The following is a 57671-nucleotide window of genomic DNA, read 5'->3' on the forward strand; positions in this document are numbered from 1 at the left end:
AGCGCCCCTTCAGGAGGCCGAGTGGAATCGGAGTTTCAGGGGTTGAGCGGCATGGATGCCGCGAGAGCCGCGATGGGCCAGGGATGGCCCTTCGCGGCGGGCCCCTGAAACTTCGATGGAGCGAGGGAAACGGAGCGCAGCGTAGTAACAGCCGAAGGCTGGCCCGCAGGGTGAGCGAAGCGAATCAGCCCGGCGAAGCCGGGGCCGGATGATGGGGCAGAGACTTTTGCCCACTTTGGGTCGTTTGCCAAAGTGGGTCGCCCGAGGGGGCGAAACAAAAAGCCCCAGCACACTCCGAAGCGGCGCAGGAACACCGATCAAGACGGCGGATAACCCCAGAGGCGTTATGCGCCCTACGACTCTACGACTCCTCGCTCTGCCCCAACCCATGCTGCCGCAACTTGTTGGCAATGGTCGTATGCGACACCCCCAACCGCTTGCCCAGTTGCCGGCTGCTCGGGTGCTCGCGATAGAGCCGCTCCAGCACCGCCCTCTCGAAACGCCCGACGATGACATCCAGCCCACCTTCGAGCGAAAAGTCCCCCAACGGATGCGGCGCGCCGTAATCCGGCAAGCGGATGTGTTCGGGCTTGATGGTACCGCCCTCGCACAGCGAAACCGCCTGGAACAGCACGTTCTCCAGTTGCCGCACGTTGCCCGGCCAGTGGTAGCGGCCGAGGCGGTCCAGCGCTTGCGGCGCCAGCTTGGGCAGGCCGCAGCCGATCTGCCGGCTGGCCTGGTCGAGGAAGTGCTCCACCAGCGGCTCCAGGCCGTCGAGGCATTCGCGCAGCGGCGGGATGTGCAGCGACAGCACGTTGAGACGGTGGTAGAGGTCCTGGCGGAATTCGCCCTTGGTGCAGAGCTCGGACAGGTCGACCTGGGTGGCGCAGATCACCCGCACATCCAGATACACCTCCTCGTCGCTGCCCACCCGACGGAAGCAGCCGTCCTGCAGGAAGCGCAGCAGCTTGGCCTGCAATCGCGGGCTCATCTCGCCCACGCCATCGAGGAACAGGGTGCCGCCAGCGGTCAGCTCCAGCAGGCCGAGCTTGCCTTCCGGGCGAGCGCCTTCGAAGGCGCCGGGGCCGTAGCCGAACAGCTCGGTCTCGGCCATGGACTCGGGCAGGCCGGCGCAGTTCAGCGCCATGAATGGCGACTGCCCGCGCGGGCTGGCCAGGTGGCAGGCACGGGCCAGCAATTCCTTGCCGGTGCCGGTCTCGCCTTCGATCAACAGCGGTGCGTCCAGCGGCGCCATGCGCCGTGCCTCACGGACCACGGCGGCCATCACCCGCGAACTCTGGAAGATGCTGTCGAACCCACGCAGCTCCAGGCGCCGTACATTGTAGATACGCTCGCCGACGCGGTCGGCGCGGTGCAGCGTCAGCACGGCCCCGGCCAGCGCCTCGCTTTCGTCGTGCTCGGATTGCAGCGGCGCGATGTCGGCGAGGAACACATCGCCCTTCACCTTCACCCGCAGGCCATTGATGCGCGCCTTGTTGGCCCGCACCAACTCGGGCAGGTCGAGGTCCTCCACGTAGCGCGACAGCGGGATGCCCGGCACCTCGTCGACGCGCACGCCCAGCAGCTGCGCGGCCGCCCGGTTGCCGGCAACGATCTGCCCGGCCATGTCGATCGACAGCACCGGGAAGTCCAGCGCCGCCAGCAGCGCGTTCAATTCCAGATGACGGCGCTCGCTGGGCATCAGGCCGACGCGCTTGACGCCGAACACGCCGGGCACCGCTTCGAGCTTGGGCTTGAGCGACTGGAACTGCAGGTTGATGAGGTTCGGACAGAGCAGGTAGATGGCGTTGCCCTGCTCGCCGCCGACTTCGCCGCGGTTGACGTTGATGCCGTAGTCGACCAGCAGGTTGAGGATGTCGCGCAGGATGCCGACGCGGTTCTGGCAGTGCACTTTGATGCGCATGGCGGGCCCGTGATTGTGGTTCTGATGGGCGTTCCGGCGTGGATATTCGCAAGGCCACCGGAAATTTCCGTCAAGAATATGTGACACATGGACGCACCTTCAAGCCGTGGCCCGATGCTTTCACGCCAAGTCGTAAGCATTTCTTTACGGATTTGATGACTATCCAGGCCGCCGAGGCTCTATCCGGGGGCTGTGCGCCGGCATCGCTCGCGCTATTTCTGGGGCATCACAACAACAAGGCCTCGCCGCCGGAGGACCCATGAAGACAACGCAGTACGTGGCCCGCCAACCTGACGAGAACGGTTTCATCCATTACCCGGAAACCGAACACCAGGTCTGGAACACCCTGATCACCCGCCAGTTGAAAGTGATCGAGGGCCGCGCGTGTCAGGAATACCTGGACGGCATCGAACAACTCGGCCTGCCCCATGAGCGCATCCCGCAACTGGGCGAAATCAACCAGGTGCTGCAAGCCACCACCGGCTGGCGCGTGGCACGGGTGCCGGCGCTGATTCCCTTCCAGACCTTCTTCGAACTGCTGGCCAGCCAGCAGTTCCCGGTGGCCACCTTCATCCGCACCCCGGAAGAACTGGACTACCTGCAGGAGCCGGACATCTTCCACGAGATCTTCGGCCACTGCCCGCTGCTGACCAACCCCTGGTTCGCCGAGTTCACCCACACCTACGGCAAGCTCGGCCTGGCCGCCAGCAAGGAAGAACGCGTGTTCCTCGCCCGCCTTTACTGGATGACCATCGAATTCGGCCTGCTCGACACCCCGCAGGGCACGCGCATCTACGGCGGCGGCATCCTCTCCTCGCCGAAGGAGACCGTCTACAGTCTCTCCAATGTCCCCGAGCATCAGGCCTTCGATCCGCTGGAATGCATGCGCACGCCCTACCGCATCGACATCCTGCAGCCGCTGTACTTCGTGCTGCCGGAACTCAAGCGTCTGTTCGAACTGGCTCACCAGGACATCATGGCGCTGGTGCGCGAGGCCATGCAGCTGGGCCTGCACGCGCCGAAGTTTCCGCCCAAGCAGGCGGCCTGATCCGCTGCATTTCCCCCTATCTGCGCCTAGGACCGGACCCGGTCGCGAACGTAAGATGATTCGCGAGTCCGCTCCTACGCCTCCCACAAGGCCCCTATTGAGGAGAATCCCATGACCGCACTCACCCAAGCCCATTGCGAAGCCTGCCGCGCCGACGCCCCGAAGGTGTCCGACGAAGAACTGGCGGTACTGATCAAGCAGATTCCGGACTGGAACATCGAAGTCCGCGACGGCCACATGGAGCTGGAGCGGGTCTTCCTGTTCAAGAACTTCCGCCATGCCCTGGCGTTCACCAACGCCATCGGCGCCATCGCCGAGAAAGAAGGCCACCACCCCGACCTGCTGACCCAGTGGGGCAAGGTCACCGTCACCTGGTGGAGCCACGAGCTCAAGGGCCTGCACCGCAACGACTTCATCATGGCCGCCCGCACCGACGAGGTGGCGCAAACCGCCGAGGGCCGCAAATGAGTCATTTCGCCAAGGTCACCCGGGTGCCGGGTGACCCGATTCTCGGCCTGCTCGACGCCTACCGGGCCGACCCGAACCCGGCGCGGCTCGACCTTGGCGTGGGCGTCTACAAGGACGCCCAGGGCCTGACGCCGATTCCCCGCGCGGTGAAGCTCGCCGAGCAGCGCCTGGTGGAAACCGAGACCACCAAGAGCTATGTCGGCGGCCACGGTGACGCGCTGTTCGCCGCCCGTCTGTGCGAACTGGTGCTGGGTGCCGACTCGCGCCTGCTGGCCACCCAGCGCGCCGACGCCACCCAGACCCCGGGCGGCACCGGTGCCCTGCGCCTGGCGGCGGACATCATCGCTCGCTGCCTGCCCGGCAGGAGCATCTGGCTGAGCGACCCGACCTGGCCGATCCACGAAAGCCTGTTCGCCGCCGCCGGTGTGCGCGTGTCGCACTACCCCTATGTCGATGCCGATAACCGCCTCGACGTCGAAGCCATGATCAGCGCGCTGGAGCGCGTGCCCCATGGCGACGTGGTGCTGCTGCACGCCTGCTGCCACAACCCTACCGGCTTCGACCTGGCCTACAACGACTGGCAGCGCGTGCTGGACGTGGTGCGCCGCCGCGAGCTGCTGCCGTTGATGGACTTCGCCTACCAGGGCCTGGGCGATGGGTTGGAAGAGGACGCCCGCGCCGTACGGCTGTTCGCCGACAACCTGCCGGAAATGCTGATCACCAGTTCCTGCTCGAAGAACTTCGGCCTCTACCGCGACCGCACCGGCGCGCTGATCGTCTGCGCCGGCAGTGCCGCCAAGCTCACCGACGTGCGCAGCCAACTGGCGCTGATGGCGCGCAACCTCTGGTCCACCCCGCCCGCCCACGGCGCCGAAGTGGTCGCCACCATCCTCGGCGACACGGACCTCAAGGCGCTCTGGCTGGACGAGCTGGACGGCATGCGCGCGCGCATCGCCGACCTGCGCCTGGGGCTGGTGGAAGCGCTGCGCCCGCACGGCCTGGCCGAGCGCTTCGCCCACATCGCCATCCAGCGCGGGATGTTCTCCTACACCGGCCTGACGCCGGAGCAGGTGCGCCGCCTGCGCGAGGAGCACAGCGTGTACATGGTCGGCAGTGGCCGCGCCAACGTCGCCGGGCTCGATGCCGAACGCCTGGGCGACCTGGCGCTGGCCATCGCCAGCGTCTGCCGCTGAAGCCGCTTTCTTCCCCCTCGACCGGCCCATTGGCCGGTCTTTTTTTGCCGGCAGAACGGTTCGATACAAGCGTCGGGACGGTAGGAGCGGACCTTGTCCGCGAAGGCCCAGCACTGCACTCACGCAGCCGGATGAGCACCTACGAAATGCAGCCGGCGCGCCCCCTCGCCCGTAGAGCGAATAACGCGCGGCGTTATCCGCCGTGATGGGTATCGCTCCGCTCCACGCCATCCTACGGGTCCGCCCAGAACGGTTGCGCCTGTGCCCGTATCAAGAAGGCTGGACCAGCGCGTCCCCCCGACGCTTCCAGCGCCCCGGCGTCTGCCCCGTCCAGCGCCGGAATGCGCGGGAAAAACTGGCCGCCTCGGCATAGCCCAGACACTGGGCGACCTCCTGCAGGTCCATGCGCGACTCCCGCAGCAGGCGCTCGGCGAGCCGCTGCTTGATGCCGTCGTTGAGCGCCTGCAGGCTCTGCCCTTCCTCCGCCAGGCGACGCTGCAAAGTGCGTTCGGACACCCCCAGCCGCCCAGCTACCTGGCCGCCGCCCAGCAGACTGGCGGACTCGCGCAACAACAATTGCTGCACCTGGCGCGCAGTAGGCGTGGCGGCGAGGGTCAGAGCCAGCTCGCCGCATAACTGCTCGCACAATTGCTCGCCACTGTCGCGAGCGCTGATGTGCGCCTGCGGCAGCGGAGCCAGCAGGTCCTCCTTGGCGAACAGCATCGCGTTGCGCCGCGCGGCGAAGCGCGGGACCAATCCGAACAGCGCGTGGAACGATGCCACGTCCGTCGGCTCGGCACTCTTCAGCTCGATAGCCAACGGGTGCAGCGGACGCTGCAGCAGCTCCCGCGACAATTGCAGGCACCCGGAGATGCCACGCTCCACCACGAAGGGCCGGGCGTCCTCGGGCAGCACCGTGTCGTCGTAGACCAGCCAGACGCCGCGCGCCTCGGGCTCGCTGCTGACCGGGCAGAGGGTCAGCGCCAGGCTCTGGAAGCGACCGAACGTCTCGAAGGCCTCCTGCAAGGTACGGCTGGCGAGCATGGTGAAACCGAGGTGACCGAGGGAAGTCAGGTGGTAGCGCTGGCCAGCGTCCAGCCCCAGGCCGGGACGGCCGATGTGCTGCAACACATTGCGGATCACCGCCAGCTCCTGCCAGGCCTGGATACGTACCGCGCGCGACTGCAGGTCCGCCAGCGTGATGGCGCTACCCACCAAACAGGCCTCTGGCGCCAGCCCTGCTTCACGTGCGGTATCGATCAGGTAACGCACCCCGGTGATCTCACGAACCTGACGCCAATCCATCGCGGCCTCCGTGTCGGTACCTGCTGGCGGAGAAAATCAATTTTTGGCGCTGATCATCATGGAAGAAAGCGCGCATGCTGACCATCCTTGAGTGGCCAATAACACCCACAAGAGGCTTCCCCATGTTCGAGTTCTTCTACACCCTGCCGAGCCAGAACCGAGCGGCCGAGTACCGCCACTTCGGCATCGTCCCCGCCACCGGCGCCATCGGCGCGGACGTCACCGGCGTCGATCTGCGGCAGCTGGGCGAGGATGGTTACGCCGAACTGCGCCAGGCCCTGCTGGCGCACAAGGTGCTGTTCATCCGTGGCCAGTCGCTGGACGTGGAAGACCTCGAAGCCGTGACCCTGCGCTTTGGCGAATTCGGCCGCGAACCCTATGTGGTCGGCATGGACGACCATCCCCACGTGGTGCGAGTGGTGAAGGAGGCCAACGAGAAGACGCCGGTGGTGTTCGGCGGCGCCTGGCACACCGACTGGTCCTTCCAGGAGCGTCCGCCGGCCTTCACCCTGCTCTATGGCCATGACATCCCGCCGTTCGGCGGCGACACCCTCTACGCCAACCTGGCGCTGGCCTACGAATGGCTGTCGCCCAAGCTGCGCGCCCAGCTGGAAACCCTCGACGCCATCCACAGCCCGGAGCGCGCCTACGGCGCCGAGGCCAAGCACAACGACCTGATGGAAAACATGGCGGTGCGCTACGGCAGCCACGACGGCGAAGTGCGCTCCCACCCGCTGGTCACCCGCCATCCGGAAACCGGCAAGAAGATCCTCTTCATCAACCCCGCCTACACCAGCGGCATCAAGGGCATGCGCCCCGCCGAGTCGCAACCGCTGCTGGACTACCTGTTCGGCATCGCCACCCAGCCCGCCTTCACCTGCCGCATGCGCTGGACCCAGGGTACCCTGGCGATCTGGGACAACCGCAGCACCTGGCACTACCCGGTGTCGGACTACCACGGCATGCGCCGCGAGATGTACCGCACCACCGTGGTCGGCGACATCCCCAGCCGCTGAGGAGACGCGCCATGAGCACCGACAACCACCAAGCCGCCGCCCGCGCCCTGGCCCAGGCGCGCGTCAGCCGAACGCCGATTGCCGCTCCGGCGGCCACCTATGCCCTGACCGGGCTCGACGACGCCTACCGCGTACAGGCGCTGGGCATTGACCTCGCGCTGGCCGCCGGACATCGCCTGGCCGGCGCCAAGGCCGGGCTGATCTCGCCGGTGATGCAGGCCGCGCTGAAGGTCGATGAGCCCGTGTATGGCCGACTGCTTGCCGAACTGCGCTGCCAGAGCGGCGCGCGTATCTCCCGCGAGCGCCTGCTGCAGCCACGTATCGAGGCGGAAATCGCCTTGCTGGTGGGCCGCAACCTGCCCGAGGGAGAGCCGGACCCCGCCACCCTGCGCACCTGCCTCGACGGCGCGGTTCCGGCCATCGAGATCAACGACACCGCCGTGGCCAACTGGCAGATCGGCCTGCTCGACTCGATTGCCGACAATCTCTGCGCGGGTCTCTATCTCACCGGCAGCCAGCCGGTCGCGCTGGAGAAACTGGAGGGCAAGGCGCTGGCGGTGCAGTTACAGCGCAACGGCGGCCCCGCGTTCCCGCCCACCCAGACCAGCATCGCGGCGGTGCTCGACATCGCCCTGTGGCTGGCCCGGCGCATGGCGCGCCTGGGGGCGCCGCTGAAAGCGGGCGACGTCCTGCTGTGCGGGGCGCTGGCGCCGATGTCGCAGGTCGCGCCGGGGGATGTGTTCGAGCTGGAGATCGAAGGGCTGGGGCGGGTTGGGTGCAGCTTCGAGGGGGGAGCACCGTACCTGTAGAAGCGCGCCATGCGAGCGATCGCGGGCATGGCCCGCTCCTACAGGGGCTCCGGCCCGCCATTTCTGCATGGCTGATGCTGAACATCCGTTGCCACGGTTACGCGAGCACTCAGGGCCCGGCGCTCAGTAATCCACCTTCCCCCGCCCCGCCTTGATCGCCCCGCGCTTGCTCTTGCCCTCCAGTCGACGCGTCTTGGAGCCCAGCGTCGGCTTGGTCGGACGGCGTTTCTTCTCCACCTTCCCGGCACTGCGGATCAGCTCCGCCAGGCGGTTCAGCGCGTCCTCGCGGTTCTGTTCCTGGGTGCGGTACTGCTGCGCCTTGATCACCACCACGCCCTCATCGGTGATCCGCTGGTCGCTCAGGGCGAGCAGGCGTTCCTTGTAGAACTCCGGCAGCGACGACGCACGGATGTCGAAGCGCAGGTGCACGGCGCTGGACACCTTGTTGACGTTCTGCCCGCCGGCGCCCTGGGCGCGAATGGCGTTCAGCTCGATCTCGGCGTCGGGGATCTGCACGGCGTTGGAAATCTGCAGCATGGCGGCGGTTCTGCTGGGAAATATCTGCAGCATATCGCGCCGGGGCACATCTGTCCCTAGGCTATCTAGGCCGCTGCGCAGAGCCATTTCCTGACTTTTGGATCAACTTTTGTATACGAAGTTGTGTACAAGTTTTTCTTGCAATGTCGTCAATTCGCCATTAGAACCCTTTCCTGTCACCGGCCGCAGCGCGAACTGCGGCACGCGGGCCCCATAACAAAAACAAGATTGAGGTGCAGCATGTTTCCAACCGTGTTGGCGCCAGCGGCCACTGAAGCCGCCCGCCTCCAACCGCGTTCCAGCCGCCGCCTGAGCAACGGTCGCTGGCTCGCCCTCGGCACCGCGCTGATCGTCGCCCCCTGGGGCGTGGCGCAGGCCGATGATGGTCGTATTTTCGAGTGGACCAGCAATACCCTCGGGTACCGCTACGGCAAGGACTTCACCAACCCGAACAACCCGAACTACATCAGCAAGAACATCTTCAGCTTCAGCCACGCGGACGGTTACCGCTACGGCAGCAACTTCTTCCACCTGGACGTGCTGGAATCCGACAACAACGATCCGCGCAAGGGCACCAATGAGGGCAGCAGCGAGGTCTACGGGGTGTTCCGCAGCCAGCTGTTCGCCTCACGGGTACTCGACACGCCGCTGGGCACGGGGCTGGTGAAGGACTACGCCTTCACCTTCGGCTTCGATGCCAGCCGCAACAACAACCGTGGCTCGGCGAAGAAGCGCGCCCTGGTGTTCGGCCCGACCCTCAAGTTCAACAGCCCCGGCGTACTGGACCTCTCGCTGTTCTACTACCGCGAGAAGAACCACTCGGGCATCCCCAACGTGAAGCACCCCGACCACACCTTCGACGCCACCTACATGGTCAACCTGACCTGGTTGCGGCCGTTCCAGCTGGGCGACCACGGGGCGAAGTTCCAGGGCTTCATGAACTACACCGGGGAGAAGGGCGAGGACTACAACGACAACGACACCGCGCCGGAAACCCTGGTCCGCACCTCGCTGATGTTCGCCACCCTGCCGGGCACCAAGCGCCAGCCGAACTTCTGGGTCGGCGTGGGCTACGAGTACTGGCACAACAAGTTCGGCGTGGACGGCGGTCGCGGTACCCGTACCTCGACGCCGACGGTGAACCTGGAGTTCACCTTCTAGCGTCGGGAGTGGCGGCGGTTCGCGAGCAAGCTCGCTCCTACAGGGAGCGGCCCGCGCAGGACAAGCTTTTCGTAGGAGCGAGCTTGCTCGCGAACCCGCCCGGCACAATCCCACCGAAGGCACGCCCATGAAAAAGCCCGGCATGAGCCGGGCTTTTTCATGGGCGGGAAAAGAGGTCAGCTCTCCTTGCAGGCCACGCCATCCGCCGGTTCACCGCCCTTCCAGTCCTTGTACAGGGTGGCGTCCTGGCCCTTGGTCCACCACACGTACTGGCCGGCGGCGTACTTGGCGCCGGAGGCGGAGATGACATTGGCGAACACCAGGGTCGAGGCATCGGTCACCGGCACCACGGCCAGGCTGTTGTCGCCCTTGTTCAGGTACTGGACGCCGAACTTGCGGCCGTCCTCGCACTTGTAGGAGACGCTGCGCGAATCCAGCTTGGCGTCGCCGGGCAGGACCAGCGCATCCACCTGCGGCGCCTTCTTCTCTTCGCCGCCACAGGCGACGAGCAGGACCGGCACGGCCGCCGCGAGCAGCCAACGTGCTTTTTTCATGGGTTTCCCTCTGACGAAAAATGGCCCGGTCACTCTAGGAAAGGTCGGTCCGCGTGGTCAATCACACGCGGCCCGACCTTTCGTAGGAGCAAGCCACCCTGTCAGTCGGCAAGGACCGCACCACGCTCGCCGTGCGCCGCCGGCTGACGCTTGAGGCGATAGCAGCCGTACATCACCAGCAGCCACACCGGGATGGCGTAGACCGACACCTGGATGCCCGGGGTGAGCAGCATGACGCCGAGGATGAACACCACGAAGCCCAGGCACAGCCAGTTGGCCGTCGGATAAGCCACGGCGCGGAAGACGGTGCGCTTGCCCTCGGCATCCATGCGTGCGCGGAACTTCAGGTGCGCCAGGCTGATCATCGCCCAATTGATCACCAGCGCGGCGACCACCAGGGACATCAGCAGCTCCAGCGCGCGCGCCGGCACCAGGTAGTTCACCAGCACGGCGAGGAAGGTCACCGCCGCCGAGACCAGCAGCGAGCGCACCGGCACGCCACGCTCGTCCACCTTGGCCAGGCCGCGCGGTGCGTCGCCCTGCTCCGCCAGGCCCACCAGCATGCGGCCGTTGCAGTAGGTGCCGCTGTTGTAGACCGACAGCGCGGCGGTCAGCACCACGAAGTTGAGGACATGGGCGGCGGTGCTGCTGCCGATCATCGAGAAGATCTGCACGAAGGGGCTGCCGCTGTACGCGTCGCCGGAGGCGTTGAGGGTCTGCAGCAGGCTGTCCCAGGGGGTCAGCGAGAGCAGCACGGTGAGCGCGCCGATGTAGAAGATCAGGATGCGGTAGATCACCTGGTTGATCGCCTTGGGGATCACCGTCTTCGGCTGGTCGGCCTCCGCGGCGGTGAAGCCGAGCATCTCCAGGCCACCGAAGGAGAACATGATGATCGCCATGGCCATCACCAGCCCGCTGATGCCATTGGGGAAGAACCCGCCGTGGCTCCACAGGTTGCTCACCGCCGCCTGCTCGCCGCCGGTGCCGCTGGCCAGCAGATAGCAGCCCAGGACGATCATGCCGACGATGGCGGCGACCTTGATGATGGCGAACCAGAACTCCGCCTCGCCGAAGGCCTTCACGTTGAACAGGTTGATGGCGTTGACCACCACGAAGAACAGCGCGGCGGTGGCCCAGGTCGGCACGTCCGGCCACCAGTAGTGGATGTACTTGCCCACCGCGGTGAGTTCCGACATGCCCACCAGGATGTACAGCACCCAGCAGTTCCAGCCCGAGAGGAAGCCGGCGAAGCCGCCCCAGTACTTGTGCGCGAAGTGGCTGAAGGAGCCGGCGACGGGCTCCTCGACGATCATCTCGCCGAGCTGGCGCATGATCAGGAAGGCGATGAAACCGGCAATGGCGTAGCCGAGGATCATCGAGGGCCCGGCGGACTTGAGCACGCCGGCGGAACCGAGGAACAGCCCGGTACCGATGGCGCCGCCGAGGGCGATCAACTGGATATGGCGATTCTTCAGGCCGCGCTGGAGCTGGCCTGCGTGTTGAGTTTCACGCGTCATGCGTCACCTGTTGTTTTTATCTGTGACGTGAATCGGCCGCCCGGCTTGTGGCTGGGCGGTTCGTATTGTGCAGAACGGGCAAGGCAAGGCTAAAGAGCGGTGGAACGGAAGGACTTACTGGGCGTCAGGCTGCACCTCCGGAGCGGCCTGCTGGAAGGCTTCGAGGGACTCGCAGCGCGCGGCAATGGCGAGCAGGCGCGGGCAGCCGGAGAGATCGCAGTCGAAGCGGCGGGCGTTGTACAGCTGGGGAATCAGGCAGGCCTCGAAATAACCAGGGCGCTCGCCGAGGGACAGCGGGCCGGTCCAGCCGGAGACGCCCTTTTCCACCGCGTGCAGGCCAGTCTCGACCCAGTGGCGAATCCAGGCGTTCTTCGCCTCGTCCGCCACGCCCAGCGGACCGCTGAGGTACTGCAGCACGCGCAGGTTGTTCAGCGGGTGGATGTCGCAGGCGATGTGCAGGGACAGCGCGCGGACCTGGGCGCGTTGCAGCGCATCGCGCGGCAGCAGGCTCGGTTGCGGATGGGTTTCTTCCAGATATTCGAGAATGGCCAGGGACTGGGCGATGCGCGCGTCACCGTCCACCAGCAGCGGCACCAACTCCTGCGGGTTGAGCGCCTGGTAGTCGGCGGCGTGCTGCTGGCCGCCGTCCTTGACCAGGTGCACCGGCACCTGGCGGTAGGCCAGGCCCTTGAGGCCGAGCGCGATGCGCACCCGGTACGCGGCGCTGGAGCGCCAGTAGGAATAGAGGGTCAGCATGGCGGCTCTCCGGCGCCGACCGCGAATGGGAGCGGTCGGCGCGAGTGACGGTTACTTGGTCTCGGAGATTACGCCACGGCGAATCTGGTCTTCCTCGATGGATTCGAACAGGGCCTTGAAGTTGCCCTCGCCGAAGCCCTGGTTGCCCTTGCGCTGGATGATTTCGAAGAAGATCGGGCCGATCACCGTGTTGGTGAAGATCTGCAACAGGATGCCGTCGTCGCCCGGTGCGCCGTCGATCAGGATGTTCAGCTCACGCAACTGGTCCAGCGGCTCGCCGTGGCCGGCGACGCGGGAGTCGACCTTCGCGTAGTAGGTGTCCGGGGTGACCATGAAGTCCACGCCGTTGGCGCGCAGCTTGCGTACGGTTTCGTAGATGTCGTTGGTGGCCAGGGCGATGTGCTGGATGCCTTCGCCGTGGTATTCGCGGATGAATTCCTCGATCTGCGACTTGTCGTCGGCCGACTCGTTGATCGGGATGCGGATCTTGCCGCACGGCGCGGTCATCGCGCGGGACAGCAGGCCGGTGAGCTTGCCTTCGATGTCGAAGTAGCGGATTTCGCGGAAGTTGGCGATGCGCTCGTAGAAGCCGGACCAGACATCCATCTGGCCGCGCTTGACGTTGTGCGTCAGGTGGTCGATGGACAGCAGGCCGACGGCGTTGTCGTTGGCGCTGCGGCCTTTAATGAACTCGAAATCGACGTCATAGATGCTCTTGTCGCCATAACGGTCGACGAGATACAGCAGCGAACCGCCGATGCCTTCGACGCAGGGGATGTTCAACTCGCCGAAGTTGGCGTGGCTGCCCACCAGCTTGGCACCCTTGGACTCGACGTAGGCGGCGGCCTGGGCGGCGTTCTTCACCCGGAAGGCCATGGCGCAGGCGCTCGGGCCGTGCTTCTTGGCGAACTCGTGGACGTGACCGGTGGGGCTGCCGTTGAGCACGATGTTGATGTCGTTCTGCTGGAACAGGAAGACTTCCTTGGAACGGTGCTTGGCGGTCTCGGTGAAGCCCATGCCGGTGAACAGCTGGCGCAGTTGCTCGATGCCCTGGGCGTCGGGGGCGGTGAATTCGACGAACTCGAAGCCGTCGGTACCGATGGGGTTGTGCTGCTCGATCTTGGACACGGCGTTCATCCGGCCTCCTCATTGTCGTTATCGGCTGGTACGGCGCGGGCCGTCCAGGCGTCTGGAATGCCTTCATCTCAACCGTCCGCGCCCCTTCGGACAAGCCACCCCCACGCCGCGCCACCCTGCCCGGCCCTGGCTGCGCGGCAAGAAAACCTTACGCCGGGCAAAGCCCCCTGCGGCGTGCCGCCGCACCGTAAAGAATTCGTTACAATGCGGTGTGCCAGCGTGCCACCGCGTGCAACCCAGCTCGCCAGCGAACGCGGCCTGCGGCTACCATGCGGCGCATCTCCACCGCCGAATCCCGCCATGGCCCGCGCCGCTCCCCCCGATTTCGACGCCACCACCGCGTCCCTCCGTGCCCTGGCCCGCAGCTACCCGCGTAGCCTGCACATCGAGCCGCACTCCCACGACTGGGGGCAGGTGCTCTATGCGATGTCCGGGGTGATGTGGGTGGAGACACCGCAGGAAGCCATGCTGGTGCCGCCCAACCGCGCCGTCTGGCTGCCACCGCAGGTGCCCCATGGCATCCGGGTGGTGAGCGAGTTGCAGATGCGCAATATCTACCTGCGGCCCGGCACCGCCGATTCGCTGGGCGAGCAGGTGCAGGCCTTCGAAGTCGGCGGCCTGCTGCGCGAGCTGATCGTGCACCTGGTCGAGCACGAGCGCGAACCGGACACCGACTATTACCAGGCGCTGTCGCAGCTGGCCGTGCTGGAGCTGCAACGGGCCCGCAGCCTGTTGCTGCGCGTGCCGCTGCCGGATGAGTCCGACCGCCGCCTGCTGAATCTCTGCCTGGCGGTGATGGCCGAGCCGTCCCAGGAAATCCCCTTCGAGCAGCACGCCGCCGACGCCGGCGCCAGCGTGCGCACCCTCGCCCGGCTGTTCCAGCGCAGCCTGGGCATGGGCTTCGCCCAATGGCGCCGGCAGGTGCAGCTGGCAACCGCGGTGGCGCAGTTGAGCGAGGGGCTGCCGGTGGGGCAGATCGCCCATGCACTGGGGTATCAGCCGGGGAGCTTCAGCGAGATGTTCAGGCGGGAGTTGGGGGTTTCGCCGTCGGAGTATTGCGGGAGGTAGTCAATCTGCAGGGGCGCCTGATGCGTTATTCGCCTTGGTGCTTGGGTGTTTCTGCGCCGCTTCGGTGTGTGCTGAAAGATTTTGTTTCGCCCCCTCGGGCGAGTCACTTTTCTCAAACGACGGATGGCCGCCCCCCAAAAAGTAACCAAAAGGGCTCGTCCCGACATCCGGCCCCGGCTTCGCCGGGGTCCCCTCGCTCCGGTATCGCTCCGAGGGTCGGCGTACAAGGGCCATCCATGGCCCTTTACGCCTCTCGCGGCATCCATGCCGCTCGCCCCTCTGCGCAATACCTCCACTCGGCCTCCTGACGGGACTCTGCACGCGCCTGATACTTTGGCTGCTTCATGCTGGATTGCTCTTCGTAGGATGGTGTGGAGCGAAGCGATACCCATCGCGGCGGATAACGCTGCGCGTTATTCGCCCTGCACAAACATCGCGGACAGAGTCCGCTCCTACGTAGGCGCGATGCGTTGGCATTCCCCTGTTTGAGAGGAGCCATCCGCGACAGATTTCGCGGATAAGATCCGCTCCTACGGGAGCGCAGCTCCGCTCTGGCTCTGGCTCTGGCTCTGGCTCTGGCTCTCTAAGACTTCCAGAGAAATATCCGCGCACTCCGAGCGCCCCTTCAGGAGGCCGAGTGGAATCGGAGTTTCAGGGGTTGAGCGACATGGATGTCGCGAGAGCCGCGATGGGCCAGGGATGGCCCTTCGCGGCGTGCCCCTGAAACTTCGATGGAGCGAGGGGAGTCTCGCGAAGCGAGACCCGGATGATGGGGCAAGACCTTTTGGTTCCTTTTGTGTCGTTTGACAAAAGGGACTCGCCCGAGGGGGCGAAACAAAATCTCTCAGCACACGCCGAAGCGGCGCAGAAACACCCAAACAAAAGCATCGCGGACAGAGTCCGCTCCTACGAAAGCCCCACCTGGCACACCTATCCAATCCGTCCGCCCCACATCTGTCCGATATTCCGAAGCCAATGACCGGCGCCAACCGGTCCCCCGCCCTAGACTTCATACATCCCTCTTCAGCCGCCAAGCACCGCGCGGAGACCAGCATGAGCTACCTGATTTCCCTGGCCATCGGCATCGCCGTCGGCCTGGCCTACCACTTTCTCGATTTCCGCTCGCCGGCGCCGCCGCTGGTGGCGCTGATCGGCCTGCTCGGCATGCAGATCGGCGAGAACGCCATGCCACTGCTCAGCCGCTGGCTGCATTGACCACTCACAATTACGGACCCGTGCCATGAAAGCCCTGCAATTCGACCGTACCGGCGACCTCGCCGCCCTGAGCTTCACCGAACTGCCCGACCCGGTGCCCGCCGCCGACGAGGTCCTGGTGGAAATCCACGCCGCCGGCCTCAACCCCAGCGACGTGAAGAACGTATTGGGTCGCTTCCCCTACACCACTGTCCCGCGCGTGCCGGGCCGCGACTTCGCCGGGACCGTGGTGAAAGGCCCGGCCGAGTTGCTGGGCAAGTCCGTCTGGGGCACCGGCAAGGGCCTGGGCTTCACCCGCGATGGCAGCCACGCGCAACTGATGAGCGTGCCGGCCGGCGGCGTGGCGCTGATGCCCGAGCGCATGAGCTTCGCCCAGGCCGCCAGCTGCGGCGTGCCCTACACCACCGCCTGGGACGCCCTGGAGCGCAGCCAGGTGCGCGCCGGCACGCGCCTGCTGGTGATAGGTTCGGGCGCGGTTGGCGCTGCAGCCATCGCCCTGGCCACGGCCCGTGGCGCCGAAGTGCTGGGCGCGGTGCGCCGCGCCGAGTCGCAAGCGGAGCTGCTGGCGCAGGGTATCCGGAGCATCCTGCTGGGCTCTGCCGAAGCGCTGCCTGCCCAGGTGGAAGAGCACTTTCCGGGCGGCGCCGAGGTGATCTTCGACACCACCGGCTTCTGGCTGCCGGCGGCGGTTGCCGCCCTGGGTACATTCGGTCGCATCGCCATCATCGCAGCGCCGGTGGATGGCCACGTGCACCTGCCGGCCCTGGCGCTGTACCGTCGTGGCGGCACGGTGGTCGGGGTCAATTCGCTGCTTTACGATCCGGTGGCCTGCGCCGGCATGCTGCGGGAGTTCGGCCAGTGGTTCGACGACGGCAAGCTACCGCTGCCCTCCGGCCTGCGCGAAGTGCCGCTGAGCGAGGGTGTGCAGCGTTACCGGGAGATCAATGAAGGGAGCAGCGAGAAGATCATTCTGGTGCCTTGATTGGCCGCACGAGGCAGGTCATGCGCCCGCGCCGACCTGCCCCGCGATCTACCCCGCGGCCTGCATCGGCCGCCGCCGCGAGCCGCTGTGCGCCTGCTCCAGCACCATGCAGTGATCGAGGAACATGCGCATGTAGCCGTAGCTCTTGCAGATCGCCTCGCGCAGGGCCAGGCAGCGCGGCACCGAGAGTTGCGGGCCGTTGAGGGTGCAGATGATCTCCAGTGCCTCCCACGGGTGATCGTCGTCGTAACGGGCATGCACCTTCAGCCAGCGCATGGCGCTCTTGCGGCTGCCCGCCGGCAGAGTGCGCTCGTAGGCGTCGCTGGAACAGACCAGCGCCGACCACTCGCCGGTGACACCTTCGATGGCATAGTTGGTGGCCGCCATGGCCAGCGCCAGCTCATCGCTGGAGCAGGTGTACCAGCACCAGTGGCTGAGGGCATGCAGCTCGCCGGGTACCAGCTGGGTCTTGAGTTCGGCCAGGGTCACACCGTAGCTCTCGGCCCAGTGCAGCCAGTAGTCGGCATGGTTGAGCTCGACACGGATGTTGCGCATCAGCCAGCGCCGCGCCATGTCTTCGCCGGGGCTGCGGCCGAAGCGGGTCTTGAGCAGGTTCTGCGACATGTACAGGGGGAACTGCTCCACCACCGGCCAGCCGCCGATGAGGAAGGCGCGCAGCGTCTGGCGGCTGAGCTGACCGTCGCGCAGGCGCGCGTAGAACGGGTGGTCGACCACCGCCAGGCGACTGCTCTCGCAGTCCTGCACCAGGCGCTGGGCCCAGAGGGGGTAACTGGAAAGCTCCTTGAGCGGCCCACTACGAACAAAGGTCTCGTTCATCCAAGGCTCCGTTGCCGATCAATCCATGCAAGCACCGGTCAAACTGGCCTCAGATTAGTCCTCCGCGCCGCTGGCGTCACCGTCCGGAGGTTGTGTTCGCTCCAGCGGTCGCCATTTCCGCCTCACGCAGGAAGCTGCGAGTGAAGGGTTGCGGTCGGGCGAGGCCATAGCCCTGAGCATAATCGACGCCGATCTCCCGCAAAACTTCGAGGATTTCCTGCGATTCGACGAACTCCGCCACTGTGCGCTTGCCCATGACATGGCCGATCTGGTTGATCACCTGGACCATGGCCCGGTCGATGGGGTCTTCGAGCATGTCCTTGATGAAACTGCCGTCGATCTTCAGGTAATCCACCGGCAAATGCTTGAGGTAGACGAAGGAGGACATGCCGGCGCAGAAGTCGTCGAGGGAGAAGCGGTAGCCCAGGGCCTTTAGCTCCTGGATGAAGCGGGTCGCGTTGACCAGGTTGGCGATCGCGCTGGTTTCGGTGACCTCGAAGCAGATGCTCGCCGGGGCGATGCCGTAGCGCGGCTGCAGGTCGCGGAGGAAGTCGAGGAAGGTGTCGTCGCCGATGGTCGCTCCGGACAGGTTGATCGCGCAGGTATGGATCGGCTCGTAGTCCCCCTCCAGCGCGCGGGCAGCCAGGATCTTGAAGGCGTTTTCGACCACCCAGCGGTCAATCTCCGTCATCAGGCCATAGCGCTCCGCGGCCGGGATGAAATTGATCGGCGCCACCAGCCGCCCGCTCTCGTCGTTCAGGCGCAGCAGCAATTCGACATGGGCGCCCTCCTGCGCATCCGGATCGACCGGGTAGATCGGCTGTCCGTACAGACAGAAGCGCTCCTCGTCCAGCGCCAGGCGGATACGCTGGACCCAGGCCATCTCGCCGACGCGGGTCGACAGTTCGGTATCGTCGGGGCGGAACACCTGGGCGCGGTTGCGGCCCTTCTCCTTGGCCATGTAGCAGGCCATGTCGGCGCAGCGCAGCGCCTCCTCCACCGACACCAGCATCGACGACACATGCACCACGCCGATGCTGACGGTGATGTTGAATGGCCGGGTCTCCCAGATGAAATGAAGGCCCTGGACGGTCAGGCGGATGCGCTCGCCGATCTGCTCGGCCATTTCCGGCGGGCAGTTCTCCAGCAGGATGCCGAACTCGTCGCCACCCAGCCGCGCCAGGGTGTCGCCGTCGCGCAGGCACTGCTGCAGCACCGAGCACACCTGGCGCAGCAGTTCGTCGCCGGCGGCGTGGCCGCAGGTGTCGTTGACCAGCTTGAACTGGTCCAGGTCCAGGTACATCAGCGCATGGCGGTCGTCCATGTGCACCGAGCGCTCCATCGCCTGCTTCAGGCGGAATTCGAACTCGCGACGGTTGGTCAGGCCGGTCAGCGCGTCGTGGGTCGCCTGCCAGGACAGGCTGGCCATGTACTGGCGTTCGCGGGTCATGTCATGCATGACCAGCACCACGCCAACCACCTTGCCATCGGCATGGATCGGCGTGCCCACCAGCGTCACCGCCACGCTGGTGCCGTCCAGGCGCTGGATCAGCTTGCTCGACTCGCTGCCGCCGTCCACTTCGCCGCGCAGGATCTGCCCTACCAGCGGCAGGCCCTCCTCCTGGTCGGCCTCGTCGATTATCCGCAGCAGCGACCGCAGCGGCAGGCCCACGGCCATGGAACTGTCCCAGCCGATCAGGCGCTCGGCGGCCGGGTTGAAATAGGCGATGCACTCCTGGGCATCGAGGGTCACCACGCCGTCGCCGATCGCCGCCAGGGTGGTCTGGGCGCGCTCCCGCTCGGTGTCCAGGGCACTTTCGAAGACCCGTTGCTGATGCACCAGCTTGAGGGTGCGCCAGATCGCCAGGAGGATCAGCGCCAGCCCCGCCAGGCAGTTGATCACCAGCAGCACCCACATCAACATCCGCGAGCCCTTGCCCAGGGCCGCGGAGAAGGCCATGGCAGCCGGCGTCACGCCGTCGTTGATGCCCTGGATGCGGTCGTTCCAGTAGCTCAGGTCGCCGGGATTCACGGTGCCGGCGCGGATGCTGCCGTGCATCTCGTCGGCCACCTGCAGGAGTTGGTCGAGGTAGGTATCGCCGATGATCCAGCGCTTCACCGCCTCGTCGAAAAAGCTGTATTCGTGGAAGTAGCGGTACAGCCAGATCAGGCTGTTGACGTCGTCCGGATGATTGCCGCCCTCCAGCGCGCCCTGCCGCGCCTGCTCGATGTCCGGCGGGTCCTGGTCGAGGGCCGTGCGGAAGGTGCGGTCGCCCAGCGGGATGGCAATGGCGGTCTGGTAGCGGCGGTAGTCTTCCGGGGCTCGGGTCTGGCCATAGCGTTGCAGGTAGTGGATGGCATCCTTCTGCCCCTTGGACCAGAGGCTTTCCCCGCCCACGTACGCCCGCACGCCGGAAAGAATGTACAGGCTGCCCGCGGCAATCAGCGCCTGCAGCAGTACCACTGCCATGAACGGCCATATCAGCCGCAGCAGCCGGGTTCTTCGACGAGTCGGCATAAGCCCCAAGGCATCCATAACGTGCTCAGACTTCCTTCTTCTTATCCCTGGAAAGCCGCACCGGGCGGATCAGGCTCGCGCCGCCTAGGGGAAATTCTCTATTACTACTCTTTACTCATAGCCGATCACGGAAAATCCTCAAACCGCATTGCAGGGCTCCCGCTCGGCTGTCGACGTGTTGTTCTGCTGAAACGCTGATGGCCCAATGCCTCTTCTTGTTCCTCACAGCCATTCGTCGGCAGCCCTGCGTCCGACCGGCGGCCCGCCACGATGCGCCTTCCCGGCACTTGCGCGAACAAATGCCATGAGTCATACCTCTGCCAATCGTGCAATCTGCAAGCCCGGAGTAACCCCATGCAGAGTCGGGATATGGAAGTGCTGTACGACCAGTTGGTGGGGCTTTCCTATGAATGCGTGCTGGACGAGAGCGCCTGGCTGCCCTTGCTCTCGGGACTGATCGACGCCACCGGCCGCCAGCAGGGTGCCTTGCTGTTCTGGGACCAGACCCAGGACGGTGCCCTGGCCAGCGAGATCAATCTGTGCGATCCCGGCGCCATCGAGCTCTACAACCGCGATTTCTGCAATATCGATCCGTCCAAGGGCTTCATGCTCCACCGCCCCGTGGGCAACTGGTACCACGACCTGATGGAGTACGGCCCGGAGCGAATCCGCCGCGACCCTTACTACCAGGAGTTCCAGTTGCCCAACGACATGCTCAACGTGTCGTGCCTGAAGCTCAACGAGCAGGCCACCGCCGGCATCTACCTGTCGGTGCTGACCAGCGTCGGCGCACGCTACCCCACAGCCGACGAACAGGCCCTGCTGAACCGCCTGAGCCAGCACCTGATCCGCGCCGCACGGATGTTCGAGCGGATCGGCGATATGCGCCAGGAACTGGCCAAGCGCGACCTGCTGCTCGACCAGCATCCCACGCCGCTGTGGCTGCTCGACGGCGACACCCGGGTGCTCTATGCCAACCAGGCCGCGCAACGGCAACTGGGGCAGCCCAAGGCGGCGTTCTACGAAGTGTTCGGACGCCTGCATTGCCGCCAGCACAATGCCCGCCTGCAGGCGCTGGTGCGCCACGCCGCACCGCGCCAGGGCAAGGGGAAGGCGGGATGGCTGCCGCTCAGCGATGGCAGCGCGCTGGAGCTGCTGGTCACCCCGGTGCCGGCCGAGGCCGGTTTCAACCAGAACTTCCAGCGCCCTCTGGCCCTGCTCGCCCTGCTCGACCCGCAGCGCCAGAGCCGCCTGCTCAGCGAACTGTTCGGCCTCACCCCGGCCGAGCAGCGCCTGGGCGACCTTCTGGTACGCGGACTTTCGCCGGAGCAATGCACCGAGTACCTGGGCACCTCCATCAATACCGTGCGCAGCCAGCTGCGCGCGCTGTTCCGCAAGACCCACACCAGCCGCCAGGCGGAGCTGGTCAGCTTGCTGATGCGCCTGGGGCAGCGCTGATCCGGCGAACTTCATCATTCATTCAGATGATGGCCTGCGGCCGCGTCCCCCCTAACGTGATGACTGAAGTACCGGCCCGGCAAGGGCCGGCCACGCAATCGGCATCCCAGGTGGACGGCAATGGACAATCGGACCCAGCAGAATCCGGAATCGATCACTCAAGCCATCGAAGAACTCGAACGGCAACTGCGCCGCATCAAGGACAGCAACTCCGAGTTGCTGGCGCTGGCCATCGGTCACTCAGCGCCCGTGGAACAATCCCGGGTCCTGCCCTTCCCCCGCCGGCGCGAGCGGCCGATGGGCGAAGGTGCCGGCAACGCCGTGCTGCTGGATTATCTCTACGGCATCGACAGCACCCTGCCCTCCGTGCTGCCCGACGGGCCCACCGATGAGCTGTTCCGCTACGCCAGTTCCGCGCCCGCCTCGCGCGCCCTGCGCTCGCGCCGCCAGTTGCTGGCACGGGAGATCGACCGCACCTGCGAGCAATTCGGCGGTCAGGCGCGCATCCTCTGCGTGGGCTGCGGCCACCTGCGCGAGGCGGACCTTTCGCGAGCCGTGCGCGACGGGCATTTCCGCGAGTTCGTCGCCCTCGAGGCCCAGCTCCAGTCGCTGCAAACCGTGGAATCCTGCTACGCCGCGCAAGGCATCCGGGCCGTGCATTGCGGCCTCGACGAGCTGTTCTACAGCCGCAACGACCTCCGTCATTTCGACCTGATCTACTGCGCCGGGCTCTATGAAGTCCTCAACGACCAGGACGCCCACGACCTCACCCGCAACCTGTTCGCCCGCCTGCTGCCGGGCGGGCGCCTGCTGCTGAGCAACTTCCTGCCGGGGATACCGGACATCGCCTATCTGGAGGGGCTGCTGGACTGGGAGCCGCACTACCGCAGCGACGCCGAGCTGATCGACCTGCTGCAGGGCATCACCCACAAGGACATCAGCCAAACGCGAATCTTCCACGACCTGGGTAACTGCGTGAGCTTCCTCGAGGTCACCCGCTTCGGCTGATCAGTTCTGCTGCAAGTGACCGTACAGGCGGGCATAGAGCCCGCCTTCGGCGATCAGCTGCTGATGATCGCCATCCTCGGCAATGCGCCCGCCATCGAACACCAGCACCCGGTCCGCCTGCTTAACCGCTGACAGGCGGTGGGCGATGATCAGGGTGGTGCGCCCTTCCAGGAAGCGCCCCAGCGCCTGGTGCAAGGCGTACTCGGTGGCCGCATCCAGCGCCGAGGTCGCCTCGTCGAGGATCACCACCCGGGGTTCGGCCAGCACCATGCGGGCGATGGCCAAGCGCTGCCGCTGGCCGCCGGAGAGCCGCACGCCGGAGCGGCCCACCACGCTGTCCAGGCCTTGCGGCAGGGTGAGGATGGTGTCCGCCAGTTGCGCCACTTCCAGCGCGCGCCAGCAGGCTTCGTCGCTGCGTTCGCGGCCCATGGTCAGGTTGGCGCGCACCGTGTCGTTGAACAGCGCCGGGTGCTGCAGCACCACGGCCACATGCTCGCGCACGCAAGCCAGGCCGATTTCTTCCAGCGCCACGCCGCCGTAGCGGATGCTGCCGGACTGCGGCTGGTAAAGACCCAGCAGCAACTGCACCAGGGTGCTCTTGCCGCCGCCGCTGGCGCCGACAATGGCGACTTTCTCGCCGGCGGCAATGTCCAGGTCCATGCCATCGAGCACCCGTTCGTCGCGGTAGGCGAAGCTCAGGTCGCGCACCTGGATGCCAACCGTGCCCTGACCGACGAAGGGATCGCGGCGCGGCGGATACTGCGGCTCGTCGGCGCGGGCCAGCAGCTCGTTGATGCGGGTCAGCGCGCCGCCGGCGGCGTAGAAGGCGTATTGCAGGCTGAGCAGTTGCTCCACCGGGCCGATCATGAACCAGAGGTAGCTGAACACCGCGAGCATCTGGCCGATCGACAGGTCGGAAAACAGCACGGTGAGCATCGCCGCCGCACGGAACAGGTCGATGCCGAACTGGAACAACAGGCCACTGGCGCGTCCGGCCGCGTCGCTCTTCCACTGCGAGGCCACCGCATAGTCGCGTACCTCGCGAGCGCGCACACCCAGGCGGCCGAGGAAGAAGCCCTGGCGGTTGCCGGCGCGCACTTCCTGGATGGCTTCCAGGGTTTCGGTCAGCGCCTGGGTGAAGCGCGCCGTGCTGTCGTTCTCCAGTTTCTTCAGGTGCTTGACGCGCTTGCCCAGCTGCACCGTGGCGAAGATCACCAGCGGGTTGAACAGCAGGATCAGCAGCGCCAGCTTCCAGTGCATCCAGATCAGGATGCCGGCGGTGCCACAGAGGGTCAGCAGCGCCACCAGGAAGCGGCTCAGAGTGTCGCCGACGAACTTGTCGAGGGTATCGAGATCGGTGACCAGGTGCGCGCTGACCGAACCGCCGCCGAGGGTTTCGTACTCGCTCAGGGCGATACGCTTCAGGCGCTCGATCAGACGCAGGCGGATGCGGTACACCACGTCCTTGGACAGCCGAGCGAACAGCCTGGCCTGGAGCACGTTGAACACCAGCGCGCAGCTGCGCAGCACCAGGGTCACCAGCAGCATCAGGCCGATGTAGCCGGCGGGCTTCTGCCAGCCGTCGGGCAGCCAGTGGTTCATCACCTGCAAGGCGGCGTCGCCCTTGCCCAGCAGCACTTCGTCCACCAGCAGCGGCAGCAGCAGCGGGATCGGCACGCTGCAGGCAGTGGCCAGCACGGCGACCAGGTTGGCGAGGAGCAGGGCCTTGCGGTGGCGGAAAGCGAGCCGGCGAATCTCCGCCCAGCTCAGGCGGTCAGCGGACAGCTCAGGCATGCCGCCCGCGCTCCAGCCAGCGATCCAGCAGCGGCGCCAGCTCGCTGAGCGGCTGGTAGCCGTTGGTCAGCAGGGCCAGTTGGCCATCGCGCTCGGCCAGCAGCGTGGGGAAGCCGGCGATACCCAGGTCGCGGGCCCAGGAGAAATCGGCCAGGGTCGCCAGGTGGTTTTCCTGGCTGTCGAAGGCTGCGGCGAACTCGATGCGCGGCAGACCGGCGCGTTCGGCCAGCTCGGTGAGCACGCTGGCCTGGGTGACGTCACGGCCTTCGGCGTAGAACGCCTGCTGGATCAGGCCGACCAGCGCCCAGGCGCAGTCTTCGTCGAGGCGTCGGGCGGTGACCACCGCCCGGCAGGCCGGCTCGGTGTCGTAGACGAAACCGTCGGGCAGCGCCCCCTCGAAGCGGAACGGCTGGCCGGTAGCGTCGTGCACCGCCTGCCAGTGCTCGAGAATGTAGCGCTTGGTGGCCGGCTCCAGTGCGGCGCCCTGCCCCGTGCGCAGCCCGCCCATCACCAGCGCCAACGGCACGCCGGCGGCGCGCGCCTGCTCGACCAGCTGCCCGGCCACCGGGGCGAAACCCCAGCACCAGGAGCACATCGGGTCCATCACATAGAGCAGGCGGCTTTTCACGTGTCAGTTCTCCGCGCGGGGGTCACGGCCAATGGGGTGCGGCTGGTTGCGCTGGCGCGCCAGCTCGATCTGTTTCTGCCGCTCGCGGGCACTGGCGCGGGTCTTCTCCGGCAGCGAATCCCAGCAGTGCGGGCAACTGATGCCAGGGGCGTAATGCTCGGAGGCACGGTCCTCGGCCGAGATCGGATTACGGCAGGCATGGCACTGATCGTAGTCGCCCTCGGTCAGGTCATGGCGCACGGTCACGCGGTTGTCGAACACGAAGCAATCGCCACGCCAGAGGGTTTCGGCCTCGGGCACCTCCTCCAGGTACTTGAGGATGCCGCCCTTGAGGTGGAACACCTCTTCGAAGCCTTCGCTGAGCATGTAGCTCGACGCCTTCTCGCAGCGGATGCCGCCGGTGCAGAACATCGCGACCTTCTTGTGCCTGGCCGGATCGTAATGCGCGCGGATGTAGTCGGGGAACTCGCGGAACGACTTGGTCTTCGGATCGATGGCGCCCTCGAAGGTACCGATGGCCACTTCGTAGTCGTTGCGGGTGTCGATCAGCAGCACTTCCGGGTCGGAAATCAGCGCGTTCCAGTCCCTGGGCTCGACGTAGGTGCCGACCTTGGCGTTCGGGTCCACGCCCGGCACGCCGAGGGTGACGATTTCCTTCTTCAGCTTCACCTTGGTGCGGTAGAAGGGTTGCTCGTCGCAGTAGGACTCCTTGTGGTCCACGTCGGCCAGGCGCGGGTCATTGCGCAGCCAGGCGAGCAGGCCATCGATACCGGCGCGGGTGCCGGAGACGGTGCCGTTGATGCCTTCCTCGGCAAGCAGCAGGGTGCCCTTCACGCCATTGTCCAGCAGGGTCTGCAGCAGGGGTTCGCGCAGGGCGACGTAGTCGGGCAGGGAGACGAACTTGTACAACGCCGCGACGACGATTCGTTCGGTGGTCATGCATCACTCCAGTGGTCGCCCGCGTAAAGGGCGGACCGGGTCTTGGGAATTACAACAGCTGAAAATGACAGCGCCGGCGAGAGCCGGCGCTGGGAGTCGCATTCTACCGGAGCGGGGCGTTGCCCGCATCCGCAGCTGATCAGTGCGGCCTGCCGTCAATGCAGATCATGCATGCTGCCGCCACGACAGGTCGGCGACTCCGGCGCCTGTCCCTGCTGCGCCCACTCCTCCGGGGTGTAGGTGTGCAGGGCGAGCGCGTGGAACTGCCCCATCAAGTCGCCCAGGCTGGCGTAGACCTTCTGGTGCCGCTTCACCGCGTTCAGCCCGGCGAATACCGGGCTGACGATCACGGCCTTGTAGTGCGTTTCCTGCCCGCGGCTGTGCATGTGGCTCTCGTCGAGCACATCGAGGTGCTGCGGTTCGAGGACACCCAGGGCGGATTGGATACGGTCACGCATGCTCATGTCGGTTCTCTGTCAGCAATTCAGGAAAAGCCAGGGAAATCAGGGCTTCTGGGCCGGAGTAGCCGGGGCCTTGACGCCCAGTTCCTTGTCCATGTCGGCCATCAGCTTGTTCACCGGCTCCACGGCGGTCTGCAGCTTGGCCTGGGTCAGCTGGGCGGATTCGGCGGTCAGGCGCGGCATCTTCTCGAGCATCTTGCGGCCCACCGGGGACGCGTAGAAATCGTTGATCTGCTTGAGCTCGGACTCACTGAAGTTGCTGGTGTAGAGCTTGACCAGTTCAGGCTGCAGCTTGTTCCAGCCTACCGCGCGATCGAGCTCGGCGTTGGCCTTGGCCTGGTAGCGCTCCAGCACCGGCTTCTTGCTTTCGGGCGCCTTGGACTGGGCGAAACGCTGGGCGAGCATCTGCTGGACCTGCGCATAGACCGGCACGGTGAGTTTGTCGGCGTGAACCTGCTTGAGGAATTTCTCCGCCTCGGTGTTGGCGTCGGCCAGGGCGATGGAGCTGAAACCCACCAGTAGAGCTGCGGTGCAGAGAGTACGAAGAGCGGTCATGGGGCAGTCCTTGAGTCTGAAAGTGTGTCCGGGTGGGACCCGCCATTCTGCGCCTAAGTTCGGAAAGTGCTCAAGAGACCGCCGAACAGCAGGGAAGTGACCACCTTCTCTTGTCGACCTATCGGCAAACCGGCATGCTGCACCGCGTTGCCACATGGATGTGTCCAATGAATACCTTTACCCATGTTCCGCCCTACGCGAACGCGCGCCCCCTGTGCGACGCGCGGGGCCGCCTGAACGACGCGGCCATCGGCTGGTCGAGCCGGCCACAGACGGTCTGCCGCCTGCCGGGCAATCCGGGCCGGCGCAAGCGCTGGAACCACTGGTGCATCAATGCACCGGGCTGGATGCTCTCGCTGACCATCGCCGACCTCGACTACCTGGGCTACGGCGCCATCTACTTCCTCGACCTGGAAAGCGGCCGCTCGGTGCATCGCACCCAGATCACCCCGCTGGGCCGCGGCTGCGAGCTGCCCGACGTGCCGAACCAGAGCCACAGCTTCCAGCACGGCGACCTGAGCCTGAGCTTCGTCGAACAGCCCGGCCAGTTGCGCATCACCGCCAGCGCCCCCGACCTCGGCGGCCAGCCGCTGGACCTGGCGCTGGAAGTCCAGCGCCCCGCGCACCTGGAATCGGTCAATCTGGTCGTGCCCATGGCCGGCCAGTGCTTCCACGCCTGCAGCCGGCAGATGGGCCTGCCGGTGCGCGGCAGCCTGCAACTGGGCCGCCGCGTCTACCCCTGCAGCGTCGGCGAGAGCTTCGCCGCCCTGGACTTCGGCCGCGGCGTGTGGCCCTTCCGCAGCCACTGGACGCGCGCCGCCTTCGCCGCACCCGGCGGCATCGCCGGCAACTTCGGCAGCGGCTGGACGGACCACACCCCGCTCAAGGAAAACGCCCTGTGGTTCGGCGGCGAGCTGCAGCGCCTGGAGCACGACGTCGAAATCCAGCAGACGCCCCACGATCCCCTGGCGCCGTGGCGCCTGCGCAGCCCCTGCGAGCGGGTCGACCTCACCTTCACCCCGCGCAAGCTGCACCGCGCCTGTCCGCGCCTGGGGCCGCTGTATGCCGAGACCAGTCAGTGGTTCGGCCATTTCGACGGATCGCTGCGCAGCCTCGACGGCGAGCACGTTCCGGTACGCGAAGCCCTCGGCTGGGTGGGCGCCACCCAGGCGCGCTGGTGAAACCGCTCTATCACGCCCATTGAGCCGACGCGGAACCCGGAGCCCCGACAACGGCCTAAACTGCCCGAGTCACTCCAGGAGAACGCATCATGAGCCGCACCGAAACCGACAGCCTCGGCCCCATCGAGGTCCCCGACGACGCCTATTGGGGCGCGCAGACCCAGCGTTCGCTGGAGAACTTCGCCATCGGCGGCCAGCGCATGCCGCTGGCCGTGGTGCATACCCTGGCGTTGGTGAAGAAGGCCGCGGCCCGTGTGAACGCGCAGTTGGGCGAGTTGCCGGAGAACATCACCAGCCTGATCGAAGAGGCCGCCGATGAAGTGCTTGCCGGCGAGCACGACGACCAGTTCCCGCTGGTGGTCTGGCAGACCGGCAGCGGCACGCAGAGCAACATGAACGTCAACGAGGTGATCGCCGGCCGCGCCAACGAGATCGCCGGCAACGGTCGCGGCGGCAAGAAGCCGGTGCACCCCAACGATCACGTCAACCGCGCGCAGAGCTCCAACGACAGCTTCCCCACTGCCATGCACCTCGCTGCCGCCCGCGCCGTGCATGGCGACCTGCTGCCAGCCATCGCCGAACTCCGCGGCGGCCTGGCCCACCAGGCCGCGCGCCACGCCAGCCTGGTGAAGACCGGCCGTACCCACCTGATGGATGCCACGCCCGTCACCTTCGGCCAGGAACTCTCCGCCTTCGTCGCCCAGTTGGACTACGCCGAGCGCGCCATCCGCGCGGCATTGCCGGCGGTCCTTGAGCTGGCGCAGGGCGGCACCGCCGTCGGTACCGGGCTGAACGCGCCGAAGGAATTCGCCGACGCCATCGCCGCCGAGCTGGCCGATCTCACCGGCCTGCCCTTCGTCTCCGCACCCAACAAGTTCGCCGCCCTCGCCGGCCACGAGCCGCTGGTGATCCTCTCCGGCGCCCTGAAAGCTCTGGCCACCGCGCTGATGAAAATCGCCAACGACCTGCGCCTGCTCGGCTCCGGCCCGCGCGCGGGCTTCGCCGAGGTGAAGCTGCCGGCCAACGAGCCGGGCTCCTCGATCATGCCCGGCAAGGTCAACCCGACCCAGTGCGAGGCGCTGTCGATGCTCGCCTGCCAGGTGTTCGGCAACGACGCGACCGTCACCTTCGCCGCCAGCCAGGGCCACCTGCAGCTGAACGTGTTCAAGCCGGTGATCATCCACAACCTGCTCGAATCGGTACGCCTGCTCGCCGACGGCTGCCGCAACTTCAACAGCCACTGCGTGGCCGGCATGGAGCCGGACGCGGCGAAGATGCGCGAGCACCTGGAGCGCGGCCTGATGCTGGTCACCGCGCTGAACCCGCACATCGGCTACGACAAGGCCGCCGAGATCGCCAAGAAGGCCTACGCCGAAGGCAAGACCCTGCGCGAAGCGGCTCTGGAGCTGGGCTACCTGACCGACGCCGAGTTCGACCAGTGGGTACGCCCGGAAACCATGCTGGAGGCAGGCCAGAATGGTTGATGCGGCCAAGCATGGCGCCACACCGATCGAGGGCGACGGCAAGCGCGTGCTGCTGGTGCTCGGTTCCCCCAAACCCGGCGGCTTCTGCCATGCGGTGGCCGAAGCCTACGCCCAGGGCGCCCGCGCCAAGGGCCATGTGCTGCACACGCTGAAGCTCGGCGAACTGAACTTCGACCCGGTATTGCGCGGCGGCTACGAGCAGAGCCAGAGCCTGGAGCCGGACGTGCTGGAAGCGCAACGGCAGATCCACTGGGCGCAGCACCTGGCATTCATCTACCCGGTCTGGTGGGGCGGCCTGCCGGCGCTGCTGCAGGGCTTCTTCGACCGCGTGCTGCAGCCGGGTTTCGCCTTCCGCTACCGCTCGGCCGAATCCCGCGAGTTCGAACCGCTGCTCGGCGGGCGCACCGCCGACCTGCTGGTCAGCCACGATCAGACCCACTGGCACTACCGCCTGCGCCAGGGCGCTCCGGCGCATCGCCAGATGACCCGCTGCATCCTCGCGCCCTGCGGTATCGAGCTCCACCATCTGGAGGAGTTCAGCCCGATCCGCGGCTCCAGCGAGGAGCAACGCCAGACCTGGCTGCGCCGGGCGGAGCAGCTGGGCACGCAGGTGTAAGCACCCGGAGGGTAGCCGGCCACTACCCTCCTTCCCTCCGATCAGCAGCCGTTTCCACAGCCGTCTTGGGAATTCTCCGACCTCCAATCCGCAAGCGCCTTCCTTAGGATGCCAGCGCCCATCCCCGGGCGTCTCTCTTGCCTCTGGAGGCAATATGCTTCGCAAACTTTCCGCCGAAATGATCGGCACCTTCTGGCTGGTGTTCGGTGGTTGCGGCAGCGCCATCTTCGCGGCCCACGCCATTGGTGTACTGGGTGTCGCCCTGGCCTTCGGCCTGACGGTCGTGACCATGGCCTATGCCATCGGCCCGATTTCCGGCTGCCACCTCAACCCCGCCGTCACCCTCGGCCTGTGGGCCGGCGGCCGCGTCCGCACCCTGGACGTCGTGCCGTACATCGTTGCCCAGGTCATCGGCGGTGTGCTCGCCGGTGCCGTGCTGTTCTACATCGCTTCCGGCAAGCCGGGCTTCGACGCGCTGGCGGGCTTTGCCGCCAACGGCTTCGGTGAAGGCTCGCCGACCGGCTACAGCATGCAGTCGGCGCTGGCCATCGAGGTGCTGCTGACCGCGTTCTTCCTGTTCGTGATCATGGGCGCCACCGACAGCAAGCTGGCCCCGGCCGGTTTCGCGCCGATCGCCATCGGCCTGACACTGACCCTGATCCACCTGATCAGCATCCCGATCGACAATACCTCGGTGAACCCGGCACGCAGCCTGGGCGTGGCGATCTTCGCCGACCCACTGTTCATGAAGCAGCTATGGCTGTTCTGGGTCGGCCCGCTGGTGGGCGGGGTGATCGGTGCGCTGGTCTATCGCGTGGTGCGTCCGGCGGCCTGAGCCACCGAGATCGCCTGAATACGAGACGGGCGCCTGAGGGCGCCCGTTTTCGTTTCAGAAGAAAGCTCATTGGCCCCAGTGCAATGCGTAACAGGCGCATTCATGGCCTACGAAAAGCAAGAACGTGCAGCCCCCAGGGACTCAGGTATCCGCCAGACGCTGGCGGCGCGCCCGGTAGCTGCGCAGCAGCGAGGGAGCCAGAGCGGTCAGTGCCGAGCCGCTCACCACCAGCAGTGCGCCGAGGTAAGCCAGGCCATTGAGGTTTTCCGGGTGGACGTAATCGGGCCACAGCGAGGCGGCCAGCGCCACCGAAGCGAAGGTCACCAGCGGCGTGATGGCGAGCGTGGCGCTGACGCGGGACGCCTCCCAGTGCGCCAGGGCCTCGGCGAAGGCTCCATAGGCGACCAGGGTGTTCAGGCAGCAGGCCAGCAGCAGCCAGCCCTGCAGCGGGCTCAGCTGCAATGCCTCCAGCGGGTGCGCCCAGGGCGTGAGCAACGCGGCGCAGCCCAGGTAGATCACCATCATCACCTGCACCGAGCTCCACTGCGTGAGCAGTTGCTTCTGCGCCAGGCCGTAGGCGGTCCAGATGAAGGCGGCGAAGACGACGATCAGCACGCCGGTGGTGTAGTTGCCCAGCGAGCCGAACAGTTCCGCCAGGCGCTGGTTGAAGAACAGCCCGAACCCCAGCAGCAATACGGCGAGCCCGAGGCCCTGGCCGACGCTGAAGCTTTCCTTGAATACCAGCAGGCTGCCCAGCAGCAAGAGGATCGGCGCGATCTGGATCACCAGTTGCGTGGTGCCCGGCGTGAGCATGCGCAGGCCGATCAGGTAGAACACGTAATTGCCGGTCAGGCCGAGAACGGCCGCCAGCACCAGTCCCGCACCGCGCCGACCGATGGGGCGGAAAGCCGGCAACTGGCGGGTCAGTGTCAGGTAGACGAGCAGCACGCCACCGGAGACCACCAGGCGAAACCAGGTCACGGTGACCGGGTCCATGGTCTTCAGGACTTCCTTGAGCTTGATCGGCAGGATGCCCCAGAGCACGGCGGTGATCAGGGCGAGGAACAGGCCGAATTGCCAGCGGCCGGAAGAAACGTGCATGGGAGCCTCGACGCGTGTGCGGTTCGCCATGCTAAGTCATGGCGGTATCACGCCATAGGAACAGTTGCGCGACGCAACTGTTCCGGTCGCCCGGCGACAACGCCGCGTCGCTCCCGGTCAAGACCCTAGATCAGAGTCGACAGGCGCAGCAGCCACCAGATCAGGATCAGCAACTGGACGAAGAACGCGGCGAAGCGAATCCACACCGCCAGCGCCGAGGTGCTGATCAGGTGCACCACCGACTGCAGGATGCGGGCGCCCAGCAGTATCGGCGCCAACGGATCGGTCACCTGGCTCTGGCCGGTGACCATCGCATAGAGCAGCACGGCGGCGAACAGGGGTACGTTCTCCACGCAGTTGGCGTGGGCGCGCACCAGGCGCTGGCCGAAGGTGCCGGGCGTATTGCTGCCATCGGCGGCGAAGACGTTGACCTGCATGCGGCCGGCCATCACCAGCAGGCCACGCTGGCTGACCAGCAGCAGGACCAGCAGCACGGTCCAGGCGACCAGGCCGAGCAACGCGAAGGCAGAGGGACTCAGGGACATGCAGGACTCCTTTCTCTTGTAGGTTGAGCGGGAGTCTAGGAGAAATAGAGCAATTGCTCTAGCCTGCACAATGGTGGGCTTGGGGTAGGAGCGGACTCCGTCCGCGATGGGCAACCGGCCAGATCGGAGCTGCCGGGAATCGATCGCGGACGAAGTCCGCTCCTACGCACGCCGGCTAGATCGTCGATCGGCGAAACGAAAACGGGCAGCCCGTCGCCGGACTGCCCGCCCTCCTCGCCTGCTTGCATCACAGCTTGGCGATGGACACCTCGGTGGATTTGACGAAGGCGATCACTTCGCTGCCGATGCCCAGTTCCAGCTCGCGCACGGAACGGGTGGTGATCACCGAGGTGACGATGCCGGCGGCGGTCTGCACGTCGATTTCCGACAGTACCGGGCCTTCGATGATTTCCTTGATGGTGCCTTTGAACTGGTTGCGGACGTTGATGGCTTTGATGGTCATGGCGTAGCTCCTTGGGAGAATGGGGGTGTCACGGATGAACGTTGGATCAAAGTGCCCAGCGCAATTGCGTGGGCAGTGGGGATACAGGTTCCGGCTCGGGTGGCTGGGCCGGCAGCGACAGCACGCGTTCGAGCACTTCGGCCTCCAGCGCGGCCAGCCTGGCCGAGCCACGGGCACGCGGCCGGTGCAGCTCGACGTTGAGGTCCAGGCCGATCGCCCCGTCCTCGATGAGGATCACCCGGTCAGCGACGGCCACGGCCTCGCTGACGTCGTGGGTGACCAGCAGGACGGTGAAGCCATGCTGCTGCCAGAGGCGTTCGATCAGTTGCTGCATCTCGATGCGGGTCAGGGCATCCAGCGCGCCCAGCGGCTCGTCGAGCAGCAGCAGGCGCGGCCGGTGGATCAGTGCGCGGGCCAGGGCCACGCGCTGCTTCTGGCCGCCGGACAAGCCCGCCGGCCACTCGTTGGCGCGGTCGGACAGGCCGACGGCTTCCAGCGCTTCAAGCGCCTTGGCGCGCCAGTCGCCCTTCAGGCCCAGGCCGACGTTGTCGATCACCCGCTTCCAGGGCAGCAGGCGCGAATCCTGGAACATCAGGCGGGTCTCTTCGCGGGCGCTTTCCAGCGGCGCGGAGCCGGCCAGCAGCTGGCCCTCGCTGGCGGTGTCGAGCCCGGCCAGCAGGCGCAGCAGGGTGCTCTTGCCGCAACCACTGCGACCGACGATGGCGACGAACTGGCCGGCGGGAATCCGCAGGTCGATGCCCTTGAGCACCTCACGCTCGCCGAAGCGCTTGACCACGCCGTCGACCACCAGGGGGATGCCCGGCTTGAGTTGTTGCGGCAGATGATTTGACGACAGGGGATTCAGGGCATTCATGCGGCACCTGCCTTGCTCTGGTAAGCCGGGTGCCAGCGCAGCCAGATGCGTTCCAGGCCGCGAGCGGCGAGGTCGGCCAGCTTGCCGAGTACGGCGTACAGGAGGATCGCCAGCACCACCACGTCGGTCTGTAGGAACTCCCGGGCGTTCATCGCCAGGTAGCCGATGCCGGAGTTGGCGGAAATGGTCTCGGCGACGATCAGGGTCAGCCACATGAAGCCCAGGGCGAAACGCACGCCGACCAGGATCGAGGGCAGCGCGCCGGGCAGGATCACCTGGCGGAACAGCGCGAAGCCGGACAGCCCGTAGCTGCGCGACATTTCCAGCAGGCCCGGATCGATGTTGCGGATGCCGTGGTAGGTGTTGAGGTAGATCGGGAACAGGGTGCCGAGGGCGACCAGGAAGATCTTCGCCGACTCGTCGATGCCGAACCACAGGATCACCAGCGGGATCAGCGCCAGGTGCGGCACGTTGCGGATCATCTGCACCGAGCTGTCGAGGAAGCGCTCGCCCCACTTCGACAGGCCGGTGATCAGGCCCAGCACCAGACCGATGCTGCCGCCGATGAGGAAGCCGACGGCGGCACGCCAGGTGCTGATCGCCAGGTGTTGCCAGAGCTCGCCGCTGACCACCAGGTGATAGCCGGCCTCGGCCACGGCGCTGGGCGCGGGCAGGATGCGGCTGGACAGCCAGCCGGTTTCCACGGCCAGTTGCCAGATCAGCAGCAGGCCGACCGGCAGGGCCCAGGGCGCGAGGCGCTGGGCGATTGAGTTCACGTGTCTGTTGCTCATCTTCTGCTCTCATGCATCGCGGGCATGGCCCGCTCCTACACCGGGCGGATGGCGCGTGGCGCAATCCGCCGCGTCGTGTCCTCAGCTCGCAGAGGCGGCTTTCGGCAGGATGTCGTTCGCCACCATCTCGCCAAACGGACTGACGTAGCCCCGCGCTTGCGGCGCTTGCGGACGAGCGATGTCCAGGTGCGGGAAGAGCAGTTCGGCAACCCGGTAGGACTCTTCCAGATGCGGGTAGCCGGAGAAGATGAAGGTGTCGATGCCGAGGTCCGCGTACTCCTTCACACGGGCCGCCACGGTCGGGCCATCGCCCACCAGCGCGGTGCCCGCGCCGCCACGCACCAGGCCGACACCGGCCCAGAGGTTGGGGCTGACTTCCAGGTTGTCCTTGCTGCCGCCGTGCAGGGCGGCCATGCGTTGCTGGCCGACGGAGTCGAAGCGCGCCAGGGATGCCTGGGCGCGGGCGATAGTGTCGTCGTCCAGGTGGGAAATCAGGCGGTCGGCGGCCTGCCAGGCTTCTTCGTTGGTCTCGCGGACGATCACATGCAGGCGGATGCCGAAGCGCACAGTGCGGCCCTGCTTGGCGGCCTTCTCGCGCACCTGGGCGATCTTCTCGGCGACGGCGGCCGGCGGCTCGCCCCAGGTCAGGTACAGCTCGACCTGTTCGGCTGCCAGGTCCTGGGCGGCATCGGAGGAGCCACCGAAATACAGCGGCGGACGCGGTTGCTGGATCGGCGGATAGAGCAGCTTGGCGCCCTTCACTTGCAGGTGCTTGCCGTCGTAGTCGACGGTCTCGCCTTCCAGCACGCGGCGCCAGATGCGGGTGAATTCCACCGAGGCTTCGTAGCGCTCGGCGTGGCTCAGGTGCAGGCCGTCACCGGCCAGCTCGTCCGGGTCGCCGCCGGTCACCAGGTTGAACAGCGCGCGCCCACCGGAGAGCCGGTCGAGGGTTGCGGCCTGGCGGGCGGCCACGGTCGGGGAAATGATGCCCGGGCGCAGCGCGACCAGGAACTTCAGGCGCTGGGTCACCGGGATCAGCGAAGCGGCCACCAGCCAGGAGTCCTCGCAGGAGCGGCCGGTGGGGATCAGCACGCCGCCGAAGCCGAGGCGGTCGGCTGCCTGGGCGACCTGTTGCAGATAACCGTGGTCCACGGCGCGGGCGCCTTCGGCGGTGCCCAGGTAGTGGCCGTCGCCGTGGGTCGGCAGGAACCAGAAGATGTTGAGACTCATCGCAGTAACTCCAGATAAGCGCGCCGGCGTGGCGTAGCCGCGCGATGATGGGATAGGTGTACGTCCAGCGGTTTTCGTAGGAGCGGACTCCGTCCGCGATGGGTCCGCATCGCGCCGGAGGACATCGCGGACAAAGTCCGCTCCTACGCACAGATCATTGGGCGGCGGCCACCTTGGCCGGTGCCGTCCACACCACGTCCTTGATGCTCAGCTTCTTGGGGATCAGCTTCAGGTCGGTGAAGGTGTCGGCGATCTTCTGTTGCGCGGCGGTGACCTCCGGGGTAATCGGCTGGGCGCCGTAGCCCTGGCGTTTCACCGCGGTGAGGGTGATGTCCGCCGGCAGGCCGAGCAGCGGCGCCACCTGCTCGGTGACCTGCTGCGGGTTCTGCTCCGACCACTCGCCCACCGAGCGCACTTCGTCGATCAGGGTGGTGATCACCTGCGGGTGGTTGTTCGCGTACGGGCGGGAGGCGAGGTAGAACTGGTGGTTGTCCACCAGGCCGGTGCCATCCACCAGGGTGCGGGCGGAGAGCTGCTTCTCGGCGGCGGCCTGGTACGGGTCCCAGATCACCCAGGCATCCACGCTGCCGCGCTCGAAGGCGGCGCGGGCGTCAGCCGGCGGCAGGTAGACGGGCTGGATGTCGCTGTACTTCAGCCCGCCCTTCTCCAGGGCGCGCACCAGCAGGTAGTGCACGTTGGAGCCCTTGTTCAGGGCGACCTTCTTGCCCTTGAGTTCGGCGAGGGATTTGATCGGCGAATCCTTGGGCAGCAGGATCGCCTCGCTGGTCGGCGCCGGCGGTTCGTGGGCGACGTAGACCAGATCGGCACCCGCGGCCTGGGCGAACACCGGCGGGGTTTCGCCGGTGACGCCGAAGTCGATGCTGCCGACGTTCAGGCCTTCCAGCAGCTGCGGGCCGCCGGGGAATTCGGTCCATTGCACCTTGACGCCCTGCTCGGCCAGGCGTTTCTCCAGCGTGCCGCGGGCCTTGAGCAGCACCAGGGTGCCGTACTTCTGGTAGCCGATACGCAGGGTACCGGGTTGTTCATCTGCTTGGGCGTTGTAGGACAGGGCCGCGATCAGCAGGGCCGCCAGTCCACTACGCAAAGTGAGGGTCCGCATGGGAGTGCTCCTTTATCGAGTGTGCTTGCCGGACCTGCGGTCCCGTTGTCGGGACGGTGAGGGCCTTTTCGTGTTGTTCGGAAGTCGTTGCCTGCCGGGTCGGGGCTTGGCGTTCGTCTCCCTGGAAAATGTCGGTCAGATGCTCCAGCGGGCGTTGATCAGCCGTTCGTTGAGCAGGTTCGGGTCGATGGGTCTGGGGCGACGCGCCAGGGCGCCGTGGAACTGCTCCAGCGAATCCAGCAGGCGATGCTCCAGGGCCGGGTCGAGGCGTGCCGGCGTGCTGCCTTCGGCGTACTGCACCTGATTGTCCTCGGCGAACACGCCGTGCAGGGTCTCCTGGGCCTTGAGCGCGGCGAGAACCGGCTTGAGCGCGTAGTCCACCGCCAGCATGTGGGCGTTGCTGCCGCCCGTGGCCAGGGGCAGCACTACCTTGTGGCTCAGCGCCCGCTCCGGCAGCAGGTCCAGCAGGACCTTCAGCGCACCGGCGATGGACGCCTTGTACACGGGCGTTGCGATCACCAGGCCATCGGCACGGGCCACCTGCTCGATCAGCTCGATGACCCGGGGGCTGTCGAAGCGTGCGTGCAGCAGGTCTTCGGCCGGGAAGTCGCGCACGCTGTAGGAGCGCACCTCGGCGCCGTGGGCGTGCAGCCAGTTCCGCGCGACATCCAGAAGGACGCCGGAACGGGAACGCTGGCTGGGGCTGCCGGCAAGGGTAACTACGTACATTTGCGCGATTCCTTATAACGATCAGAGCTGGTTAGCCATTCTCCTGCTAACCAATGTGCATAGACCTTAACAGCCCTCCGCATATTCCAATAAATGTTATTTATTCATTTAGTTATGCGATTTTGATTTATATGTAGGAGCGAGCTTGCTCGCGAATGCTTCATGCGGAGGCCCGTAGGATGGGTGGAGCGCAGCGATACCCATGCTGCCAGCCGGCGCGTGCTGATCGATGGGTATCGCTACGCTCCACGCCATCCTACGCAGAGCGAGGACTCAGATGACGTGGGACTGGTGCAGCTCGGTCAGCGCTTCGCCGCGCAGGTAGGCCAGCTCCACCGCGCGGCGATCGCGCGGGCGCGGCAGGGGGACGGGGAACTCGCGACGCAGGCGGCTGGGGCTGCCGCCCAGCAGCAGGACCCGGTCGCTGAGGTAGAAGGCTTCGTCGAGGTCGTGGGTGACCAGCAGGATGCTGATGTCGTACTCCAGCGCCAGTTGCTGGATCAGGTCCTGCAGACGAATGCGGGTGAAGGCGTCCACCGCGCTGAAGGGTTCGTCCAGCAGCAGCACCTGCGGCCGACCGTAGAGGCCACGGGCGATGGCTGCGCGCTGCGCCATGCCGCCGGAGAGCTGCTTGGGCAGCAGGTCGCCCTTGCCTTCCAGGCCCACGTCGCGCAGCAGGTGCTCGATACGGTGGTCGTCGGCCAGCCAGCCGTCGGCGAAGCCAACGTTCTGCGCCACGGTCAGCCAGGGCAGCAGGCGCGGCTCCTGGAACACCACGCCGACGCCACCGCCGCCACGACCGGTGTCGCCGTCCGGGCCGAAACCCAACAGCGGGTTGCGCTCCAGTACACCGGAGAATTCATCGTCCAGCCCGGCGGCGATGCGCAGCAAGGTGCTCTTGCCGCAGCCGCTGGGGCCGAGCAGGCTGACCACTTCGCCCGGCGCCAGGCTCAGGCTGACGTCGTCGAGCACGCGCACGCCGGAGAAGCTTTTGCGGATATCACGTAGTTCCAGCAGCGCGCTCATCACTGCTCACCATTGCCAAGGAACGTATCGCGCCAGGCCAACGCGCGGTGCTCCAGCGCCTTCAGCAGGCTGTCGCTGAGCTTGCCGAGTACCGCCAGCACCAGGATGGCGGCAATTACAATGTCCGGCCGCGAGGTTTCCCGGCCGTCGCTGAGCAGGTAGCCAAGGCCACGGGTGGCGGCGATCAGTTCGGCGGCGACGAGGAACATCCAGCTCAAGCTCAGCGCACCGCGCAGGCCGGTGAACAGGCTCGGCAGCGCCGCCGGCAGGAGGATGCGCCGCACCAGGGCGAAGGGTGACAGGTGATACAGCCGGCCCAGTTCCACCCACTTGCGGTCGACGTTGCGCACGCCGGCCACCAGTGAGAGGTAGACGGGGAAGAAGGCGCCGAGGGCGATCAGCACGATCTTCGGGGTTTCGTCGATGCCCAGCCAGAGCAGCAGCAAGGGCACCCAGGCCAGGCTGGGGATGGCCCGCAGCGCCTGGAAAGTCGGCTCCAGATAGGCTTCGGCCCGTTGGCTCAGGCCTACCCAGGTGCCGATCAGCACGGCGGCGACCGCGCCGATGAAGAAACCGGCAGCGACCCGCGCCAGACTGGCGGCAACATGCTTCCACAGCTCGCCCTGGGCCAGTTGCCAGAGCGTCAGCGCGACGCTGCTGGGCGCCGGCATCTGGTGCTCGGCCAACCAACCGACGCGCACCGACAACTCCAGGCCCGCGCACAGCAGCAGTGGCACCAGCCAGGCACGCCAGACCAACCGTGGCCAGCGCAGATTCGGTGCGCGACGCAGGCGGGCCAGGCGCAGGCTCTGGGTTGGCATGGATTACTGCTCCGCCTTGGCGACGGCGGGTTTGCCGATCACTTCCCCGGCCAGTTGCGGGTCGATCAGCTGATCGACCACGGCGGTGACGTCAGTCCCCGGGCGCACCAGTTGTTCGTCCACCAGGATGGGCGCGGCGGCCTTCAGCGCAGCGATCTGCTCGGCACCCGGCAGCGGCTTGCTGAAGTCGGTGCGCGAGAGCTGAAGCTTGGCCACTTCCAGCGGCAGTTTGGCTTCCTCGGCGAGCAGCTTGGCGGTCTCCTCCGGATGGGCGATGGCCCACTGGCGCGCCTCTTCGTAGGCGGCGATGACCTGCTTGATCAGCGCCGGCTGCTCCTGCTCGAACTTCTCGGTGACGCTGAGCACGCCGTAGCTGTTGAAGTCGACGTTGCGGTACAGCAGCCGCGAGCCGGCCTGCAGCTCGCTGGCGGCCATGTGTGGATCGAGGCCGGCCCAGGCGTCCACCCTGCCCTGCTCCAGCGCGGCGCGGCCGTCCGGGTGCTGCAGGTGGACGATCTCCACGTCGTTCTTGTCCAGCCCCGCCTGCTGCAGGCTACGCAGCAGGAACAGGTAGGGGTCGGTGCCCTTGGTGGCGGCGATCTTCTTGCCCTTGAGGTCGGCGACGGACTTGAGCGGCGAATCCTTGGGCACCACCAGTGCGGTCCACTCCGGGCGGCTGGCGATGTAGATGGTCTTCAGCGGGCTGCCGTTGGCACGGCTGAGCACGGCGGCCAGGCCGGCGGTGGAGGCGAAGTCGGTGCTGCCGGCGTTGAGGTATTCCAGCGAGCGGTTGCTGCCCTGGCTGAACACCCAGCGCACCTCGGTGCCCTGCGGCTTGAGGGACTTTTCCAGCCAGCCGAAGTGCTTGAGCACCAGGCTGGTGGGCGCGTAATAGGCGTAATCCAGGCGCACCTCTTTCGGTGCGTCTGCGGCTTGAGCGGAACTGTTGTAGGCGCCGATCGGCAGGCTCGCGAGAAGAGCGACGGCCAGGCTGCGGCGCCAGGTGGAATGACCCATGGTCGTTCTCCTTGGCGTGGGCTGACGTCTTCTCCCCGTGTGGCGGGCAAGTCAGATCTGGAAGAAAAAAGCGCGGCGTGGTCCGCGCGTAAAAGATGAAAAAAATGGGCCGGCGAACCGGCCCTATTACCCTGCTCGAGGTTGAAACATCAAGACCCGGAGCGCGCGAGCTAGCGCCAGGCAAGGCGCCAGTGGCAGTGAGAGCGGAGTGTGCTACAGCACATGAGCATCTCGCTGTCGCTGGCAACGCAGGCTGGCCGACGCGCAGCCGCTTCGGATCACTTGTTCGGTTGGGGCGTCAGGCGCAGGTACGGCCTGATCGCACGATAGCCCTTGGGGAAACGCTGCCTGATTTCGTCCTCGTCCTTGAGCGAGGGCACGATCACCACGTCATCGCCGTCCTGCCAGTTGCCCGGCGTGGCGACCTTGTGGTTGTCGGTGAGCTGCAGCGAATCGATCACCCGCAGGATCTCGTTGAAGTTGCGCCCGGTGCTCGCCGGGTAGGTGATGGTCAGGCGCACCTTCTTGTTCGGGTCGATGACGAACAGCGAACGCACGGTGAGGGTGTCGTTGGCGTTCGGGTGGATCAGGTCATACAGCTCGGACACCTTGCGGTCGGCGTCGGCGAGGATCGGGAAGTTGACCACGGTGTTCTGGGTCTCGTTGATGTCGTCGATCCACTTCACGTGGGAGTCCACCGGGTCGACAGACAGGGCGATCGCCTTGACACCGCGCTCGGCGAACTGGTCTTTCAGCTTGGCGGTAAGACCCAGTTCGGTGGTGCACACCGGGGTGAAGTCGGCCGGGTGGGAGAACAGAACGCCCCAGCTGTTGCCGAGCCATTCATGGAAACGGATGCGGCCTTCGCTGGATTCCTGTTCGAAGTCGGGGGCGATGTCGCCAAGTCGCAAGCTCATGGGTCTCTCCTTGTTCGTGTTGGGACCCACTATGCACAAGGCGTTTACGCATTAAAAAGAATATATTTTGATTTTCTTATAACCAAAATAAAAACCATGACACTTCCCTGCCGGCATTCGCCGTCGGCGCTTCAGCAAACCTTCCAGTCAGTAAGTTTCGACGCCGGGACGAAACCCCTGCCGTTCGTCGCAAGCCCGGAGATACGCGAGTTGGCCGCATACACTCCTAGGTAATTGATCCTTTGGGAAAGGAGGCAACTTCATGGTCGGACAACGGTCTAACGACGCCCAGTCGGCAACCCACTACCGCAGCGACCGAATCACTTCGGTCAACGGCCAATACTTCTTCTCCACCCGGGAGGGGACACTGGAAGGGCCGTACTTCACCCGCTTCGATGCCGAACGCGCGATTACGAAGTACATCGACCGCATGAAGGTAGCTGCCGGCCTGTTCGTACGCGCGGCGCGCTGATCCGACGTAGCGGAAAGGGAAACACCGGGCGCTTGCCTTCGCATCCGTCCGGCCTGCTCGTTCAGCCGAAAATCGTTGTTCGCGAGCCTGCTCACCCCTGCCAATCAACGTCGTCCGATACGCCACATTCGGGATTCGTCAGCAGATCGCGGCAAGCGAATGGCCGTCCTGCCAGAATCCCTGGCTTCCCGAAATGAAAAGCCCCCGACACCTGTGTCGGGGGCTTTTTCGTCACGACGGTCCCGCTTGCGTGGAGCGGGACCAAGGAACGCACTAGCGGGCGCGGCTCAGCGCACGGCCTCGAACAGACCGGTGGCCCCCATGCCGCCGCCCACGCACATGGTGACGATGCCGTACCGCAGGTTGCGGCGCTGCAGCTCGCGTACCAGGTGACCGACCTGGCGCGAGCCAGTCATGCCGAAGGGGTGGCCGATGGAGATGGAGCCGCCGTTGACGTTGTACTTCTCGTTGTCGATGCCCAGGCGATCGCGGGCGTAGAGGCACTGGGAAGCGAAGGCTTCGTTGAGCTCCCAGAGGTCGATGTCGCTCACCTGCAGGCCCTTGGCCTTGAGCAGTTTGGGCACCGAGAACACCGGACCGATGCCCATTTCGTCAGGCTCGCAGCCGGCGACGGTGAAGCCGCGGAAGAAGGCCTTGGGTTTCAGGCCCAGTTCCAGGGCTTTTTCCAGGCTCATGACGAGGGTCATGGAGGCACCGTCGGAAAGCTGCGAGGCGTTGCCGGCAGTGACCGAGCCGTCCTCGGCGAACACCGGCTTGAGGGAGTTCAGGCCCTCGAGGGTGGTGTCGGGGCGGTTGCAATCATCGCGGTCGACCACACCGTCGAGCACCTTCTTCTCGCCGGTGGCCTTGTCCTCCACCTGGTACTTCACGCTCATCGGCACGATTTCATCGTTGAACAGGCCTTCGGCCTGGGCGCGGGCGGTGCGCTGCTGGCTTTGCAGGGCGTAGAGGTCCTGCTGCTCGCGGGTGACGTTGTAGCGGCGGGCGACGATCTCGGCAGTCTGGCCCATGGGGTAGTAGATGCCGGGAAACTCGGCCTTCAGGCGCGGATTCACGAAGTTGTCGAGGTTCTGCTTGCCCATGGTCATGGTGATGGACTCGACGCCACCGGCAACCAGGATGTCGCTGCAACCCGAGGCCACCTGGTTGGCGGCGATGGCGATGGCCTGCAGGCCGGAGGAGCAGTAGCGGTTGAGGGTCATGCCGGCGACGTGGATGCCGAGCTTCGACAGCACTGCCGCGTTGCGGCCGATGTTGTGGCCCTGGGCGCCTTCGTTGGAACCGGCCCCCACCACGCAGTCGTCCACCAGCAGCGGGTCGAGGTCATTGCGCATCAGCAGCGCATCGATGCAATGGGCGACCATGTCGTCCGGGCGGGTCATGTTGAACTTACCCCGGATGGACTTGGCCAGGCCGGTACGGACGCTGTCGACGATCACCACTTCGCGCATGGGAAACCTCGTTGCTTGTTGTTCGATGGGAGGAATGCGAGGCCCCGAGCATAGGCGGCAGAGCAGACGCACGGCGACGATCATTCACCAGCCGTATAGGTGTGCCTCCAGCCTCGTTGGGCCGGCGCAAACGAAACCGCCGCCCGGAGGCGGCGGTTTCGAGTACGAGGCGACAGCGGTCAGACAGTGTCGGTCTTGATCACATGGTCGCCCAGGAGGCCGTTGAGCACAGCCTGGGTATCGCCCGACGAGAGCACGCCGTTGCCCGCATGGCCGGCATACTTGGCGGACAGATCGACGTTGGCCAGGTCGATGGTCTGGGTCACTGGGCCGGTGCCGGTGGGCATGACGCCAATGCTGGTGGTGCCGGAGGTCACCGAGAAGTTCAGGTAGTGCGCCAAGGACGAAGCCGTGGCGGCCTCCCCCTGCAACAGGTCGGTGAGGTTCAGCGTGTCACCTTCGGCGATGTTGAAATCCTTGATCACATCGTGGCCGGTGTCGCCCGCCTTCCAGATGAACTCATCCGCGCCGGTGCCGCCGTACATGATGTCGTCGCCGGGACCGCCAATCAGCTTGTCATTGCCGCCCTGGCCGAACATCAGGTCATTGCCCGCCCCGCCTTCGAGGATGTCATTGCCGCCAATGCTATCGCCTACGGCACTGAGCTCCGGGGCGTGCGCGGCGATGTAGTTGAGCAATTGCGCGGTGGACGGCGCCGTGCCGCCATTGGTGGCGGTCAGGTAGTCCACCAGTCCCTGGAGACCGGCACCGTTGTGAGTGCCCGCGGCATGGCCTGCCCAGCTCAGGTTATCGGTGTTGATGGAGTCGCCGAAGAGGATATCGTTGCCTGCACCGCCCACCAGGTGGTCATTCCCGAGCGGCTGCGCTGTACCTCCCTTGTCCCCCACCAGCACATCGCTGCCGTTGCCGCCCACGATATCGCCGCTCTTGTCGGCATCGGTCGGATTCGGAATGGTGTGCTGGGCCGTCGAGGTGCCGCTGTCGCTGTCATTGCTACCCACCACCAGCAGGGTCGGGGTATTCATTTCCAGGCCAAGATTCAGGTTGGCATGGTCGCCATCGCCATCAGTGACGCCAACACCGAAGTTAAGCGCCAGGTCCGGCGGCAGCACGGCGCGGTCGGCGGACAGGGTCTGGACCCGGTAATCGCCATCGCTGCTGCCCAGTATCACCGTACTGAATCCGCTCTCCACCAGTTGGGCAGCCGAACCGGTGACGAAATGCCCATTGGTCAACAGGTTCCAGGTCGTGGTGTCGCCCTCCCCGGTACCGGCCGGCGGTACGAAGGTGCCGGTGGCCAGCAGCGCCCCGGCCGCACTCAGCACGCTCCAAGTGAGGGTGTCGCCGGTAGAGAGCTTCTGAACCTTGAAGCTCGCGTTATAGACGGTATCGCTGAAGGCGATGTTGAGTTGCTCACCGGTATCGATCGTGTTGTTGTCAATCCCCATACCATTGGTTGACGGGTTCACCAAGTGACCGGTGGTGGTGGTGAAGGTTGCGCTGAGTCCGGACGACGTCAGGGTGAACGAAGGTGCCGGCCCACTGGCAACGATCTTGGTCAGGTCATACCCCACCTGGGCAGTCGGCCGCGAATTGACCACATCGAAGCTGTAGCTGCCGTCGCCATTGACCTGGAGCGTGAAGAAGGGCTTGTTGCCGGCATCCAGTGCAGTCAACAGGGAGCCGCCACCCGCCAGGCTGGTGACCACGTAGTGCAGGCCGCTGGGCGCGGTGTTGCCGCTGAGGTCGAAGCCCCCGGGACCGTCGGCACCGAAGTTGACGTCCAGGATGCCGTCCAGGTGGAAGCCTTTAGCATCGAAGACGTTCTGGATGGGCGGCAGCATGTTCACCGAGGGGCCGTCATCGGCGAAGGTCACTTTGCCGCCAAGGTCGAGGTTAGTGGAGGAGGTGGAGGTGTCACCGTCGAAGTCGGTGATGCTGGCGGTACCGTGCAACTGCACCAGGCCCGTATTGAGCATGGCCTGTTGGCTGTCATAGTTGCTGTCGCTGCCCGGCAGCGCATGGTCGATTGCGCTGTTCTGGGTCAGGGTGACTACCCCGGTACTGCTGTTCGCCGAGAGCGAGAAGACGGTATTGCCGGCGCTCACCGCCCCAAGGCTGTTGGCGGTGCTGCCGACGACCTGGCCACCGATGGTGTAGAGGTAAATTGCCGCGCCGCCACTGCTCAGCCCGGAGAAACTTCCCTGCGTCACGCCTGCACTCAATTGAAGTGCGTAGGTCCAACTCACCGCCGAGGCCGGGCTGTCGGCACCCGCACTCTGCTGGGTGACGGTGAAGGCACCGGAGAAGTCGGCCGTATCGTGGTCGGAGTTGGCACCGATGGTCAGGGCATCATGGGTTTCCAGCGCATCGATCTGAGCGTTGCTCAAGCCAACGCTGATGCTCGGACCATCGTCGTCGAAGGTGACCTTGCCACCCAGGTCAAGGCTCTTCGTGGCGTTGGCCTTGTCACCGTCAAAGTCAGTGATGCTCGCGGTGCCCTGCAGGCTCACCAGGTTGCTGCCCAGGGATATCTGCAGGTCACTGCCCGGCTTGGGATGATCGAGTTCGGAATACTGGGTCAGGGTCACCTTGCCGCTGCCGTCGACGCTGAGGCCGAACACGGTGTTACCGGCGGTCACGCCAGCCTGGGTGCTCGCCGTGCTGCCCACCACCTGATTGCCGATCTGGTACAGGTAGATGGTCTGCCCACCGCTGGTCAGGCCCGAGGAGGTCCCCGCGCCGACATCCAGGTGCACGGCATAGGTCCAGCTCACTGCCGAGGCTGGAGTGTCGGCACCGGCATTTTGCTGGGTGACGGTGAAGGCACCGGAGAAGTCGACCGTATCGTGGTCGGAGTTGGCACCGATGGTCAGGGCATCATGGGTTTCCAGTGCATCGATCTGAGCGTTGCTCAAACCTACGCTGATGCTCGGACCGTCGTCATCGAAGGTGACCTTGCCACCCAGGTCAAGGCTCTTCGTGGCGTTGGCCTTGTCACCGTCAAAGTCGGTGATGCTCGCGGTGCCCTGCAGGCTCACCAGGTTGCTGCCCAGGGAGATCTGCAGGTCGCTGCCCGGCTTGGGATGATCGAGTTCGGCGTACTGGGTCAGGGTCACCTTGCCGCTGCCGTCGACGCTGAGGCCGAACACGGTGTTGCCGGCGGTCACGGTACCCTGAGTGCTCGCCGTGCTGCCCACCACCTGATTGCCGATCTGGTACAGGTAGATGGCCTGCCCGCCGCTGGTCAGGCCCGAGGAGGTCCCCGCGCCGACATCCAGGTGCACGGCATAGGTCCAGCTCACTGCCGAGGCTGGAGTGTCGGCACCGGCATTTTGCTGGGTGACGGTGAAGGCACCGGAGAAGTCGACCGTATCGTGGTCGGAGTTGGCACCAATGGTCAGGGCATCATGGGTTTCCAGCGCATCGATCTGAGCGTTGCTCAAGCCAACGCTGATGCTCGGACCATCGTCGTCGAAGGTGACCTTGCCACCCAGGTCGAGGCTCTTCGTGGCGCTGGCCTTGTCACCGTCAAAGTCGGTGATGCTCGCGGTGCCCTGCAGGCTCACCAGGTCGCTGCCCAGGGAAATCTGCTGGTCACTGCCCGGCTTGGGATGATCGAGTTCGGCGTACTGGGTCAGGGTCACCTTGCCGCTGCCGTCGACGCTGAGGCCGAACACCGTGTTGCCGGCAAGCACACCGCCCTGGGTAGTGGCCGTGCTGCCCACCACCTGATTGCCGATCTGGTACAGGTAGATGGTCTGCCCACCGCTGGTCAGGCCCGAGGAGGTCCCCGCGCCGACATCCAGGTGCACGGCATAGGTCCAGCTCACTGCCGAGGCTGGAGTGTCGGCACCGGCATTTTGCTGGGTGACGGTGAAGGCACCGGAGAAGTCGACCGTATCGTGGTCGGAGTTGGCACCGATGGTCAGGGCATCATGGGTTTCCAGCGCATCGATCTGAGCGTTGCTCAAACCTACGCTGATGCTCGGACCGTCGTCATCGAAGGTGACCTTGCCACCCAGGTCGAGGCTCTTCGTGGCGCTGGCCTTGTCACCGTCAAAGTCGGTGATGCTCGCGGTGCCCTGCAGGCTCACCAGGTTGCTGCCCAGGGAGATCTGCAGGTCACTGCCCGGCTTGGGATGATCGAGTTCGGCATATTGGGTCAGGGTCACCTTGCCGCTGCCGTCGACGCTCAGGTCGAACACCGTGTTGCCGGCAAGCACACCGCCCTGGGTAGTGGCCGTGCTGCCCACCACCTGATTGCCGATCTGGTACAGGTAGATGGCCTGCCCACCGCTGGTCAGGCCCGAGGAGGTCCCCGCGCCGACATCCAGGTGCACGGCATAGGTCCAGCTCACTGCCGAGGCCGGAGTGTCGGCACCGGCATTTTGCTGGGTGACGGTGAAGGCACCGGAGAAGTCCACCGTATCGTGGTCGGAGTTGGCACCGATGGTCAGGGCATCATGGGTTTCCAGCGCATCGATCTGAGCGTTGCTCAAGCCAACGCTGATGCTCGGACCGTCATCATCGAAGGTCACCTTGCCGCCCAGGTCGAGACTGGCGGTGGAAGTGGCCTTGTCGCCGTCGAAGTCGGTGATGCTCGCGGTGCCCTGCAGGCTCACCAGGTCGCTGCCCAGGGAAATCTGCTGGTCACTGCCCGGCTTGGGATGATCGAGTTCGGCGTACTGGGTCAGGGTGACCTTGCCGCTGCCGTCGACACTCAGGCCGAACACGGTGTTGCCGGCGGTCACGCCAGCCTGAGTGCTCGCCGTGCTGCCCACCACCTGCGTGCCGATCTGGTACAGGTAGATGGTCTGGCCGCCGCTGGTCAGGCCGGAGGCGGTGCCGCCCGCCACGTCCAGATGCATGGCATAGGTCCAGCTCACTGCCGAGGCAGGGATGTCGGCGCCAGCGATTTCCTGGGTGATGGTGAAGGCACCGGAGAAGTCCACCGTATCGTGGTCGGAGGCATCGCCAATAGTCAGCGCGTCATGGGTTTCCAGACTGCCGACCTGAGCATCACTGAGGCTGATGTTGCTGCTCGGGGTGTCGTCGTCGAAGGTCACCTTACCGCCCAGGTCAAGACTGGCGGTGGAGGTGGCCTTGTCACCGTCGAAGTCGGTGATGCTCGCTGTACCCTGCAGGCTCACCAGGTCGCTGCCCAGGGAGATCTGTTGATCATGGTCGGGCTGGGTATGATCGATAGCAGCGTACTGGGTCAGGGTCACCTTGCCGCTGCCGTCAACGCTCAAGCCGAACACGGTGTTGCCGGGGGTCACACCCGCCAAGGTGCTGGAGGTGCTACCCACTACCTGCGTGCCAACCTGGTACAGGAAGATGGCCTGGCCACCGCTGCTCAGACCGGAAGCGGTGCCGCCCGCCACGTCCAGGTGCACAGCATAGGTCCAGCTCACTGCCGAGGCCGGAGTATCGGCACCGCTGTTCTGCTGGGTGATGACGAAGGCACCGGAGAAGTCGGTCGTCGCAGTGTCGGAGGCGTTACCAATGGTCAGATGATCATGGGTTTCCAGGTTACCGATCTCGGCATTGCCGAGGCCCACGCTGATGCTCGGACCATCGTCGTTGAAGGTCACCTTGCCGCCCAGGTCGAGACTGGCGGTGGAGGTGGCCTTGTCGCCGTCGAAGTCGGTGATGCTCGCGGTGCCCTGCAGACTCACCAGGTCGCTGCCCAGGGAGATCTGCTGGTCACTGCCCGGCTTGGGATGATCGAGTTCGGCATATTGGGTCAGGGTGACCTTGCCGCTGCCGTCGACACTCAGGCCGAACACGGTGTTGCTGGTATCCACCGCACCTTGGGTGCTGGCCGTGCTGCCCACCACCTGATTGCCGATCTGGTACAGGTAGATGGTCTGCCCACCGCTGGTCAGGCCGGAGGCGGTGCCGCCCGCCACGTCCAGATGCACGGCATAGGTCCAGCTCACCGCCGAGGCCGGAGTATCGGCGCCGCTGCTCTGCTGGGTGACCGTGAAGGCGCCGGAGAAGTCCACGGTATCGTGGTCGGAGGCATTGCCGATAGTCAGCGCGTCCTGGGTTTCCAGGTCAGCGATCTGTGCGCCACTGAGATCGGCGGTAATGCTCGGGCCATCGTCGTTGAAGGTCACCTTGCCGCCCAGGTCGAGACTGGCGGTGGACGTGGCCTTGTCGCCGTCGAAGTCGGTGATGCTCGCGGTGCCCTGCAGGCTCACTAGGTCGCTGCCCAGGGAGATCTGCTGGTCACTGCCCGGCTTGGGATGATCGAGTTCGGCGTACTGGGTAAGGGTCACCTTGCCGCTGCCGTCGACGCTGAGGCCGAACACGGTGTTGCCGGCGGTCACGGTACCCTGAGTGCTCGCCGTGCTGCCCACCACCTGATTGCCGATCTGGTACAGGTAGATGGTCTGCCCTCCGCTGGTCAGGCCCGAGGAGGTCCCCGCGCCGACATCCAGATGCACGGCATAGGTCCAGCTCACCGCCGAGGCCGGAGTATCGGCACCGCTGCTCTGCTGGGTGATGGCGAAGGCACCGGAGAAATCGGTTGTATCGCTGTCGGAAGCGTTACCGATGGTCAGGTGATCATGGGTTTCCAGACCGCCGACCTGGGCATTGCTGAGACCCACGCTGATGCTCGGACCGTCGTCATCGAAGGTCACCTTGCCGCCGAGATCCAGGCTCGCCGTAGAGGTGGCCTTGTCGCCGTCGAAGTCGGTAATGCTCGCCGTGCCTTGCAGGCTCACCAGGTCGCTGCCCAGGGAGATCTGCTGGTCACTGCCCGACTTGGGATGGTCGAGTTCGGCGTACTGGGTCAGGGTGACCTTGCCGCTACCGTCGACACTCAGGCCGAACACGGTGTTGCCGGCGGTCACGCCAGCCTGAGTGCTCGCCGTGCTGCCCACCACCTGATTGCCGATCTGGTACAGGTAGATGGTCTGCCCACCGCTGGTCAGGCCGGAGGCGGTGCCGCCCGCCACGTCCAGATGCACGGCATAGGTCCAGCTCACCGCCGAGGCCGGAGTATCGGCACCACTGCTCTGCTGGGTGATGGCGAAGGCACCGGAGAAATCGGTTGTATCGCTGTCGGAGGCGTTACCGATGGTCAGGTGATCATGGGTTTCCAGGTTACCGATCTCGGCATTGCCGGGGCCAACGTGGATGCTAGGGCCGTCGTCATGGAAGGTCACCTTGCCGCCCAGGTCGAGACTGGCGGTAGAGGTAGCCTTGTCACCGTCGAAGTCGGTGATGCTGGCAGTGCCCTGCAGGCTGACCAGACCGGTATCAAGGGAAATCTGCTGATCATGCCCCGGCTGGGTATGGTCGAGTTCGGCGTATTGGGTCAGGGTCACCTTGCCGCTGCCGTCGACGCTGAGGCCGAACACAGTGTTGCCGGGGGTCACGCCAGCCAGGGTGCTGGCCGTGCTGCCCACCACCTGGTTGCCAACCTGATACAGGAAGATGGCCTGGCCGCCGCTGGAAAGCCCCGAAGCGCTGCCACCGGGAACGTCCAGGTGCACGCTGTAGCTCCAGCTCACCGCCGAGGCCGGGGTGTCGGCGCCGCTGCTCTGCTGGGTGATGGTGAAGACGCCGGAGAAGTTGGCCGTAGAACTGTCCGAAGCGCCGCCGATGGTCAGCGCATCATGGGTCTCCAGAGCCCCCGCCTGCGCACCATTGACGCCAACGCCAATGCTTGGGCGATCGTCGCTGAAGGCCACCTTGCCACCGAGATCGAGGCTTGCCGAAGAGGTGGCCTTGTCACCGTCGAAGTCGGTGATGCTGGCGGTGCCCTGCAGGCTGACCAGACCGGTATCGAGAGAGATCTGCTGATCATGGCCCGGCTTGGGATGATCGAGTTCGGCGTACTGGGTCAGGGTGACCTTGCCGCTACCGTCGACACTCAGGCCGAACACGGTGTTGCCGGCGGTCACGCCAGCCTGAGTGCTCGCAGTGCTGCCCACCACCTGATTGCCGATCTGATACAGGTAGATGGCCTGGCCGCCGCTGGAAAGCCCCGAAGCGCTGCCACCGGGAACGTCCAGGTGCACGGCATAGGTCCAGCTCACCACCGAGGCCGGAGTGTCGGCACCGCTGCTCTGCTGGGTGATGGTGAAGGCACCGGAGAAGTCGGCCGTGGAGCTGTCGGAAGCGCTACCGATGGTCAGCGCATCATGGGTAACCAGGGCTCCCACCTGCCCCTCGCCAAGGCCGATCACAATGCTCGGACCATCATCGGCGAAGCTCACGCGGCCACCCAGGTCCAGCGTACTGGAGGACGTAGCGGTGTCGCCGTCACGGTCGGTGACCACCACCGTGCCCTGCAACTGCACCAGGCCCAGGTCGAGCACGGCGTGCTGGCCGGCGAAGTTGGCGTCGCTGCCCGGCTGTGCATGGTCGATCGCGCTGAACTGGGTCAGGGTGACCACGCCGGTGCTGCCGTTCACCGACAGCGAGAAGATGGTGTTCGCCGCAGAGACACCGGCCACGCTGGCGGAGGTGGACGCCACGATCACGCCGCCGATGCTGTGCAGGAAGATGGCGGCGCCGCCGCTGGTCAATCCGGAGTTGCTGCCGTCGGCGCCGGCCAGATGGAGGCTGTAGCTCAGCACGGTGCTGCCGGCACCGTCGGCGCCGTAGTTGGCATTGACCTGGAAGGCCGCGCTGAAATCGGCGCTGTTGCTATCGGACGCAACGCCCAGGGTAGCGGCGTCGTGGGTCAGCAACGCGCCGTCCACCCCACCGTTGGCGGAAAGCGCAGCACTCGGCAGGGCGTCGACGATACCGACGGCCAGGTTGCTGGTGCTGGTGCCTCCAGTGCCGTCAGTGATGGTGTAGGGCACGTTGAGGGTCAGGGTGTCCTGCCCCGCCCCCGGATGGTCCACCGGCTGCAGCAGGGTGAGTTCGAAGGCGCCGGTGTTGATGTTGGTCAGCGTCAGGGTGAACACCGGAGTGCCGTTGGCACTGGCGGTGAGCGTATGGCCATCGGCGCTGACGGTGTAGGTCAGCGGCACGCCGCCGGACGTCAGGTTGGGCAGGCCGGCCGTGCCCCAGGTGAAACCGCCGACGCCATTGGAGCCGAAGTCGTAGTTCAGACTGCCGCCCTGAGTCGCGCCACCGGGGCCGCCCAAGGCATTTTCACCGATGCTGATGGCACCGGGACCGGAGCTGGACGCCTCATCGAGCGGCGCGGCAACGCGGTCTTGCGGGAACAATGGGCCCCAGGTGATCGGGCCGGTAGGGAAACCGATCTCCGGGCCGACATGCCCGGCAACCTCGGTCAGGAGTACGAAGGAGTGCCCACCGCCCGGCTGCCCGTTGGCACCGCCGGCAGTACCGGCACTCGGGCCGGCGGCGGTGGCTTCGGCTGCCTTGGTCGGGTCCACGCCAGCGGCGATTGCCGCTTGCAGGGCCTTCACATCAGTGATGTCCTGCTTGGTCGGTGTCGCGGGCTGCTGGGTGACAGCCTGCTGTTGCTGGCCGTCCTGCGAGTGGTGGGCTGCAGACTGCAGCTGCGCGGTCATGGGAAGGGAGCTGTCGCGCCCGAGGGTGATTTCGCCGCCGCCGGCGATTTTCAACACTACAGAGCCATGGGCACCGGTGACCAGCTGTTCACCAACGAACACCTTGTCTCCCTGGCTCAAAGGACGACGCGATCCATCGGCGGCTACCGCAAACACTTCGCCGACCACTTTACTGACGACACCCATCAACGTAGCCATGAGTCCTTCCTCCGCTCCACTGCCTGAACCGGTTCCACCGGCATGCAGCTATCCGAAACAGGCCAAGGCACGCTTGTGTATTCGGATGCGCGAAGAAAGTTGCGAAGGTGGCGAAAAGGACTGGTGGCGTCTCAGCATCAAAAAGCCAGCGACATTTTTTTGTCACTACGACGACGCTTTTTCGTGTCCTTCTGCTGTAGTCCCCGCCCTAACTGCTCCAAACCGTACCTGGCTTCGTTTACAAGCACCGTCCTCGCCCATACCCGGGAAATACCGGGGCTTGCAGGCTTAAACAATGTGCTGCTTTTCAGATGTCTCATAAGATTTTTTCTGAATAAGTCTTGTGAAAAATTCTTCTGAGCTGTTTGGAAAGTTGTTCTTAGCTGTGATGTTACAGGCGTGAAACGCTTGATAAGAGAAAAAAGCCAAAAAATTGGCGACTCAAAGGGCATCACAGGTAAGAGAACGCTAGGAGCAAAGCCATGCGCAGTCGTAACGCGGCACTATGGAGCGGTGTATTTATCGCAGCATCATGCGCCCATGGGCAGGCCATGACACTGACCGAGGCTATACAAAGCACACTGCAATACCACCCGGAAATCAGCCAGAGCGTAAACAGCCGCCTGACTGCGGACGAGGAACTGAAGTTTGCCAGGGGTGGCTATCTTCCAACCGTCGACCTTCTGCTCGGCTACGGCCGGGAGAACACCGACAGTCCCTCCACCCGCGCCCAGGGCGACCACAATGACGAAACCATGAACCGCGGCGAGTCCGAAATCCGCCTGCGGCAGATGCTGTTCGACGGTTTCGGCACTCCCAACGAGGTCAAGCGCAACGAGGCCAACGTCAACTCCAAGGCCTTCCGTATCCTCGGCACCTCGGAGAACGCCGCCCTGCGCACCGTCGAGGTCTACCTCGACGTGCTCAAGCGCCGCGAGATGGTGGCGCTGGCGAAGAACAACCTGCAGGCCCACGAACGCATCGGTGACCAGATCCGCCTGCGCAGCGAGCGTGGCGTCGGCAGCACCGCCGACAACGACCAGGCCATCGCCCGTCTGGCCCTGGCGCAGAACAACCTCTACACCGAAGAGGTGAACCTGGCCGATGCCGAAGCCAGCTTCTATAGCGCCACCGGACGGATGCCGGACCAGCTGGAGTCTCCCTCCACCGTCAAGGCGGAAGTACCGCCGGACCTGCTGGCGGCACGGCAGAACATGCTCAGCGACAACCCGCTGCTCAAATCCGCCCAGGCCGACGTGAACGCCGCCGAAGCCCAGTACGAGGCCGCCAAGGCGCCCTTCTACCCGCGCTTCGACGCCGAACTGGCCAAGAGCGCCAACAACAACATCGACGGCGAGGAAGGCCATTTCAACCAGTGGCAAGCCCAGGTGGTGATGCGCTACAACCTGTTCAACGGGATGCGCGACAAGGCCCACCTGAACGCTACCTCGCATGAGATCAACGAGGCCCAGGACATCCGCAACAACGCCCTGCGCCTGATCAACGAGAACCTCTCGCTGGCCTGGGACGCGATGGAGAACGCCAAGAAACAGACCCAGCCGGCCCGCGAATACGCCGACTACACCCGCAAGGTGCGTGAGGCGTACCAGCAGCAGTTCACCCTCGGCCAGCGCACCCTGCTCGACCTGCTGGACAGCGAGAACGAACTGTTCACCGCCAACCGCCGCTATACCGAGGTCCGCTACACCGAGGAGTACTCGATGTACCGCGTGCTCGCCAGCATGGGTTACCTGCTCAAGTCCCAGCACGTGGTGGCGCCGCACGAAGCCGTGGCCCTCACGGATGTGAAGAACGAGGCACGCCTGCCTGATCTGAAATAAGAAAGTCGCACACGGCCGCCCTCCGTACCCCCGTGCCATCCGGCACCGGGGTGGCGGTCGTGAAGCGATACGACAGAGGGCGCGGAACCGTCGTGCGGCGATAGGCCGGCACCCCGCGGGGGGCGACCGGCGGCGACTGGGCCCGGGAGGAAGTAGCGTGACCATGATCATCCAGGAGCGCGGCGTACCCGCGCCCGGCGACCCACGCCTGAGCCATGACGACCCTCTGCTCGACGGTCTGCTGATCCTCTGCCGCCTGCACGGCTGCACGGTCAGCCGCAACACCCTGGCCGCCGGCCTGCCGCTGCCCGACCAGCGCCTGTCCGCCAGCCTGCTGCCCCGTGCGGCGGCTCGCGCCGGGCTGCAAGGCCGCCTGCTGCGCCGTGAACTGAAGAGCATCTCCAGCCTCAACCTGCCGGTGCTGCTGCTGCTCAACGACGGCCGCAGCGCCGTGCTGCGCCAATGGCGCGACGACGGCCAGGCGCTGATCCTGCCCTGCGAGACCGAAGGTGGCGAGCAGTCCGTCGGCGCCGAAGAACTGGCCGCCCAGTACAGCGGCCAGGCCCTGTTCGCCCGCCCGCGCCACGAACTGGAGGCCGCGCGCAAACCGCTGGTGCCGCGGGTGGAAGCCTGGTTCCGCGACACCCTCGGGCTGTCGCGCTGGCTGTATACCGACGCCCTGGTGGCCAGCCTGCTGATCAACCTGCTGGGCATGCTGGTGCCGCTGTTCGTCATGCAGACCTATGACCGCGTGGTGCCCAACCAGGCGCTCTCGACGCTCTGGGTGCTGGCCGCCGGTCTGCTGCTGGGGACGATGTTCGAACTGCTGCTGCGGGTACTGCGTTCCAACCTGCTGGACATGGCCGGCAAGAAGACTGACGTGGTGCTCTCGGCGACCCTGTTCGAACGCATCACCGGCATGTCGATGGTGGCCAAGCCCGAGACGGTCGGCGGCTTTGCCCAGAGCATCCATGACTTCCAGGGCCTGCGTGAATTCCTCACCGCGCTGACCCTGACCAGCCTGATCGACCTGCCCTTCTCGCTGCTGATGATCCTGGTCATCGGCCTGCTCGGCGGCTGGCTCATCGCGATCCCGCTGCTGGCCTTCCCGATCACCATCGTCTTCGCCCTGATCATCCAGAGCCGCCTGCGCGACACGGTGCAGAAGAGCCTGACCCTGGGCGCCGAGCGCCAGGCACTGCTGATCGAAACCCTCGGTGGCCTGGAAACCCTCAAGGCCTGCGGCGCCGAGAGCGAGCGCCAGTACCGCTGGGAAAGCACCCACGGCGCCCTCGCCCGCCTGGACAACCACGCCCGCTTCCTCTCCGCCCTGGCCACCAACGGCACCCTGTTCCTGCAGCAGTTCGCCGGCTTGGCGATGATCTGCGCCGGGGTCTACAGCATTCTCGACGGCAACCTCAGCGTCGGCGCGCTGGTCGCCAGCTACATGCTCAACAGCCGCGTGCTCGCCCCACTGGGGCAGATCGCCGGGCTGATCACCCGCTACCAGCAGGCGCGCCTGACCATGACCAGCACCGACGCGCTGATGGCCCTGCCGCAGGAGCGCCAGCCGCGCCAGCGTCCGCTGGAACGCACGCAACTGCACGGCGCCCTGGAAGTCCGCCAGCTCAGTTTCAGCTACCAGGGCCAGACCACCCCCGCCCTGAACCACATCAGCCTGCGCCTGGCGCCCGGCGAGAAGGTCGGCATCATCGGCAAGAGCGGCTCCGGCAAGAGCACCTTCGGCCGCCTGCTGATGGGTTTCTACCAGCCCGACGAAGGACAGATCCTGCTCGACGGCCTGGACCTGCGGCAGATCGACGTCGCCGACCTGCGCCAGCAGATCGGCTACGTCGCCCATGACCTGCCGCTGCTGGCCGGCAGCCTGCGCGACAACCTCACCCTCGGCGCACGCTACATCAGCGATGCGCGGATGCTGGAAGTGGCCGAGCTGACCGGGGTCAGCGAGCTGGCCCGGCAGCACCCGGCCGGCTTCGACCGTCCGGTGGGCGAGCGTGGCCAACTGCTCTCCGGTGGCCAGCGTCAGGCCGTGCTGATGGCTCGTGCCATGCTGCTCGACCCGCCGATCCTGCTGCTGGACGAGCCCACCAGCGCCATGGACAACAGCAGCGAGGAAATCCTCCGCAAGCGTCTCCACGAAGCCTGCCGCGACAAGACCCTGCTGCTGGTCACCCACCGTACCTCGATGCTCAGCCTGGTCGACCGCCTGCTGGTGCTCGACAGCGGCCGCATCGTCGCCGACGGGCCGAAAGACGCGGTCATCGAAGCATTGCGCAAGGGCCACGTTGGCCCGGCAGCGGGGTAATCGCCATGCAGTTCTCCCAATCGATCCGCGACTACCTCGGCGGCAACGGCGCCCGCGACACTGAGTTCATGCCCGAGGTCCAGGGCACCTTGCTGGAAGACTCGCCCAACGCCACCCGCATCACCCTCTGGGCAGCCTTCGCCCTGCTGGTGGTGGCCATCGTCTGGGCCTATTTCGCCGACATCGAGGAA

General features: G+C 65.8%; 47 protein-coding genes and 1 pseudogene (1 of these 48 running past the window's edge). 20 read left to right on the top strand and 28 right to left on the bottom strand.

The window, feature by feature from the left end:
- Positions 1-361: 361 nt before the first annotated feature.
- On the bottom strand, positions 362-1924 hold the full coding sequence (locus J5M67_RS10670; protein WP_207885285.1) for a sigma-54-dependent transcriptional regulator: 1563 nt from the start codon (positions 1922-1924) through the stop codon (positions 362-364).
- 38 nt (positions 1925-1962) lie between these two features.
- On the opposite strand from J5M67_RS10670, the gene J5M67_RS10675 reads away from it, so the two are divergent.
- From J5M67_RS10675 to J5M67_RS10690, 4 genes are all read left to right on the top strand, one after another.
- A complete protein-coding gene (locus J5M67_RS10675) occupies positions 1963-2187 on the top strand; it encodes a hypothetical protein (protein WP_207885286.1) in 225 nt (74 codons plus the stop codon).
- Complete coding sequence (gene phhA, locus J5M67_RS10680; RefSeq protein WP_207885287.1) at positions 2184-2972, top strand: phenylalanine 4-monooxygenase; 789 nt, start codon at positions 2184-2186, stop codon at positions 2970-2972. The genes J5M67_RS10675 and phhA overlap by 4 nt, the downstream gene beginning before the upstream one ends.
- A gap of 111 nt (positions 2973-3083) precedes the next feature.
- Positions 3084-3440 (top strand): 4a-hydroxytetrahydrobiopterin dehydratase, encoded by a 357-nt coding sequence (locus J5M67_RS10685; protein ID WP_207885288.1) that lies wholly within the window; start codon positions 3084-3086, stop codon positions 3438-3440.
- Positions 3437-4633: an amino acid aminotransferase gene (locus tag J5M67_RS10690; protein WP_207885289.1), complete on the top strand. Its 1197-nt coding sequence runs from the start codon at positions 3437-3439 to the stop codon at positions 4631-4633. Before J5M67_RS10685 ends, J5M67_RS10690 begins: the two co-directional genes overlap by 4 nt.
- Positions 4634-4903: 270 nt before the next feature.
- Here the strand turns inward: J5M67_RS10690 and J5M67_RS10695 are convergent, their stop codons facing one another.
- Positions 4904-5938, bottom strand: coding sequence for an AraC family transcriptional regulator (locus J5M67_RS10695; protein WP_207885290.1), 1035 nt, complete (start codon positions 5936-5938; stop codon positions 4904-4906).
- Positions 5939-6060: 122 nt separating this feature from the next.
- Between J5M67_RS10695 and J5M67_RS10700 the strand changes: the two genes are divergently transcribed.
- Entirely contained in the window at positions 6061-6954 is an 894-nt protein-coding gene (locus J5M67_RS10700; protein WP_207885291.1) for a TauD/TfdA family dioxygenase, read from the top strand.
- A gap of 11 nt (positions 6955-6965) precedes the next feature.
- Positions 6966-7763, top strand: coding sequence for a 2-keto-4-pentenoate hydratase (locus J5M67_RS10705; protein WP_207885292.1), 798 nt, complete (start codon positions 6966-6968; stop codon positions 7761-7763).
- 123 nt (positions 7764-7886) lie between these two features.
- Here J5M67_RS10705 and arfB read toward each other — a convergent pair whose 3' ends face one another.
- Complete coding sequence (arfB, locus tag J5M67_RS10710; RefSeq protein WP_207885293.1) at positions 7887-8300, bottom strand: alternative ribosome rescue aminoacyl-tRNA hydrolase ArfB; 414 nt, start codon at positions 8298-8300, stop codon at positions 7887-7889.
- Between the two features lie 240 nt (positions 8301-8540).
- Here arfB and J5M67_RS10715 point away from each other — a divergent pair, with 240 nt between their 5' ends.
- Positions 8541-9461, top strand: coding sequence for a nucleoside-binding protein (locus J5M67_RS10715; protein WP_207885294.1), 921 nt, complete (start codon positions 8541-8543; stop codon positions 9459-9461).
- Between the two features lie 176 nt (positions 9462-9637).
- Here J5M67_RS10715 and J5M67_RS10720 read toward each other — a convergent pair whose 3' ends face one another.
- From J5M67_RS10720 to hppD, 4 genes are all read right to left on the bottom strand, one after another.
- A complete protein-coding gene (locus J5M67_RS10720; protein WP_207885295.1) occupies positions 9638-10015 on the bottom strand; it encodes an MliC family protein in 378 nt (125 codons plus the stop codon).
- Positions 10016-10116: 101 nt separating this feature from the next.
- Positions 10117-11532: an amino acid permease gene (locus tag J5M67_RS10725; protein ID WP_207885296.1), complete on the bottom strand. Its 1416-nt coding sequence runs from the start codon at positions 11530-11532 to the stop codon at positions 10117-10119.
- Positions 11533-11646: 114 nt separating this feature from the next.
- Complete coding sequence (maiA, locus tag J5M67_RS10730; RefSeq protein WP_207885297.1) at positions 11647-12288, bottom strand: maleylacetoacetate isomerase; 642 nt, start codon at positions 12286-12288, stop codon at positions 11647-11649.
- A gap of 51 nt (positions 12289-12339) precedes the next feature.
- Positions 12340-13425: a 4-hydroxyphenylpyruvate dioxygenase gene (gene hppD / locus J5M67_RS10735; protein ID WP_207885298.1), complete on the bottom strand. Its 1086-nt coding sequence runs from the start codon at positions 13423-13425 to the stop codon at positions 12340-12342.
- Between the two features lie 300 nt (positions 13426-13725).
- Between hppD and J5M67_RS10740 the strand changes: the two genes are divergently transcribed.
- The 3 genes from J5M67_RS10740 (at position 13726) to J5M67_RS10750 (ending at position 16690) form a co-directional block, all read left to right on the top strand.
- On the top strand, positions 13726-14493 hold the full coding sequence (locus J5M67_RS10740; RefSeq protein ID WP_207885299.1) for a helix-turn-helix transcriptional regulator: 768 nt from the start codon (positions 13726-13728) through the stop codon (positions 14491-14493).
- 1053 nt (positions 14494-15546) lie between these two features.
- Positions 15547-15708 (top strand): DUF1427 family protein, encoded by a 162-nt coding sequence (locus J5M67_RS10745; RefSeq protein WP_207885300.1) that lies wholly within the window; start codon positions 15547-15549, stop codon positions 15706-15708.
- Between the two features lie 25 nt (positions 15709-15733).
- Positions 15734-16690: a zinc-binding alcohol dehydrogenase family protein gene (locus J5M67_RS10750; RefSeq protein WP_207885301.1), complete on the top strand. Its 957-nt coding sequence runs from the start codon at positions 15734-15736 to the stop codon at positions 16688-16690.
- A gap of 48 nt (positions 16691-16738) precedes the next feature.
- On the opposite strand, the gene J5M67_RS10755 is transcribed toward J5M67_RS10750, so the two are convergent.
- Positions 16739-17527 carry a TenA family transcriptional regulator gene (locus J5M67_RS10755; RefSeq protein ID WP_207885302.1) on the bottom strand — a complete coding sequence of 263 codons (789 nt, stop codon included), beginning with the start codon at positions 17525-17527 and terminating at the stop codon, positions 16739-16741.
- A gap of 76 nt (positions 17528-17603) precedes the next feature.
- A complete protein-coding gene (locus J5M67_RS10760; protein ID WP_207885303.1) occupies positions 17604-19997 on the bottom strand; it encodes an EAL domain-containing protein in 2394 nt (797 codons plus the stop codon).
- Between the two features lie 402 nt (positions 19998-20399).
- Here J5M67_RS10760 and J5M67_RS10765 point away from each other — a divergent pair, with 402 nt between their 5' ends.
- A complete protein-coding gene (locus J5M67_RS10765) occupies positions 20400-21503 on the top strand; it encodes a helix-turn-helix transcriptional regulator (protein WP_243434620.1) in 1104 nt (367 codons plus the stop codon).
- 120 nt (positions 21504-21623) lie between these two features.
- Entirely contained in the window at positions 21624-22511 is an 888-nt protein-coding gene (locus tag J5M67_RS10770) for a class I SAM-dependent methyltransferase (protein ID WP_207885304.1), read from the top strand.
- Here the strand turns inward: J5M67_RS10770 and J5M67_RS10775 are convergent, their stop codons facing one another.
- From J5M67_RS10775 to J5M67_RS10795, 5 genes and pseudogenes are all read right to left on the bottom strand, one after another.
- Positions 22512-24305: an ABC transporter ATP-binding protein gene (locus tag J5M67_RS10775; protein ID WP_207885305.1), complete on the bottom strand. Its 1794-nt coding sequence runs from the start codon at positions 24303-24305 to the stop codon at positions 22512-22514.
- Complete coding sequence (locus tag J5M67_RS10780) at positions 24298-24900, bottom strand: DsbA family protein (protein ID WP_207885489.1); 603 nt, start codon at positions 24898-24900, stop codon at positions 24298-24300. Before J5M67_RS10780 ends, J5M67_RS10775 begins: the two co-directional genes overlap by 8 nt.
- 36 nt (positions 24901-24936) lie before the next feature.
- On the bottom strand, positions 24937-25872 hold the full coding sequence (locus tag J5M67_RS10785; protein ID WP_207885306.1) for a rhodanese-related sulfurtransferase: 936 nt from the start codon (positions 25870-25872) through the stop codon (positions 24937-24939).
- Positions 25873-26027: 155 nt separating this feature from the next.
- Positions 26028-26336: a BolA family transcriptional regulator gene (locus J5M67_RS10790; RefSeq protein WP_207885307.1), complete on the bottom strand. Its 309-nt coding sequence runs from the start codon at positions 26334-26336 to the stop codon at positions 26028-26030.
- A 39-nt stretch (positions 26337-26375) separates the two neighbouring features.
- Positions 26376-26934 (bottom strand): annotated as a pseudogene (locus J5M67_RS10795) (DUF2059 domain-containing protein).
- Positions 26935-27055: 121 nt separating this feature from the next.
- Here J5M67_RS10795 and J5M67_RS10800 point away from each other — a divergent pair.
- From J5M67_RS10800 to aqpZ, 4 genes are all read left to right on the top strand, one after another.
- A complete protein-coding gene (locus tag J5M67_RS10800) occupies positions 27056-28069 on the top strand; it encodes a DUF2804 domain-containing protein (protein ID WP_207885309.1) in 1014 nt (337 codons plus the stop codon).
- Between the two features lie 89 nt (positions 28070-28158).
- The gene (locus J5M67_RS10805; protein WP_207885310.1) at positions 28159-29553 is read left to right on the top strand and encodes a class II fumarate hydratase; all 1395 of its coding nucleotides are present in this window, start codon (positions 28159-28161) and stop codon (positions 29551-29553) included.
- Entirely contained in the window at positions 29546-30169 is a 624-nt protein-coding gene (locus J5M67_RS10810; protein ID WP_207885311.1) for an NAD(P)H-dependent oxidoreductase, read from the top strand. Before J5M67_RS10805 ends, J5M67_RS10810 begins: the two co-directional genes overlap by 8 nt.
- Positions 30170-30323: 154 nt before the next feature.
- On the top strand, positions 30324-31004 hold the full coding sequence (gene aqpZ, locus J5M67_RS10815; RefSeq protein WP_207885312.1) for an aquaporin Z: 681 nt from the start codon (positions 30324-30326) through the stop codon (positions 31002-31004).
- 141 nt (positions 31005-31145) lie between these two features.
- On the opposite strand, the gene J5M67_RS10820 is transcribed toward aqpZ, so the two are convergent.
- From J5M67_RS10820 to J5M67_RS10875, 12 genes are all read right to left on the bottom strand, one after another.
- Positions 31146-32105, bottom strand: coding sequence for a DMT family transporter (locus J5M67_RS10820; RefSeq protein ID WP_207885313.1), 960 nt, complete (start codon positions 32103-32105; stop codon positions 31146-31148).
- Between the two features lie 125 nt (positions 32106-32230).
- On the bottom strand, positions 32231-32650 hold the full coding sequence (locus tag J5M67_RS10825) for an MAPEG family protein (protein WP_207885314.1): 420 nt from the start codon (positions 32648-32650) through the stop codon (positions 32231-32233).
- Positions 32651-32897: 247 nt separating this feature from the next.
- On the bottom strand, positions 32898-33113 hold the full coding sequence (locus J5M67_RS10830; RefSeq protein ID WP_003455791.1) for a molybdopterin-binding protein: 216 nt from the start codon (positions 33111-33113) through the stop codon (positions 32898-32900).
- A 46-nt stretch (positions 33114-33159) separates the two neighbouring features.
- Complete coding sequence (gene ssuB / locus J5M67_RS10835) at positions 33160-33987, bottom strand: aliphatic sulfonates ABC transporter ATP-binding protein (RefSeq protein WP_207885315.1); 828 nt, start codon at positions 33985-33987, stop codon at positions 33160-33162.
- Positions 33984-34778, bottom strand: coding sequence for an aliphatic sulfonate ABC transporter permease SsuC (gene ssuC / locus J5M67_RS10840; RefSeq protein ID WP_207885316.1), 795 nt, complete (start codon positions 34776-34778; stop codon positions 33984-33986). Before ssuC ends, ssuB begins: the two co-directional genes overlap by 4 nt.
- Before the next feature lie 81 nt (positions 34779-34859).
- Positions 34860-36008, bottom strand: a complete 1149-nt coding sequence (ssuD, locus tag J5M67_RS10845) for an FMNH2-dependent alkanesulfonate monooxygenase (RefSeq protein WP_207885317.1) — start codon at positions 36006-36008, stop codon at positions 34860-34862.
- A 154-nt stretch (positions 36009-36162) separates the two neighbouring features.
- The gene (locus tag J5M67_RS10850; RefSeq protein ID WP_207885318.1) at positions 36163-37128 is read right to left on the bottom strand and encodes a sulfonate ABC transporter substrate-binding protein; all 966 of its coding nucleotides are present in this window, start codon (positions 37126-37128) and stop codon (positions 36163-36165) included.
- A 135-nt stretch (positions 37129-37263) separates the two neighbouring features.
- Positions 37264-37857, bottom strand: coding sequence for an NADPH-dependent FMN reductase (ssuE, locus tag J5M67_RS10855; protein ID WP_207885319.1), 594 nt, complete (start codon positions 37855-37857; stop codon positions 37264-37266).
- A 273-nt stretch (positions 37858-38130) separates the two neighbouring features.
- Positions 38131-38883, bottom strand: coding sequence for an ABC transporter ATP-binding protein (locus tag J5M67_RS10860; protein WP_207885320.1), 753 nt, complete (start codon positions 38881-38883; stop codon positions 38131-38133).
- Positions 38883-39704 carry an ABC transporter permease gene (locus J5M67_RS10865; RefSeq protein ID WP_207885321.1) on the bottom strand — a complete coding sequence of 274 codons (822 nt, stop codon included), beginning with the start codon at positions 39702-39704 and terminating at the stop codon, positions 38883-38885. The genes J5M67_RS10860 and J5M67_RS10865 overlap by 1 nt, the downstream gene beginning before the upstream one ends.
- A 3-nt stretch (positions 39705-39707) precedes the next feature.
- Positions 39708-40721, bottom strand: coding sequence for an aliphatic sulfonate ABC transporter substrate-binding protein (locus J5M67_RS10870; RefSeq protein WP_207885322.1), 1014 nt, complete (start codon positions 40719-40721; stop codon positions 39708-39710).
- Positions 40722-40999: 278 nt separating this feature from the next.
- Positions 41000-41638 (bottom strand): peroxiredoxin, encoded by a 639-nt coding sequence (locus J5M67_RS10875; protein ID WP_207885323.1) that lies wholly within the window; start codon positions 41636-41638, stop codon positions 41000-41002.
- A gap of 262 nt (positions 41639-41900) precedes the next feature.
- Between J5M67_RS10875 and J5M67_RS10880 the strand changes: the two genes are divergently transcribed.
- Positions 41901-42110 (top strand): DUF6316 family protein, encoded by a 210-nt coding sequence (locus J5M67_RS10880; RefSeq protein WP_207885324.1) that lies wholly within the window; start codon positions 41901-41903, stop codon positions 42108-42110.
- Positions 42111-42397: 287 nt separating this feature from the next.
- Here J5M67_RS10880 and J5M67_RS10885 read toward each other — a convergent pair whose 3' ends face one another.
- Entirely contained in the window at positions 42398-43582 is a 1185-nt protein-coding gene (locus J5M67_RS10885; RefSeq protein WP_207885325.1) for a thiolase family protein, read from the bottom strand.
- Positions 43583-43761: 179 nt separating this feature from the next.
- Positions 43762-53313: a retention module-containing protein gene (locus J5M67_RS10890; protein WP_207885326.1), complete on the bottom strand. Its 9552-nt coding sequence runs from the start codon at positions 53311-53313 to the stop codon at positions 43762-43764.
- 482 nt (positions 53314-53795) lie between these two features.
- Between J5M67_RS10890 and J5M67_RS10895 the strand changes: the two genes are divergently transcribed.
- The 3 genes from J5M67_RS10895 to J5M67_RS10905 form a co-directional block, all read left to right on the top strand.
- Positions 53796-55154, top strand: coding sequence for a TolC family outer membrane protein (locus tag J5M67_RS10895; RefSeq protein WP_207885327.1), 1359 nt, complete (start codon positions 53796-53798; stop codon positions 55152-55154).
- A 163-nt stretch (positions 55155-55317) separates the two neighbouring features.
- Positions 55318-57480: a type I secretion system permease/ATPase gene (locus tag J5M67_RS10900; protein ID WP_207885490.1), complete on the top strand. Its 2163-nt coding sequence runs from the start codon at positions 55318-55320 to the stop codon at positions 57478-57480.
- A 5-nt stretch (positions 57481-57485) separates the two neighbouring features.
- On the top strand, positions 57486-57671 hold the beginning of the coding sequence (locus tag J5M67_RS10905) for an HlyD family type I secretion periplasmic adaptor subunit (protein WP_207885328.1). 1167 nt of this gene lie beyond the right edge of the window; the window shows 186 of its 1353 coding nt (coding positions 1-186); the start codon lies at positions 57486-57488; its stop codon lies off the right edge, out of view.

Source organism: Pseudomonas sp. 30_B (genome assembly GCF_017491605.1).
Classification (GTDB): domain Bacteria; phylum Pseudomonadota; class Gammaproteobacteria; order Pseudomonadales; family Pseudomonadaceae; genus Pseudomonas.

Excerpts from the sequence above, each read along its gene's own strand:
- J5M67_RS10875 (WP_207885323.1), bottom strand. The coding sequence starts at position 41,638 with ATGAGCTTGCGACTTGGCGACATCGCCCCCGACTTCGAACAGGAATCC.
- J5M67_RS10885 (WP_207885325.1), bottom strand. The coding sequence starts at position 43,582 with ATGCGCGAAGTGGTGATCGTCGACAGCGTCCGTACCGGCCTGGCCAAG.
- J5M67_RS10810 (WP_207885311.1), top strand. The coding sequence starts at position 29,546 with ATGGTTGATGCGGCCAAGCATGGCGCCACACCGATCGAGGGCGACGGC.
- J5M67_RS10890 (WP_207885326.1), bottom strand. The coding sequence starts at position 53,313 with ATGGCTACGTTGATGGGTGTCGTCAGTAAAGTGGTCGGCGAAGTGTTT.
- J5M67_RS10780 (WP_207885489.1), bottom strand. The coding sequence starts at position 24,900 with ATGTGCTCCTGGTGCTGGGGTTTCGCCCCGGTGGCCGGGCAGCTGGTC.
- J5M67_RS10825 (WP_207885314.1), bottom strand. The coding sequence starts at position 32,650 with ATGTCCCTGAGTCCCTCTGCCTTCGCGTTGCTCGGCCTGGTCGCCTGG.
- J5M67_RS10830 (WP_003455791.1), bottom strand. The coding sequence starts at position 33,113 with ATGACCATCAAAGCCATCAACGTCCGCAACCAGTTCAAAGGCACCATC.
- J5M67_RS10790 (WP_207885307.1), bottom strand. The coding sequence starts at position 26,336 with ATGAGCATGCGTGACCGTATCCAATCCGCCCTGGGTGTCCTCGAACCG.
- arfB (WP_207885293.1), bottom strand. The coding sequence starts at position 8,300 with ATGCTGCAGATTTCCAACGCCGTGCAGATCCCCGACGCCGAGATCGAG.
- J5M67_RS10870 (WP_207885322.1), bottom strand. The coding sequence starts at position 40,721 with ATGGGTCATTCCACCTGGCGCCGCAGCCTGGCCGTCGCTCTTCTCGCG.
- J5M67_RS10900 (WP_207885490.1), top strand. The coding sequence starts at position 55,318 with ATGATCATCCAGGAGCGCGGCGTACCCGCGCCCGGCGACCCACGCCTG.
- J5M67_RS10800 (WP_207885309.1), top strand. The coding sequence starts at position 27,056 with ATGAATACCTTTACCCATGTTCCGCCCTACGCGAACGCGCGCCCCCTG.
- J5M67_RS10770 (WP_207885304.1), top strand. The coding sequence starts at position 21,624 with ATGGACAATCGGACCCAGCAGAATCCGGAATCGATCACTCAAGCCATC.
- J5M67_RS10860 (WP_207885320.1), bottom strand. The coding sequence starts at position 38,883 with ATGAGCGCGCTGCTGGAACTACGTGATATCCGCAAAAGCTTCTCCGGC.
- J5M67_RS10670 (WP_207885285.1), bottom strand. The coding sequence starts at position 1,924 with ATGCGCATCAAAGTGCACTGCCAGAACCGCGTCGGCATCCTGCGCGAC.
- J5M67_RS10715 (WP_207885294.1), top strand. The coding sequence starts at position 8,541 with ATGTTTCCAACCGTGTTGGCGCCAGCGGCCACTGAAGCCGCCCGCCTC.
- J5M67_RS10685 (WP_207885288.1), top strand. The coding sequence starts at position 3,084 with ATGACCGCACTCACCCAAGCCCATTGCGAAGCCTGCCGCGCCGACGCC.
- maiA (WP_207885297.1), bottom strand. The coding sequence starts at position 12,288 with ATGCTGACCCTCTATTCCTACTGGCGCTCCAGCGCCGCGTACCGGGTG.
- J5M67_RS10745 (WP_207885300.1), top strand. The coding sequence starts at position 15,547 with ATGAGCTACCTGATTTCCCTGGCCATCGGCATCGCCGTCGGCCTGGCC.
- hppD (WP_207885298.1), bottom strand. The coding sequence starts at position 13,425 with ATGAACGCCGTGTCCAAGATCGAGCAGCACAACCCCATCGGTACCGAC.
- J5M67_RS10760 (WP_207885303.1), bottom strand. The coding sequence starts at position 19,997 with ATGGCAGTGGTACTGCTGCAGGCGCTGATTGCCGCGGGCAGCCTGTAC.
- ssuD (WP_207885317.1), bottom strand. The coding sequence starts at position 36,008 with ATGAGTCTCAACATCTTCTGGTTCCTGCCGACCCACGGCGACGGCCAC.
- J5M67_RS10895 (WP_207885327.1), top strand. The coding sequence starts at position 53,796 with ATGCGCAGTCGTAACGCGGCACTATGGAGCGGTGTATTTATCGCAGCA.
- ssuC (WP_207885316.1), bottom strand. The coding sequence starts at position 34,778 with ATGAGCAACAGACACGTGAACTCAATCGCCCAGCGCCTCGCGCCCTGG.
- J5M67_RS10695 (WP_207885290.1), bottom strand. The coding sequence starts at position 5,938 with ATGGATTGGCGTCAGGTTCGTGAGATCACCGGGGTGCGTTACCTGATC.
- J5M67_RS10880 (WP_207885324.1), top strand. The coding sequence starts at position 41,901 with ATGGTCGGACAACGGTCTAACGACGCCCAGTCGGCAACCCACTACCGC.
- J5M67_RS10750 (WP_207885301.1), top strand. The coding sequence starts at position 15,734 with ATGAAAGCCCTGCAATTCGACCGTACCGGCGACCTCGCCGCCCTGAGC.
- ssuB (WP_207885315.1), bottom strand. The coding sequence starts at position 33,987 with ATGAATGCCCTGAATCCCCTGTCGTCAAATCATCTGCCGCAACAACTC.
- J5M67_RS10765 (WP_243434620.1), top strand. The coding sequence starts at position 20,400 with ATGCAGAGTCGGGATATGGAAGTGCTGTACGACCAGTTGGTGGGGCTT.
- J5M67_RS10725 (WP_207885296.1), bottom strand. The coding sequence starts at position 11,532 with ATGACGCGTGAAACTCAACACGCAGGCCAGCTCCAGCGCGGCCTGAAG.
- J5M67_RS10775 (WP_207885305.1), bottom strand. The coding sequence starts at position 24,305 with ATGCCTGAGCTGTCCGCTGACCGCCTGAGCTGGGCGGAGATTCGCCGG.
- J5M67_RS10785 (WP_207885306.1), bottom strand. The coding sequence starts at position 25,872 with ATGACCACCGAACGAATCGTCGTCGCGGCGTTGTACAAGTTCGTCTCC.
- J5M67_RS10690 (WP_207885289.1), top strand. The coding sequence starts at position 3,437 with ATGAGTCATTTCGCCAAGGTCACCCGGGTGCCGGGTGACCCGATTCTC.
- J5M67_RS10720 (WP_207885295.1), bottom strand. The coding sequence starts at position 10,015 with ATGAAAAAAGCACGTTGGCTGCTCGCGGCGGCCGTGCCGGTCCTGCTC.
- J5M67_RS10740 (WP_207885299.1), top strand. The coding sequence starts at position 13,726 with ATGGCCCGCGCCGCTCCCCCCGATTTCGACGCCACCACCGCGTCCCTC.
- phhA (WP_207885287.1), top strand. The coding sequence starts at position 2,184 with ATGAAGACAACGCAGTACGTGGCCCGCCAACCTGACGAGAACGGTTTC.
- J5M67_RS10755 (WP_207885302.1), bottom strand. The coding sequence starts at position 17,527 with ATGAACGAGACCTTTGTTCGTAGTGGGCCGCTCAAGGAGCTTTCCAGT.
- J5M67_RS10705 (WP_207885292.1), top strand. The coding sequence starts at position 6,966 with ATGAGCACCGACAACCACCAAGCCGCCGCCCGCGCCCTGGCCCAGGCG.
- J5M67_RS10805 (WP_207885310.1), top strand. The coding sequence starts at position 28,159 with ATGAGCCGCACCGAAACCGACAGCCTCGGCCCCATCGAGGTCCCCGAC.
- J5M67_RS10850 (WP_207885318.1), bottom strand. The coding sequence starts at position 37,128 with ATGCGGACCCTCACTTTGCGTAGTGGACTGGCGGCCCTGCTGATCGCG.
- J5M67_RS10820 (WP_207885313.1), bottom strand. The coding sequence starts at position 32,105 with ATGCACGTTTCTTCCGGCCGCTGGCAATTCGGCCTGTTCCTCGCCCTG.
- J5M67_RS10700 (WP_207885291.1), top strand. The coding sequence starts at position 6,061 with ATGTTCGAGTTCTTCTACACCCTGCCGAGCCAGAACCGAGCGGCCGAG.
- ssuE (WP_207885319.1), bottom strand. The coding sequence starts at position 37,857 with ATGTACGTAGTTACCCTTGCCGGCAGCCCCAGCCAGCGTTCCCGTTCC.
- aqpZ (WP_207885312.1), top strand. The coding sequence starts at position 30,324 with ATGCTTCGCAAACTTTCCGCCGAAATGATCGGCACCTTCTGGCTGGTG.
- J5M67_RS10865 (WP_207885321.1), bottom strand. The coding sequence starts at position 39,704 with ATGCCAACCCAGAGCCTGCGCCTGGCCCGCCTGCGTCGCGCACCGAAT.